A 57,671-nucleotide genomic window follows, 5' to 3' on the forward strand; every position below is an offset into this window, starting at 1 on the left:
GCGCGCTGGGCCAACGAAAAAGCCGGCGCGTTGCGCCGGCTGTGCCGCCCGCTCCGCGGGCGCAGGCGTGGCAAGCCACGCCATGTCAGTTTCCGCTTCGCTCCAACTGACATGCAATAGGCCCGCGTTGCGGTCCTGTTCCGGCGGCAAGCCGCCGGTCGAGCCGCTTCGCGCCTCGACACAGGTCCGCTTCGCTCCCCTGCTGAAAGGCTCGCTAACGCGAGCCTAGCTGGCTGCAAAGGTGAGGTGTGCGGTGCCTGACTTCCTTTCTTTCCCGGGTACTTGACATATCATCACGAATTCCTGACGGCCCGTAATTTTTGAGGGCCTATTGTCCCATACTGCTGGTGGCGCGATGGGGGTCTTCGGGGTTCATGTGCAGAGGCCGTCATGTATGCGGCACGCTCGGTTGTAGCGTGTGATGGCCTCGCAACTCGCAACTTGAGGCCTTGCATCATAATTTCTCTGTAGAGACTCTACCCTGAGGGCTCACTGCCCCCGTAGATCGAAAGGCGGGATCTCATGCCGAGGAAGCAGCGGCTCCGTCCTCATCAGGTCGAGGCAGTTGACGCGGTGGTCCGCGCGCTCGGGTCTCCGGCGAGCGGAGAGCTCGCAGACACGGCGGTGCGTGCGCAGGTCATTGCACCTCCGGGGGCTGGCAAGAGCCTGATCGCAGTCTATGCGGCGCAGGGGCTGCGTGCCGAACGGGTGTTGGTTCTGGTGCCCACGCTCGACCTGCTGGGTCAGATGGTGGGTGTATGGCGTGCCGGCGGGCGTGGCGGCCGGTTATTCGGGGTGTGCTCTGAGCGCGAGAAGGCCGCTGTGGGGGTGCGGTGCACCACGGATGCGGGTGAGTTGGCGGGGTGGCTCGCGGGTGAGGGCCGGGTGACGGTGTTCGCCACGTATGCGGCGGCGGGCCTGGGTGTGCTGGAGCGTGCACATGCGGCCGGTGCCGGGCGTTGGGATCTGATGGTGGTGGATGAGGCGCACCGGACGGCGGGGGGGTTGGGGAAGCCGTGGGCGGTGGTGCATGACGATCGGCGGCTGCCGGCGGTGCGGCGGTTGTACATGACGGCGACTCCGCGGTTGTGGGAGTTGCCCGGGCTGGAGGGGGCAACCGGTGGGGCGGGGCAGCTGGTGGCGTCGATGGACGATGAGGAGATCTTCGGGCCGGTGGTGTACCGGTTGACGATGTCGGAGGCGATCGAGCGGGGGTTGATCGCGCAGTACCAGGTGGTCTGCGTGGATATTGCTGATCCGCAGCTGTCGGCGGTGCGGTTGGTGGGCGCGGAGGCGTTCACGGATGAGGTGCGGGGGGTGCGGTTGGCGGCCTTGCAGACGGCGGTTTTGAAGACTGCTGCGGAGCACCGGCTGCGGCGGGTGCTGACGTTTCATCACCGTACGAATGAGGCGGAGGCTTTCGCCGGCGGGCTGGGGCGGGTGGCCGCGGCGTTGTGGGAGGCCGATGCGGGATCGTTCGCGGAGCCGGATGCGGTGTGGGCCGACTGGCTGTGCGGGGAGCATCGGGCGGTACACCGGCGGCAGGTGCTGGAGACCTTTTCCGCGGGGCTGGTCGAGGATGCCGTGATGGAGCTGTGCGTGCTGTCGTCGGCGCGTGTGCTCGGCGAGGGGGTCGATACCGCGGCGTGTGATGCGGTGGTGTTCGTGGATGCGCGGGGCTCGACGCCCGATGTGGTGCAGGCGGTGGGCCGGGCGCTGCGGATGCAGCCCGGAGAGGGCAAGGTGGCCTCGCTGGTGGTGCCGGTGTTCCTGGAGCTGGGTGAGGAACCGGACGAGATGCTGGCCTCGCGGTCGTATACGCATCTGGTGAAGGTGCTGACCGCGCTGCGTGCGCATGATGCCGAGGCCGTCGAGCAACTCGCCGTCTCCCAATCTCCCAGCCGGCAGGCTGCCGCGGGCGGGACGGCAGGTGGGGTGGTCAGTGGGGCGGCGCAGGGACTGCTGCGGTTCTCCACGGCCCGGGATCCGGTGCAGTTGGCGGCGTTCATCAGGGCGCGTGTGCTGCGGCCCGAGGGCGAGTACTGGCGGCGGGGGCTGCAGGCCGCGATGGCTTACGCTGCCGATCACGGGCACCTGCGGGTCCCCTACGGGTCTACCGCTCCCGATGGTTTCGCGCTGGGGGTGTGGATCGCCAAGCAGCGCGTCGCCTACCGCCAGGGAACCCTGGCCGAAGAGCGGGTGAAGGAGCTGGATGCGGCCGGGATGGTGTGGTCCCATCTCGAGGTGGCCTTCTCCGAGGGCCTAGCCGCGGCACGCGGCTGGGCAGGGGAACACGGGCACCTCCTCGCCCCCACCGAGGCAACCTGGCAGGGCTACCCCGTGGGGATCTGGCTGCGAGACCAGCGTGCCGCCGCGCGACGAGAACGAGCGGCACAGAACGGGCCTGACGGGGGTCGGGCATCGGGGAAGGCCGACAGCGCGCGGCGGTGGGGGGAACTGGAGAAGATCGACCCTGCCTGGTGCCCCGCCTGGGACATCGCCTGGCAGCGGTGCTTCCACCTTGCCCGCACCCACGTCAACGGCGGTGGAGAACTGCCCGCTGGGCCCGGGGAGCTCGTCGTCCAGGGCGAGGACCTCGGGCGGTGGGCCGGCACCCAGCGCACAGTTGCCGTATGGGACGGCTTGCTGCCAGCGCAGCAGTGGCTGCTCACGCAGGTGCTGCACCTGACGCCGGACGACGATCAGCCTCAGCCAGGCCCTGCCCCGAGCAAGACGCGGGCGCAGATGTGGGCTGCCAACCTCGCCGCCGCCCGCCAGTACCACCAGCGGGAAGGACATCTGAACGTCCCTCGCCAGCACGTGGAAACCGTGGACGGCGACGACCGTGCGCTGGGCGTGTTCATCGCTAACTGCCGGGCCCGCAAGCAACGCCTGGCCTCTGAGCGAGTACGGGAGCTCAGTGCCGTCGGGATGAAGTGGGGGTGAGGGACCGGCGCATGGCGTGCTGGTGACTTGCCTGACAGAATTCCCGCCGCGCGGTTGCAGGAACAGCTTGCCTCCCTCTGGGGCAGCATCCCGTTGCGTTGACCCGGCGCCCGCAAGCGTCTCTCCCTGCGGTCTGGGCCGCTTCAGTACAAGCCCAGCCCGCCTCCGCCTCCACCACCCCCGTCAGAGGCCGCCGACGACGCCCGCCGCTGGGACTCCAAGTACGGCGGCGGGAACTGGAGGGCCAGCTCCGTCACCAGCTGCCTGGAGAAAGAGGCAGCCCCGCTGCTTCAGGACTCCTCCACTGACCAGGTCGGACGCAAGCTGTTCTTCATCACCGTTGAACTGTCCAGCGTGGGCTGGACAGCCTTCGACGTCGGCGAACACGACGTCGCCCAGCGCCACTTCACCCAGGCCCTGCGCATCGCCCGCGTCGGCGGCCGTGCAGCTTCCCGCCGGGGCTTGGTCGCTCGTGTCGCTGTGTCTCGTCGTCCTGCTTGACCCGGGCCATCCGTAAGTCGTAACTTACGTAAGTGGTGACTTACGAGGATGCCTTGTCCGCGCTGGCCGACCCGACCCGGCGGGCCATCTTCGAGCGTCTCGTCGACGGTCCCAAGGCAGTGGGGCAGCTGGCTGAGGGCCTGCCCGTGAGCCGTCCCGCGGTCTCCCAGCACTTGAAGGTGCTCAGGGAGGCCGGGCTGGTCGTGGACCAAGCGGTCGGTACGCGACGCGTGTACCAGCTCAACCCGGCCGGGCTGGGTGCTCTGCGCGCCTGGCTCGACCTGTTCTGGGATCAGGCACTGGCCGCTTTCACCGCGGCCGCCGAGAGCGAAGGACAGCACGAATATGACTGATGGCCCCGTCCGCAAGAGCGTGACCGTCCAGGCACCGATCGAGAAGGCATTCACCGTCTTCACGCAGGGCATGGACAACTGGTGGCCCCGCAGCCACAAGACCGGTGAGGGGGAGCTGAAGCAGGCGGTCCTCGAAGGCAGGGAAGGCGGCCGCTGGTACGAGATCGACACCGACGGCAGCGAGTGCGAGTGGGGCCGGGTGCTGACGTGGAAGCCGCCCACCCTCCTGGTGCTGGCCTGGCAGATCGACGCCACCTGGCGCTTCGACCCGCAGCTGAGCACCGAGGTGGAGATCCGCTTCTTCTCCGAAGGGCCGGATCGCACCCGCGTGGAGCTCGAACACCGTGACCTGGACCGCTTCGGCGAAGCCCAGGACCAGGCCCGTGCCGCGTTCGAATCGCCGGGCGGCTGGCCGCGTCTCCTCGACGCGTTCGCCCAGGAAGCAGCCGCATAGCCGCCAAGGCGGCATGCCCCCGCGGTGCGGTGCCGGACAAGGGCGTGGAATCTGTGGTGCACAGGCCCTCCCGTCTCGATTGACAGCGAGGTCGGGAGGGCCGCTCTGGTGCGCTCGGAGGCGCTCTTGGCCACCGTGAAGGCGGACACCGCGGCTGTCGAACGGCGCCTTGCAGCAGGCGAGTCGACCTGCCCGAAGTGCAGCGCAGTCCTGCGCGAGTGGTGCTGGGGGCGGTGCCGCCGGCTGCGGGCCGGCCGGGTCGGCGGGGTACCAACCATCCGTGGGCGGGGCGTCGTAGAACTTCCAGGACCCGCTGCATCTTGGCCAGGTAGTCCGGGCTCGGTGGAGCCTTCCACGTCGTGGCCATCTGACAGGGCACTTTTGAGCTCGAGAAGGATGCGGCGCAGAGTCTCCCGGCTGATGTGCCGCGACTGCCCTCCGGGCGACAAGGTGCGGCGAGCTTGGCCGGGCTCCGGGTCGGGAACGCGGCGATGCCGCCAGCCGGCGGAGGACGTCCGGTAACCCCGGGTTGCGCTGCGTGATCATCCGCGGATCAGACGAGGCGGTCGTACTCGGGCCGGAGGAGGGCGGCGGGGGTGTTCAACGCCTCACCCTCTGCCCTGCTTCGGTTCGTTCGCGCCCTGAGCCGGTCAACTGGATTGCTTGCCCACTGGTTCGTCTCCCTCCGGCGCCATGGCGCGCAGCCAGGCGCCGGAGATCTCCTCGATCACCTCTTCCGGCGGCATGCTGAAGCCAGCCTGCATGGCCAGCGGCCGTGTCAGGAGATGAACGAGGACGGGCCCGGCCAGAAGCTGGAAGGCCAGGATCGGCTCAATCCGTCGCAGCCGTCCGGCCTGCATTTGGCTGTTCAGGTACCGGGCGAGGTCGGGAAAGCCCCGAGCCATCCCGTGCCTCACGCCCTCACCGACATCCGGGCCTTGCTTGACCAACTCGAACACGATGTGCAGCAGCAGGCCGCCACGTCCTTCCATGGCGTGTGCCATGGCGTGGACCACTGCGGGGATCACATCGCCGGGGTCCGCCTCGGGCATCGCGTCGATGACGTCCGACACGACCGCCCACGGCGAGTAAGCCTTGATCAACTCGTCGAACAGTGCCGCCTTCCCCGGGAACAACCGGTAAACCGTGGCCCGGGAGACCCCGGCGGCGGTGGCCAGATCGTCCATCGACAGCTCTGCCAGTCCGTGCCGGCCCACCTGCTCCAGTGCCGCATCCAGGATCAGCTGCCGTGGCGCAGGTGCCGCTGCGCAGCCGGCCTCGCGCAGCAGCGCCTGGCGGCTGCCGAACAGGCGGTAGAGGGTCCAGAGCCTCGTCCCGCCCCATCTGCTTACTCACCCCGCAGGCTACCGGCGCCGCTCACCCCGCGTCCGGCAAGCCGGGAACGCGATGGGTGTGCAGTCCGGGGCCTGAGGTGCTTGAGGGTGAACTCACGCCGGGCGTAGGGGCTGGCCTGGGGTGTGGCCCGGTCCGCCAGGGAGTCCGCTCCGGGGATGTCTCCGGCGCGGAGTTACGCATCGTCGACGGGGGTGTAGGCCAGTTGACCACCTGCTGACCTAGCGAGGACGTCGATGGCCTCCTCGAAGTACCGTAGGCGGTAGTGGTGCCGATGCCGAAGCCTGCGGCGAGTTGGACGTAAGTACGGCCGGAGCGCAGGTGTACCAGAACGAGAGGGCCTGGCGGCCCGCGCTCCCACGGCGCCATCATGTTCCGCCTTCCTGGCCGCGGGCCCGTAGGCGGGCGGACAGGTAGCGCAGAGTCGAGGCGGACACATCGAGGCCTGACGGGTAGACAAGCACGCGGAAGCTCCTGATGGGCACGTGATCTCGGTCGTGAACCCGTCTATCAGCGGCTTCTTCACGTCCACACACCACCCCTCCAGCCCAACTGACGGCCTCTCCGGTGACATTGGAGAAGGATCACTGTCCACGCCACCCAATCAGTGTTTGTGAAGCGTCAGTAGGATCACGTCATGCCCTCCCCGACAGCCCGCCGCCACCTGCTGTCTACCCTGCTGGTCGTAGCACTGGCCGCATTCGGCTACTACGCCCTGCAGCCCGTCCGAGAAGCTTGTGCGCTCAACTCCGGCCCCTATGGCTCCACCTTCACCCCAAACAACGCCCACGCATCCGGCGATGGTCCTTGCGGTGAAGAGCGCACGAGGTTCCTGACCTGGCTCGGGCGATAGGCACCCCCGACCGGTCGAAGCCGCTGACTTCAGGTTTCCGCTGGTCAGGAGCTGACCAGCAACTGGCCCCGCCACCCTCGCGGATGACCGGGCCAGGTAGAAGAAGCTGCTGACAGGCCGCCCTGGGGGTGGAGCGGGCAGCGACACCCCCAGGGTTGGCCATACGCCTTCGTGACGCCACTGTGGCACACGACGGACCTGCGTCACGATCCATACCGCACAACCGAACTCCGTTGGTACGACGCCAAGTCGCCGGTTGATCAGACAAACAGGCAGTTTTCCTCTGCGTTCGTCGTCACCACCAAGGCCACCTCAGCTCGTTCCCTGCACAGTGCTGTGCTGGCAACGCATCGGTCCTCATATCGCCACCCGACCGGAGAGAGCGCTCTCAACGACCTTGCGCATCAATGGGAACCGATCAACCAACGAATGGATCCCCGACCGCTCCTCGCACATCCTTAAGCGGGCCACCGGGGCAATACCCACTAAAAATAGACACTTCTCCAGCGCTCGATACAGACCGCGGAGGAGCTAGAGGCAAGCCCCCCGCAATTTTGCCTTCACGGAATGGTCACAGTGTGAATTTGAGAGCGTTCTCAGCTTCAAGTGTTGACCACTTGTGGGACTCAGGAGGACAGTGTGGCTCGCGGATGCCGCCGAATCCGCTTCCTCACCAACCCCTCTTGTTTGGAGGCCACTTCGGCATGCCCAAGAAACACATCAGGAAGCCCCGCCATCGCTCTGTGGCCGTGATCGGCTCGCTGGCCGGCCTCGCCCTGCTCGGCTTCGGCCTGTACGGACTCGCCGACGCCTCGGTGGCCAAGCCGTCCGGCGGTTGGCACAAGGTATGGAGCGACGACTTTTCCGGCGCAGCCGGCACGCTCCCCTCCAGCAAGAACTGGATCATGGATACCGGCACCAGCTACCCCGGCGGCGCCGCCAACTTTGGTACCGGCGAGGTCCAGACGTACACAAAGGACACCGCCAACCTGCAGCAGGACGGCTCTGGCCACCTGAAGATCACCCCGCTCCGCAACGCCACGGGCAAGTGGACCTCGGCCCGCATCGAGACCAAGCGCAGCAACTTCGAACCACCGGCCCACGGCAATCTGCGCATCCAGGCCCGCATCCAGCTGCCGAACGTCACCGGAGCGGCCGCGGATGGATATTGGCCCGCCTTCTGGACACTGGGCGCCCCTTTCCGGGGCAACTACAAGAACTGGCCGGGCATTGGCGAGTTCGACGTGATGGAGAACGCCGCCGGCCAGAACAAGGTGTCAGGAACACTGCACTGCGGCACCGACCCCGGCGGGCCCTGCAACGAGACGCAGGGCTTGGGTGACAGCCGTGCCTGCCCGACGACCGCCTGCGCCGGCCACTTCCACACCTACACCTTCGAATGGGACCGCAGCAGCAGCCCCCAGCAGCTGCGCTGGTACGTCGACGGCGTGCGATACCACACCGTCTCCTCCGACCAGGTCGACGCGGCCACCTGGGACGCGGCCACCGGCCACGGGCACTTCATCCTGCTCAACGTCGCCATGGGCGGCGCTTTCCCAGACCCGGTCGCCGGACACGCGACACCCAGCTCCACCACCCGCCCCGGCGTCCCCATGAAGGTGGACTACGTCGCCGTCTACAGCTCCCGCGGCTCTGCCTCCAGCGCTCCCAGCCCGGGTAACTCGTAGGCCGAGGCAGGGCACGTAGAAGCCAGGATTCCGTGACGATGAGAATGTCTCGGCCGCCTGACCGTCGGTGCCCGGCGGCAGTGACCCTGCCGCCGACTTCGCGCAGCCGGGCGGCGGTACGAAAGCGTCCTCGGCCCGGACCGCGCAGAACCGATGTCCAGGCGTGCGGGCGCTCTCCGGGGAGGCGAGGAAGGAACGGCCGGCCGGAGGTAACTGTCTGCGCTGTGGTCGCGTCCGTGGCTTTCCCTCGCCGCCCCGGCACCTCACCAGATCAGCGAAAGGAGACGGTGCGCATGCCGCCGCCTGACATGCCATCGGGTGCCCAGGGGCCCGGCTGCGCTCGCCCGAGCATGACCCTGGCCAGCCACCCGGGCGCCCTGTGCGAGATCCCCGCTCGAGTCCCAGGTGCTGCTCTTCGATTGGTACGGCACCCTCGCGGGCAGCACCGGGTGAACTTCGGAGCACTCAGACGCGCGTTGCGCGCACATGGCAGCAATCTGTCGCGGGAGTGGTTTCTGGCGCGGACCGGGATGTCGGCAGTGGAGATGGTGGCGCACGTGGCTGAGGAGACCCGTTGGCCCATCGATGTGATGGCCGTGGTCAGCGAACGGGATGCGTACTACCTGACGCATGTCGCCCGGGTCCGCCCGGTGCCCGACGTTCTCGCTCTGGCGAGGGCCCAGCAGGGGGTCAGGCGCCTGGCCCTGGTCACCGGAGGAGGGCGGGCCACTGTGCTGCCCACCATCGGACACCTCGGCATGCAAGAGCTCTTCACCACCCTGGTCACCCGCGAGGACGCCCCCGGGGCAAGCCCTTCCCCGATCTCTACGGCGTCGCGCTCCAGCGCCTGGGCGTTCCGGCAAGGACCCTATCCAGATGGGATGTTCGTCCTGCCGTACCAAGGAATACTGACCGGCGCCCGGTATACATCCGGGCCGCCTTCCGACATCCCGGTCGGCATCCGATGAGACGCATGCCCCGCCGGGGCGATCGTGCGAGGCTGGCAGATCGACCCGTTCGAGGCAGCCGCCCACCTGCTCACCCTGGCGGGAACCTGCGGGCCGTTGAGCCTTGCACCGGTTGCCACAGTCTCCACCCAGTGAACGTCCGCTGGTCACGGCAGGCGCTGACCGAGCCCGCCTTCACCCGGCGCTACTGAACTGACGCATCGACGATCAGCGCAGCGCCCGCACGACACAGGCGCCCGGTACTACCTCGACGCGCGTGCCGGCACCGTGGTGCTGATCAACACTGCATCTGCACCGCACCCACCCGTGACCCATCACCGGTGCCTCCGTGCCGCCGTTCGGCATGCATGCAATCAGAAGCGGGCGTCAAGACGCCGGAGTCCCACCACCAGCGCACACAGGAGGCGCCAATGAGCTCACGGAGAGCGATCACCCCGTCCGAACCCACTGTTCCATCTGCGCGCTCCCGCCCTGCGGGACCACGGACAGTGCGGGCTTCCCCGTCCCAGGCGGCCGATGCGCAACCGCAGGACGGCGCGGTGGTGGACAGTCCACCGTCCCCGGCCGGGTCTTCGGGCGCACGGCGCAGTCGACGCCGGTGGCAGGAGGTGCTGGTGCTGTGCGGCATGGTGTTGATCCTTGCGCTGGGGATCAAGACCTTCTTCGTGCAGGCGTTCTCCATCCCCTCGTCCTCGATGCAGAACACTCTGCAGCCGGGCGACCGGGTCCTGGTGGACAAGCTCACCCCCTGGTTCGGAGCCACCCCGAAACGCGGTGAGGTCGTCGTCTTCCGAGACCCCGGGGGCTGGTTGACCGAGCCGACACACCAGACGCGCAACCCTGCCCTGCGCTTCCTGAACAGCACGCTCAGCTTCGTTGGCCTGATGCCTTCTGCGAATGAAAAAGACCTCATCAAGCGGGTGATCGCGGTCGGCGGGGACACCGTGGAGTGCCGTCGCGGAAGCCCAGTGAAGGTGAACGGCATCCCGCTGAAGGAGCCATACATCTTCCGGGGCGCGACCCCGTGCGACGACCTTCCGGCAGGCACCGTCAAGGTGCCCCCGGACCACCTGTGGGTCATGGGCGACCACCGCAACGACTCCTGGGACTCCCGCGCCCACGTCCACGAACCCGAGGGCGGCTTCGTCCCCGTGGACCACGTGATCGGCCGCGCCTTCGCGGTGGTCTGGCCAATCCCACGCTGGGCCGCCCTGCCCGCGATCGAAGAACACTGGAAATGAAACCCACAGAGCCAAACTGCGGGGCTTGCCCACTCCCCGCGCTTGCGCCGACTTCTCCAACCGGACGGGCGCCCCACCAGTTTGATGCACGTCACAGCGGAGGCTCTGCGACGCCGGCTCCGCACCTGCGACCTTCCGTCCTGGATGTGTCCCGCTGGAGTGCTGCACACCCGGCATCATCCGCCGGACGGGGAGCGCCCATTTAGGCTGGCCCATGTACGAGACCGCCGAGGCCTGACCAGGTCAAGGCCCGGCGACAGTCGCCGAGTGGTCTCGCAGGCCGGGGCCGTGCCACTGGTGGAGACAGTCTGCACAACCGTCCCCTACTCGGCTCGGGCAACACCTCGGCTCCGTCCCATCTGGGACGGAGCGGCTGCAGACAACCCGCCCCAGCGCTGGGGTGCCGCGGTCCACACGGGATCGCTGGCCTGTTTCCGCTCCCCCCAGCCACCGCTTCAACCAGCACCAGTCTGCGGCCCGCTGACGTGTCAAAGCCCACGGTCGTGCTGGTCCCCCGAAGACAGGCCATGGGCGACACCGCAGGGTCGTCGACGGACCGCCGGAACCGATCACCGAGGCAGTTCATGCTGTTTGCTCGGCGAACGCTTCGGCAAGGAACTGGCTCGCGGTCGCGAACGAGCGGTGGTCGGCGCGTTCGTCGTGGGCCACGCCGGGCGTTGCGCCGGGCTGGGCGTGCCGGTGGGTGAAGCCGTGCAGGGCGCCGCCGTACATGATGAGCTGCCAGTCCGCGTGCGCCTCCTCCATCTCCTGAATGAACGCCGCAACGTCCGCTTGTGGCACGTGGGGATCTGAAGCGCCGTGGCAGGCAAGGATCTTGGCGCGGACGATGTGCGGCTGTGCCGGAGCCGGTGTCGCGAGGCTGCCGTGGATGCTGACGGCGCCTGCGATCTCCTCCCCGGACCGGGCCAGCGTCAAAGCGGCCATTCCTCCGAAGCAGACCGACTGCGGCGAAGCGTCCGTCGGTGTCCGGGCAGTCCCTGAGCGCGTCCAGCCCAGCCCTGGCGCGCCCGGCCAACGTGGCGGGGTTGTCGCGCAGGGCTGTCACACAGTTCATGATCCGCTGGCGGTCACCGGCCACGCCGTCGCCGTACATATCGCAGGCCAGCACAACGTAGCCGAGTGTCGCCCAGCGTTGCGCCTGGTCGCGTGCGTGGTCGTCCAGACCCGCGCCGCCGTGGATGAGCAGGATGCCAGGTCGCGGCTTCTCCCATGCCTCATCGCGGATACAGCACTCCCGTCAGGTAAATCTCTGCGTCCTGGTAGGCCAAGGTGCGGCCGGTCAGCGGCATTGGGCTCTCCTAGAGATCTTTAACGGTGCGGGTTACGGCGGTTGGATGTGCCTGAGCGCCTCGACGGCGCGGGTGAGGCGGTTGGTCTTGGCGTCGAGTGGCGGCTCTGTGCGCTGGTATGTCAGTGGCGCCGGTTATGTTGCTGGGCATGACAAGTTGGATCAACTGCGGCGTCATAGCGTGGCTGGAAGAAGAGTGGTGCGTGGACGACGAAAGTGTCCTGGTCTACTTCAAGGGGACCGGCCTGGCCACCATGGCCGATGGCTTGTCCGCGCACGACCGGCCGCCGTTCGCCTACGGCAACGGCACGGCACCCGGTGACTGGGGCGTGATCGTTCACCACATGTTCAACCCGTCCCGTGGCGACTTCGACGAGATCGACTACCGCGAACTGTGCCCCCAGGGCGCTGAGCTGATGGTGTTCGTTCCCAACCCGTCCATTGCCCAGGCCCACCGGCCCAAGGCGTACCACTACAAGGACGGCCAGATATCGTCCTGCATCGACTACGAAGGCCCCGACTACGTCGGAGACTACTGGCCCAACAAGCTGGCCTCCCTCATCACGGCGGCCGGACTGGACCACGAGAACGAGACCTACGAGGAGCAGCTGACCCAGCTGATCTGTGACCACCTGGGGCTGCCCGCACTGGATCGTGACACCATCACGGTGGACCGCGACCTGGTGGTCTCCTACTTCTAGGAGACCTTTCCGTTACGGAGGTTGGAGGTCGAGCGCGGTTTTGGCGATGAGTCCCTCGATGAGGCGGGGGCGGTACTGCATCCGCTTCAGCCGCGTCTTCACCAACGCGGTGAGCTGGTCGAGGCTGTGTTTGGTGAGGTTGGCCAGCGACCTCTTCAGGTGTGACCACACGCCCTCGACCGGGTTGAGTTCGGGAGGGTACGGGGGCAGCTGGTAAACGGTCAGCCATAATCGAGCGTCGATCAGCTCGTGCATGGCGCGGCTGACGTGCGTGTTCAAGTTATCCCACACCAAGACGATGGGGCCGTCGAGCTGCTGGTGCGCGGCATCCAGCAGGCGGGCGTAGTCGGTCTCGGTGAAGCCCTTGCGGCGGCCCTTGGCGGGACCACGCTCGAAGTGGATGCGGTAGATCAGCCGAGGCCGATGACCGTCTTTGGCGCAGATCAGCGCCGCCATCGAGACGCGTTTGGTGCCTGCGGCGGTGACGTGCACCACCGGGGTGTGGCCCCGTCGGCCCCAGGTGCGGCCCTTGGGCGGCCTCAGGCCCTGGCCGGCTTCGTCCTCGAAGCAGAGCCAGGCGCCCAAGTCCGCCGCAGTTGCCGGTCGGTGTGGGTGCGTCGTGCGGCGGCGATGTTGACGTGCCCGGCCAGTTTGAGGGCGCCTCGGATCAGGTCGCGGAGGCGGCCAGGACAGCGGGGGTGTTGTGGGCCCTGACCTGGGACTTGTCCTCGTTGAAGGTGACATCCCAGGGCCGTTGCAAAGTCTGACGAACTTGAATCCTTGCTGGTCAGGTCAATCCGAGGAGATCGAGTGGACGACGGAAGGGCTCGTAGGACATCTCGCGGATCCCGGCGGCGATGTTGGCGTGGCCTGCCGCTCGCAGGACGTTGATCGCAAAGCTGCGGAGCGTGGCCATGTTCTGCGGCCCGTACCCGGTGCGGATCTTCGAGGCGTCTTCGGCGAAGGTGGTGTCGCGGACGAAGTGGAGCCTGTTCTCGATCACCCACTGGGAACGGGCCAGCTGTCCGAGCCGCTGGGGGGATGCCTGGCGGGCTGTCAGGTCGGTGAGCGCGTAGACGGTCTGCCGGGTGACCTTGCAGGTCCTGATGTCGGTGCGGTGGCGCAGGATTTTCACGGCCTGGACCGCGTGGGGAAAGTCCAGGCCGAGCTCGGTGACCGTCAAGGCCCTGGTCGCCCTCGTCTCCTTGCGGCCGTGCCCCGTCTCGCGGTCGTAGCGCCGGGCGGTGGCATGCTTCCACGGCAGTGCCCTCAACTGCCGCAACAACCCGGGCTGGTTGGCCTTGACCACCAGCAGATAGTGCGCCTGCTTCTCCTCCACCAGGAACCGGGCGTGGGCGCGCTGAGTGTGCAGCGCGTCGGCGGTCACCGTCACGCCCGCCAGGTCGAACGGCTCCAGCAGGGCAGCGGCAGGTGATCTCGTCGGTCTTGTCCGGCACCCGCAGCTGGGCGACTGTCTGCCCGGCGCCGGTCATCGCGGCCAGCAGGTGCGCGGCCGGGCCGGTGACGGTGCGCGAGCCCCGGGCACTCTTGCCGTCCACCGCGAGGGTGCCGGCCCCGGCCGGATCGGTGCCGAGCAGGTCGGCGAGCCCGCCCGGGCAGACCGCATTCAGGACGCGGCGCACGGTCGCTGCGCTCGGCGCTACGCGGACGCTGAACACCGTGGCCACGCGGGCGCCGAGCCGGGCGAGGGCCGCCTGCGGGGCCGACTTGGCCCACTGGCCGATCGACGTGAACGAGCGGGCCCCGGCCAGTACGGCGGAGCAGGCGATCAGCAGCACGCTCACGAACGAGTAACGCCTCCCGCGCCGGTGGCGCGGATCGGCCAGCGTGGCCAGTCGCTGCGGCAGATGCGGGAGCGCGCGGTGCTGACGCGAGGGCGACTTGATCAGGCAGACGCTGGCAGACTGACGGCTGGCTTCCTTGCGGATCTTGAGGCGTAGACACCTTCATGATCGACAAGGGCCGTGTCCGTCTGCGTTCGGGGCGCATCAACACGAGATCATCGCGAACCGGACATCCAGGGGAGAACGCCGGGGCCGTGGCGCAGCCTGTGGCGCCATCGAGCAGTGATTCAGGCGGACTTGACGGCGATCCAGCCGCCGAAGTTCATCCATCTCCAGAAACAATCGATGCGGTGGAACCCCGCCTGTCGCAGGAGCTCGACATTCCATTTGGCGGTCACAGGCACCAAAACGCCTTCAAGGGACAGAGCCTTGCGATCGATATCTTCAGGACTATAACCGTTCTGCATTTTAAGCTGATGGTAGAGCTTGACCATCAGATTGTTCATATCGGAGTCGGAACCCAGCACCTTCTCCACCAGAACAAGGGCCCCACCGGGTGCCGTATGGTCGTAGATCTGCCGCATGATGCGTTGCCTGTGCTCGATAGGGATGAACTGGAGAGTGAGCACAGCCAAGGTCAAGTCGGCCTGCACGTCAGGGTAGAAGTCGCGCATGTCCCGCTGGTGCACCTCGACGGAGCCCTCCACACAGCCGACCGCGAACCGCTGCCGCAGGGCCTTGGCCATCGGCTCTGACGCCTCAAGGCAGACGAACCGCCCATCGCCTTGGAGCGCTGCGACGAAAGGGGCGATCGCTTCTCCTCGGGAAGCTCCGCAGTCGACGATCGTGGATCCCCGTCGGACGAATTCCGAGCCGCAGGCGAAGACAGTGTTCCGCATGACCTCGTACTGCGGGATACTGCGGGCCAGCATGTTGTCAAAAACACGCGTGACCTCCGGGTCGAAGGTCCAGCGGCCCTGTGGGACAACGCGGTCGACCTCGCCGGCCGTGGGCCAGACGTCCTGACGGTGGGGGGCGGGAAACGCCACGGCAGACTCCTTCAATGTGATGAGCGAGATGATCAGCGGATATCTGTTCCCGGCTCACGCAGACGCGCGAATTCGGTGCCGAACTCCGGGAGCGCATACACTGCCGGGCGAGGGCGAACCCAGACGTTGGCGCTGGGGATGTCATAGCCGCCGGCGGCGCCGATGATGACGCGGTCCCCGGGGCGGAGACCAGCAGGGCCGACGATCCGCGCAGCGAAGAGGTCCGACTCGTAGCACATGGCGCCGTAGAGGTCATAGCGGAGGCTGCCTTGATTGCCTGGCTGGAGGAACTCCACCGGGTGGTGCCATCCGTTGATTGAGCGGACCAGGTTCGTGCCTGCGTCCAGCACGACCACATCCCGGCGGTGACGCGGTTTGCGGACGGCGACCGAGGCCACCAGCACCGCGTGGTCCTCGACCAGACTGCGGCCGGGCTCGATCACCAAGTGCAAGGCCTCAAGGGGGAGCCCGAGCGCACGGCACTCGGCGGCAACCTCCTTGGCGTACACCGACCACGGGGGCAGCGGCACTCCGGGGGCACAACTAGCGGCGGGGAACCCACCGCCGATGTCCACGGTCAGTGGTTCGGCGGACTGAGCGAGCAGATCGCTGAGTTGCTCTCGCCAGTGACGGAGAACAGCGCGATAGGGCTCTGCCTCCAGCGGGTGGAGTCCGGTGTTGAAATGGATGCCACGCACAGGAATGTCTGCGGCGGTCAGGATGCGACGCGCCTGTTCGACCTCGCTGGGCAGCAGCCCGAACCGGGACCAGCGCCGTCGTCCCCGGGGCACCGCAAGCCGCAACGACACCCGCGGGCATGCGCCCCCGACCGCCCGGTCGGCGAGCGCCTGCACCTCCGCAATGCTGTCGGCTTGGATGAGGACACCCAAGGCCACAGCCTGGTCAAGCTCGGAGGGGAGCTTCACCGGCCCATCGAAGTACACCTGGGACGGAGCGAAGCCGTCGGCCAGAGCCGCCGCCAACTCGGCTCCCGATACGACTTCGGCTGCGGCACCGCACTCCCTCAAGAGCGTGGTGACGCCGGGCAGAGCGTTTGTCTTGTACGAATACGCCATCGTGAAGCGGGGGAACTCCTGGCGCCAGGCCTTGGCCATCGCGAACGCGGTCTGCTTGATCGCTTCCAGGTCGAACAGGTAAAACGGCGTGGAAAGCTCGACGGCCGCGTGCACGCCGGACCTCAGGCGCTCGGAGATCAACGCTTGGCCCGCCAAACACCGACCATGAGCCCCTGGAAAGAGCGGTGCTCGTCCAGCACTAGCCGAGTCTCCCGCAGGCGGTGGAAGCAGGCGTCGCGCACCGGCCGCGAGACGCCCGCCAGGGCCGGCACCCGACCGTAGACGGACTTCCGGACCGTCCGGGTGACACGACGCGGGCCCAACGACGGGGTGTCGCGCAGCACCTCGTCCACCAGTTCGAACTTCTGGGAGAAAAAGTCAACCCAGAAGCTGCGGTCACGCCCGGCGTCGGTGCGGAACCCGATGGCGTCGGCCACCTGGTCCAGCAGGTGAGCGGGCGGGCGCTTCCGGTAGTAGAAGGCGGAGACGCACAGCAGCCCGCCGGGGCGAAGGACGCGGTGCACCTCGTCGAGGGCCCGCTCGCGCTGTTCTATGAAGCCGAAATTGCAGCCCCCCAGGACGTGTGTGAACGAGTTGTCAGCCAGCGGCAGGTCCGCGGCGTCGGCGACCTGGTACGAGAAGGCAGGGTTGTGGTTGGCGTACCCACGCGCCTGCCTGACGGAGTCTTCGGAAATGTCGATGCCGTGAACGGATGCCCCGGTGAGCCCATGAGTGGTGCGGCCCGACCAGCCTGTTGAACAAGCCAGGTCCAGCAGGTGGGAGTTGCTGTCGATCGATGCCATGGAGACCCACTCGTCGACCGTCCGGAACGCGCCAGGCGGGGTGTTGTGCTGGCCGAGGAAGGCGACGAAGTCGGGGTAACTCTTGTCGAATACGGCACTGACACCGGGCTGGCGGAGGTCCAACCGCCCCGGGGTGCGAACAAACACTCTTGATCTCCTTTGTCGCTGCGGGGTGCCGGGCTCGGGGCCCGGCACCCCGCAGCCAGTGACTAGTTCATCCAGCTGCGCTGGTTGCCCTTGATGCGGATGATCCGGCGGATCTTCAGAACGATGCTCATGGTGGGTGCCACCTCCCTTCCGTGGATTCGTTGGGCCTGGGAACCGATGCCGATCAGAAGTTCGCCCGGGGCGAACTCTGGGCACCGGTGCTCTCGGGGCGAAGAACGAAGGCCAGGAAGTACGGGATTCTGGATGCCTTCGCCCAGATCTCGGGATGCGAAGAAGCGACTTCGTCCTGAGGCTGCGGTTCGTAGAGCTCGGTGATCTGGAAGCCGGCTTGGCGGAATGCGGCGAAGTAGGTCTGGACAGTCCGATGGTGGGTGGTTATGGCGTCCATGACGATGTCGCCTTGCGATCCTTCGCGGTGCTTGGTGACCGGGCCTTCCGTGAAGTAGTGCTCCAGCCGAAGATCCTCGTACTGCCACTGGCCGCGGTCGTTCCTGCGGTTCCAGCTGGCGCCGTCCTTTATCGGGTGGGGCACGGTGACGACGACTGTCCCGTCCTGACGGACGGCGCGGCGCAGGTCGGCCAGTACAGGTGCGAGGTCAGCAACATGGTCGAGGACGTTGTTACACACGACCAGATCGAACTCGGCCTCGTAGGGGGGCAGCCGATCGCCTGCTACGGTGCTCACCCGGCTGACGAGCTCGTCGGGGATGTTCTGCCGCAGCATGTCGAGCATCCGGGTTGACCGGTCGAAGCCCACGACTTGGGCGCCTAGGCTCGCGAGCATCCGTACCTGCTCACCGGTGCCGCATCCATAGTCGAGGGCCTTGGCGCCAGGCTTCACAGCGGTGAGTTGTTCCATCAACGGATCCAGGACCACCGAGTTGAGCGACGCGTCTGCGCGGTCGGACTCGTACAGATCCTCTAGCGCCACGCTCTGGACTGCCGTCGACCAGCGTGGGTCGGGAATGACAGGTCCGCAGGAGGTGCAGTCGGAGCGTCGCGGGAAGTGTTCGCTGTGCAGCCTGTAGGAACGGGAGTCGAGCATGAGCCTGGTTCCGGCGGAACGGCAGTCACCGCCGAGGAGGCAGCGCAGTACCTCGTTGGCTGCCATGGCTGCCACTATGAGGTTGAGCGGGCCGTAGCTGCCTGCCTGCAGCCCTAGGTTGAGGTTGGGACCGGGCTTCTCACCGGGTTCGAGGTACTGCTCGAGTTCGCCGATGTCCCGAAAGCACTCGTAACAGGCCGTGGTTCCGGGGAGCACCAACGGTCCAACAGCGCCGAAGGACTCCAGGTACCCCGCGGCCAGGTAGCCGAAGGAATGCCTGCGCGCGGCGTCATCGATCCACTCATGCAGTTCGTCGGGGCTGTCGGCGGAGAGCACGGCGAGGTCGCATTGCGCCAGGTGCTCGTCGAACAGCTCGGGGCCGGCCGGGGCGCGGACCGTAGTGATCTCGACCGTGGAGTTGAGTCGGTTCAACCGCTCTGCCGCCACCTCGACCTTGGGTCGGCCCACGCTGTTCTCGTCGTAGAGGAACTGGCGGGTCAGGTTGCTCAGTTCAACGTGGTCGCCGTCCGTGAGTATCAGTTGCCCAACCCCGGCGGTGGCAAGCAGGGTGGCCACGTTGCTGCCGATGCCGCCGGTTCCGACCACAGCGACGGTCGCATTCGACAGGACCTGCTGGGCGTCGGCCGGGTCCAGGCCCATCATGTCGAAATACAGCAGGTGACGGGCGTACCGCGTGCTGTCCGGTATCGGGGCACCGATCACACGGGCGTCCGCGAGCTGAGCGAGCATGTCCTCGGCCCCCTCAGGGCTGAACCCTGCGTCAACTAGGTGCGCGACCGCCGCGCCGCGGTCGGTTGGGGCGGAAAGCAGGGCGACCAGATCGGTGAGGAAGTCGGGGGCGTCCAGGATCTCGGTACCGTTGGGTGGCAGGTGGCCGATCCGGAGTGTCGTTCCGAGCTTGCGCACTTCCAGATAGGGCTTGATCTGCAGCGTGTTCATGGCAGGTCCAACTTTCGGGTCTTAGAACGTCAGGAGGCGGGACGGAAGCGCTGTCTCGGTCACCTTGCCGTCGGTGCCGCAGGTGACTCGGTGGAGCGTTGCTCCGGCCTTCCTGGCCACTACCTCGGTGGGGAGGCCATCGGTGAACAGGGCTGCCGCTGCGTCGTCGAGGGCCCATCCCGCCGGGAGTGTGCCGGAGGCGACCGCGTCCAGGTAGGCGGGGAGGCGTTCGGCCTCGCTGTCGTAGTGCGGGCACAGGCTGCCGGGCAGCAGCCCGAGGCCATCCCGCAGGGGGGCCACCGGACCGAAAGAGTCGGTGAGGCAGGCATCCATCCAACAGGCGGCACCGGCGCTGATGCCGCACAGCAGCACCCCTGCCTGGTAGGCCCCGTGAAGGATTTCGTACAGGCCGTGCAGTCGCCACACCGCAAGCAGATTCGCCGTGTTGCCACCGCCCACGTACACCACGTCCTGCCCCAGGAGGCAGCTGCGGAGGTCCAGGTGAGCGCGGCGAAACAGCGTAAGGTGGGTCGGCTCGCAGTCCCGCCGGCCGAAGGCGGCGTGGAATCGGTCGATGTAGCCCGTCGAGTCTCCACTTGCGGTAGGGATGAAGCAGACCTTCGGCCGTTCCTTACTCACGACGTCGAGGACGAAATCGTCGAGCAGGGGGTCGGGGTCGTCGGAGAACCCACCGCCTAGCAGCACAATCCTTCGCGGACGGGACATGGTGCCTACTTCCTCTCCGGGCACAGTGACTCAGCTCCCGGTGGCCGCTGTCTCCAGCGGCTCCGAAGCGTCGACGGTGGATCGGGGCGGCTCCTGAGCCGACGAACCTGCGGCACGAGCAGCACCACAACGGGCACCGACAGGGCGAGCAGCAGGCTCGCGCCGCGCAGGGTCGCATGCTGGCCGGCGGCCGCGGCGGCGCTGCCCGCAATCAGGTAGCCGAAGGGGCGGAGGCACGAGGACCCGATCCGGTCGAACGCCGCCACCCGACCTAGCCGGTCCTGCGGTGTCTCTCGCTGCAACGTTGTCTCCCAGAAGGCGTCGGCAGCCGCGAACCCGGCGCCTGCCAGAGCCGTGGCTGCCATCAGCGCGGGGAGCCAACCGATCCCTGAGAGCGCCGCCATCGCCGGCGTGCAGACGAGCAGAGCCACCTGCATGGCGACGAGCGGTCGAGCCGGTCTGAGCCGTAGGGACAGCATGCTCCCGATCAGCGAACCGGCGCCGAAACCGGTCACGAGGACTCCCCACGCGTCGGCACCCCCCAGCGAGGAGCGAGCGATGACGGGACCCAACGTGAAGAACCCGGCGAAACACGCTTGGAAGAGCAGCCCCTGGGCGATGCCTGCCACCAACCAAGGACGTGAGCTCACCTCGTGCCAGCCTTCGGCGAGTTCCCGTCCGACCCTACGTGGCAGTCCGCCGACCTTGGGCTCGACCTGGCTCCGGTGGCGGAGCGCCAGGAGCAGGGACGCGGACAGCAGAAATGTCGCCGCGTCCGTCAGTAGCGCCCAACCAGGTGCTGCGGCGGCCACGAGAACACCGGAGACCGCGGGGCCCAGCATGCCGGCCGCGTTGCTGACCAGGCCGAGCAGGCCGTTGGCGCGCTGCAGTTCGCTGCCCGGCACGGTCACTGGGGTCAGGCCGGTGGCTGCCGGGGGGAAGAACGCGCTGGCAGCCCCCAGCATGGCCTGCAGCACCACGATGAGCCAGACCGTTGCGTGGCCGCTGAGGACCGCCGTCGCCAGGGTGCCCTGAACGATCGCGCAGACCAGGTCGCTGGAGACCATGACACGCGCTCGGGGCAGACGGTCGGCCCAAACTCCGCCGAACACCAGGAAGACGACATTGGGGAGCGTTCGGGCGGCCAGCACGAGGCCCAACGCACCAGCGGACGGCACGGACTGAAGCACCGCAAAGGCGACTGCTACCAGGGCGAGTTCGGTGCCGAACCGGGAGAGAGCGTGCGCGGCCAGCAGACGGCGGAAGTCCGGGTGGCGCAACGGAGCGAGAGTCGGGGGAAGTCTCACCGGGAACTCCAGCGATCGTCCTGGTCCACGCGGGCTTCCCACCACCGCACGGGAGGCTCGCCGAGACCAAGAGGCTTGACAAATCGGTATGCCTCGAAGGGCGACAGTGTGATCGCCAGGTCGTAGGGGCGGCCGTGCTGGTCGTACAACTCCCGAATCCGTGAGCGCACCGCGGACGAGATGATCCCACCGCTGCCGGGGCTCACCGCCCGGTCGAAGGCATGGTCGGCTTGCAGGAGCAGGAAGGTGTAGGGCTCGCCGAAGCTGTGCCGGGCATGATCCGCCGGATAACAGGGCGCCATCGTCACGAGAAACATCCGCTCGCCGGCGAAAGTGAAGTACCACCCCTGACGCTCGGGGGACCGCAAGCCGCGACGGCCGCGGCCGTCCTCGGCAGCGAGCCCATCCAGCACTTGGCGCGTCGTAGCCGCCAACCGATCCACCGAATCCCCGAAGGAACCTGGCAGGGCCAGGACGAGCCCATCCACCGGATCCCGGCGGGCAGCCTCAGCGAATCCGCGCACCAGGGGCGCCCACGCACGGACAGCGTCGTCGATACAGCGTCCGGTCCACGAGGCCATCCAGATGACGGAGCGCCGGGCAAAGACGCACTGCGTTCGCCCCAGTACGCGGCCAAAGGCTTCAGCTTGTTCGCCAGACACCGGAGACCAGTCGCCGCAGTCCACACCACCGCCTACCTTGAGCGAAACTTCTGCGTGGCCAAGGCCACCCTGCCCGGACGCGCATGCGGCACGCAGGGCTCCGATCCGTGCGGACACTCGCCCCAGCAGCACAGCAAGGGATGCCTTTCTGAGCCTCAACCGCTGCCAGGCCGTCAACCGCACCGCTCCCGAGTAAGCGTCGACGAGTCGCTCGATGGTCGCAGTGTCGGCACGCAAGCCCTCGGCAATGCGGCCTCTCCCCATGGGCAGAGAATATGGAATCGCATGCTTTCCGATCAGTCGTGCCAGCTCAGCGGCTGCCCCTTCAGCGGAATCGAGAAATGCAACTGTCTCGGCGCGACTCCCCAGGAATACCTGAGCTGCCGACTCACTCAGCAGCCGAGCTGTTGAGCGCATTCCTGTTGCGGGGGCAGGATCCCGGAAATCTTGCTCGGTCGCCGCCTGCGAAATTGCAACCTGCGACTGTTTTGGCATCTGTTCACCTCCGGTATGCGCCGCGCTCACTGCATCGCTCCTATTCCACCGTGTGGCGCAAACTCACGCCGCTACCAGGCCGAAAGTTCAAGTGCCACCCCATTACGGCGAACGAGAAGGCGGTGTTGCCGCAGATGGAACCGCTTGCCGAAGTCGGCCGGAATTGGCTCGTACGTCAGCCAGAGGGGCGCGATCAGTTTCGCCATATTGCGTCCATCGGGCCGAGCGCTGCAATTCTTGCAGAAGCTGGCCACGCTTACCTTGTATGCGGGCGCCACGCCCTTGGCGATGCGCGCCATGTGTCGGCCATCGTCACGTGCCCCGTGCCGCCCGTCCCGGTCGCCCCACCAAGCGACTGCCAACTGAATCGGTTCTCCAACCAGCCCGCGATTGCACGCGGCAGCTGCGCCCAACCTGTGGCACGGGCTGGGAGATCGACCTGCATACGAAGATGCTGCGTACTCCTCCCGTCACGTCCGGTGCCGGCGGATTCGGACGGCGAGCGGTCATCTTCAACCCGAAGCACGGCGCTTGACTCCTACTACCGGCCTACGACAACCCCAGGGGCCCGGCGTTCTCCCCTGGATGTCCGGTTCATGGTGATCTTGTGATGCCGTAGAGGGTGAGGACTCGTTGCCGGTCGGTGTGGGTGCGTCGTGCGGCGGCGATGTTGACGTGCCCGGCCAGTTTGAGGGCGCCTCGGATCAGGTCGCGGACGGCGGCCAGGACAGCGGGGGTGTTGTGGGCCCTGACCTGGGACTTGTCCTCGTTGAAGGTGACATCCCGGCACCAGTGGACGGTATTTTCCACGGTCCAGTGCCCGCGAGCCCAGGAAGCGATCTCGGCGGCGGTGGCCTGCTCGGCGGGCAGGTCGGTGATCGCGTAGACGGTCTCGGTGGACCACCGTTTCACTCCGGCCTTGCGGCGCTTGCGCGTGATCCGCAGGACCTGGCGGGCGTGCGGGAACAGCAGGCCGTTGACGGTGACGATCTGGACGTGGCGTTGTTCGTGGCGTCCGTGCGCGTCCTGCGAGTCGTGGTCGTCGCGGTGGATGACCGGGATGTCCTTCCAGGGCAAGCCGGCCAACTGCGCGGCGAGCTTCCGCTGGTTGGCCTTGATCGTGAACAGATAGCGAGCGCCGCGTTGTTCGACCAGGTAGTGGGCGTGGGCGCGTTGTGCGTGCAGGGCGTCCACAGTGATCACGGCCCCGGTCAGGTCGGTGTCGTCGATCTGGTCCAGGAGCGGGGCGAACTCCGGAATTTCGTTGGTCTTCGCGCCGATTTCACGGCTGGCCAGGGTGATGCCGTCGCCGTGACGGACGGCAGACAGGACGAAGACACAGCTGCCGCCGAGCTCGAGCGCCGTCACCGTGCGCGGGCCCGCACGGAGGACTGGATCCGCAGCCGCCCGTGCCACCGGCCTGCGCAACCATCCCCTGCACCCGCACAGAAAAGGTGGGGCTGGAGATCATGCCGATCGCCGATAAGGGCGGCGCCGAGTCGACGGTGTCCGGCCAGGACCCGCGGGATGGCCGAGGGCGAGCGCCATGCCGCAGGCTCGAGGAACTGTAAGGGCCGCTCATGGCAGGGCCCTCACGCGCCCGTCGTCGGGCAGGGCGGGAGTCGAGGTAGGCCCGGGCAGCCCGGCCGAGGACCGCCTCGGCGATCAGTACGCCAACGCGGTCCTCGGAATGGTCGAGTTGCTCGGCCGCGTACCGGCAGTGCAAGCAGCCGGCGATGTGGCGCTGGAGATCGGGCACCAGGTGGGTGCCACCGCGCTGGACGGACACGTCCAGCAGCCGGCTGAAGCGCAGACAGCTCTCGTAGGCGGCGAGGTCGCGGTGCGCGGCAACGCACGCCGCACGGAAGCGCACCCGGGAGGACTCGAGTTGAGCCGCGGCCGTCATCGGGGTGAGACCGAGGAGGGTGGCCGGGACCGCGGGCCCCTCCGCCTCGACCTCGGCGTGCCACAGAAGGCAGCGCGCCGGTTCAGGCAGGCGCTGGAAGGCCTGGTGGACCAGGCGGCGGTTTTCCGGCGTGGACGGGCGGGCCACGGATGGCTCGTCACGACCACGGAGTGCTGGATGCAGTGACGTCTGGCGCCTTGCGTCGTCGGCCCACTCCGCAGCAATGCGGTCGACGGTGACGAGCAGTTCGGGACGCCAGACGGCCATGGGCCCACGCCACCGAAGCGCGCCGACGAAGAGCCGGGTGAACGCAGCCGCCGAGAGGATGCCCGCGGCCTGATCGGACACCGTGCACAACTCGGCGTATTCGACGACTGGTTGCCAGTGACGAGCCAGCAGCTCCTCGAAGGACCAGTGTGCCGGCTGGTTTCCCGAAGGTTTTCTCACCTCCCTCGTCAGCTCCTCGTCCGAAAGGTCGCGCTGATGACCAGCGTGGGAAGACTTCGGATGGGGTGCATCCATACCGAGCGTTTCCTTTCCCCGTTTTGTCACGCGCGGTGTCCACGACGCGGACGTTGCCGTGCGTTCCTGTCGGTGCCGGCTGCTGCACGACCTTCCAGAAAGTGGCCGTTGCGTCCGCGAGGAGCGTGGATGGCTCGTATTCCTGCCATGCTCCGGCCAAGTTCCTGGCGGTTGCAGCCACGCCCAGGAATGGGAGGGTTCACTAAACGGTCAGCCGCAGTGTCGGGCCGGTGGAAACATCGGACCGTGAGGGGCGAACAACGCTGAGGGTTAATCGGGTCGACGATTATCAAGAGGCAATTGCCGCGCTTGGTTGTCGTGCGTGCGCTTCATGCGCAGGAAAATCCCGAGGTGAAACGGCCCCGCGGGCGCGGGGTGATCAGTTCGTCTGGCTGTTACTTGGCGGCGGTGCCGGCGGTGCTGTCCGAGCTGTATACGGCGACGTAGTCCACGAGCATGGACTTGCCGGACTCGGTGGTGGAGGTGGGCGTGGTGGCTGCGGCGGCCGCGTCGGGGAAGGCGCCGCCCATGGCCAGGTTCAGCAGCAGGAAATGCGCATGTCCCGTGGCGGCGTCCCAGGTGTTCGCGTCCACTTGGGAGGAGTTGACGGAGTGGTACTGCACGCCGTCGACGTACCAGCGTAGTTCCTGCGGGGAGGTGCTGCGGTCCCACTCGAGGGCGTAGGTGTGGAAGTTGCCCGCGCAGGCCGTGTCGGGGCAGTCGCGGCTGGCGCCGATGCCGGTGTTCTCGTTGCAGGGGCCGCCGGGGCTGGTGCCGCAGTGGAGGGTGCCGGAGACCTTGTTGGCGCCGTTGGCGTTCTCCATGATGTCGAACTCGCCGATGCCCGGCCAGTTCGTGTAGGTCCCGCGGAAGGGAGCGCCCAGGGTCCAGAAGGCGGGCCAGTAGCCCTGTGCCGCGTCGCCGGTGACGTCGGGGACCTGGATGCGGGCCTCGATGCGGAGTTTGCCGCCGGCCGGCGGTTCGAAGTCGCTCCGCTGGGTCTCGATCCGGGCCGAGGTCCAGTTGCCGGCATCGTCCTTGATCGGGGTGATCTTCAGGTTGCCGTCGCCGTCCTGCTGCAGGTTGGCCGGGTCGGAGGTGTAGGTCTGGGTCTCGCCGGTGCCCCAGTTGGCCGCGCCGCCGGGGTAACTGGTCCCGGTGTCGATGATCCAGTTGTTACTGGAGGGGAGGGTCCCGGCTGCGCCGGAGAAGCCGTCGCTCCAGATGAGGCTCATGCCGCCTGGCGTTGACGGCTCGTCGGCGCTGGCGAGGCCGTACAGACCGCCGCCGAGGAGGGCCAGACCGCTCAGGGCACCCAGCGCCGTCTTGAGCAGTCGATGGGAAGTTCGTGCGTGCTTGCGGTGCATCAGGAGATGACCTCCACAAGAAGGGAACAGGAGGTGGTAGCGGATTCAACAGAAGTCCGTGTCCGTCACTGTGGCCTCTTGTTACGACGACGTCAACACTTATGGATGAGAGCGCTCCCAAAAACACAATGTGTTCAGTTCGTGAAGCTAAGTTGAACAGCTGTCAGGTCCAAGGGCCTTTTCGCAACCGACTCGGCCGGACGATGTGAGTCGCTCCGGGTCTGGCTCCACAGCTCCCGGAGCGGTTCCGATGACGTAGGTGCGTTGCGTATTGCGCCTGGATAACCGTGCTCTCGGGCCAGGCGCCAGAGGATGAGGGTGCCTCTTTGGAAGGCGCTGGATCTCGGCCCAAGTGGCCTGTATATCCGGGAGGTTGACGAATTCGCCAGCCTGCACACCCTTGCGGAGGATGTCGGCCACGGCGGAGAAAACGGCTGCGCTGAAGGCAGTCGGCCGAGTGCCGCGGGGCGGGAGCCGTGCGGCACCGCTTGCGGAGGCTCCCGCCCCGCATCGTCGTGCGCCTGCGGTCCAACCGGGGCACAGTCACTGAGCTGGAGTGCCAAGTATTCGTCCCCCACGGTGGCGAGCCGTACGCACTTGCCCTGGACGGGGAACCCACCCACTTCTCCGGCGGCCACCGCTTCACTTTCACTCCGGATGCCGGCGCGCCGGTGCCGTGCGCCGAACAAGGCGGCGAAGCAGGGCCGAGGCACGCGGACGCGCGGACCCTGCCCGAGATCAACGGAATGCGTCCCCGGCCGTACCTACCTGTCAGCGCCTGCCCGATCGACCATGTGCCAAGGTAGACGCTTCTCATCGCCTGTGCTCCTTCAGCCGTGCGTGCTGGTCGTGAAGGGGCGGCGGACCTTCACCCGGCCGCCAGGGGGTGGCAGTTGGCGCCCCGGGAGGGGCGTAGCCAAAGGTGTCGGCGTGCCATCAGCAGGGACGACGTCGGCCGGGGGGAGGCCCTTGCGGCAGCACCGGAAGACACCTGCCTCCCTCTTCGTATACCTCTGGCCTGCGTTCGGATCCTGGCCGGAGTCAGCTTGAGAGCGTTTTCAAGCACAGGCCTTGACCGTCCGGGTCGGCGAACGCCAGAGTGGCGGGGACGAATTTCCGCCAACCCGTTGGTGGCCGGATCTCGCCGCATTCCCACGTTCCTTCCGCGCGGAGGCCACCCGTCCATGCCCAACAAGCACATCAGGAAGTCTCGTGGCCGATGCGTGGCCGTGATCGGATCTCTGGCCGGTCTGGCCCTGCTCGGCTTCGGACTGTACGGCTCCGCCAACGCCTCCGAGCCGAATCCGCCCAGCGGCTGGCACCGGGTGTGGAGCGACGACTTCTCCGGTCCGGCGGGAGCTCTGCCTTCCAGCAGCGACTGGATCATCGACAGCGGCACCAGCTACCCCGGCGGCCCTGCCAACTGGGGCACCGACGAGGTCGAGACATACACATGGAACACGGGCAACCTCCAGGAGGACGGCCAGGGCAATCTGGTGATCACCCCGATCAAGCTCTGGGACGGCCGGTGGACATCAGCCCGCATAGAGACCCGCCGCAGCGACTTCCAGCCGCCGCTCGGGGGCAAGCTGCGCATCGAGGCCCGCATCCAGCTGCCGAACGTCACGGGCGAGGCCGCCCAGGGCTACTGGCCCGCCTTCTGGGCTCTGGGCGCCTCCGTGCGCGACAACCCCCACAACTGGCCGAGCGGGGGTGAGTTCGACGTGATGGAGAACGTCAACGGCCTGAACAAGGTGTTCGGCACCCTCCACTGCGGCATCGATCCCGGCGGCCCGTGCAACGAGACCAGCGGCCTCGGCGCGGGCCACGCCTGCCCGAACACGGCCTGCGCCGGCAACTTCCACACCTACAGCTTCGAGTGGGACCGCGCCACCAGCCCCCAGCAGCTGCGCTGGTACCTCGACGGCGTGCTCTACCACGTCGTGACCTCCGACCAGATGGATGCCGCCACCTGGAACGCGGCGACCAACCACGGCGACTTCATCCTGCTGAACCTCGCCATGGGCGGCAGCTTCCCCAACCAGCTTTCCGGCGGCGCGGCCACCCCCACCTCCGGCACCGTCTCAGGCACCCCCATGAAGGTGGACTACGTGTCTGTCTCCAGCGCCACCGGCTGACACCGGCTGCGCCACCTCGCAGGCAGCCGCCTGGCCAGGTCCCCCCGGCCCGCAGCCGTTGAGGCCTGTTCCCCTCGAGGGGCATACCTCACCCGTACGAGCGACATCCCCGTAACACCGTGGGGAGATTTCGGAATGAGCACTTTCATGGCCGACCAGTCGTTGCATCCGACGCCGCCGCAGATGTCCGCACCCGAGGCGAAGATTGAAGGAGCACTGCTGGAGGATTACCGGGAAGCGGTCCTCTGCTACGCCCGCCTGTGCACGACCGGTCTCGCGGAGGCCGAGCAACTGGCGGACGAGGCGTTCTCGCTGGCTGCCGAATGGCGGCGCCAGGGCGAGCAACTGCCGTGGCTGCCCCTGCTGCTCATGGCGGTGCTCGAGACGGCGGACGGGTGGCTGACGCAGGGGCGGATCGAGTGGCTCAGCACGGAGCTGAGCGGCTGGCTGTGCGAGCGGTCGGCACAGCAGTCCCGCGCCCCGGAACAGCCGCTGGCGCTGCAGGCGTTGCAGCGGATGGCGCCGGCGGACGCGGAGCTGCTCTGGGTGGCGCTGGTCGAGGGCCTGAATGTCCGCAGTGACGCCAGAGCCGGCACGTGGGCGCCGAACAGGGAGCGGGAGGTCGCCCGGGTCAAAGCCGCATTCCGTCAGCGCTGCCTGTGGGTGCGTGCGGTGGAGGTGGTGGACTCGGACGGCCAGTGCCGTGGCTACGTGGGACTGCTGGAGGCGGTGACGCGGTCGCCGCACGAGCGGTCTCCGGGCGACCTGCAGCAGCATCTGGCAGGTTGCGCGCGGTGCGCCGAGACCGCTGTGTGCCTGCGGGTGTCCGACGACCTGCCCGGCGTGCTGGTCACGGCTGTCCTGGGCTGGGGCGGGGAAGCGTACCTGGACCGACGCAAGATCGCGGCGAGGCGGCAGCGGGGCGGGCGGGCGGCCATGGAGCGGCGGCGCAGGGCAGCGGGGTGGCAGGCCTCCCTGCGGGGACGGCCGGCCTGGGCGGGCGCCGCAGTCCTGCTGGCCGCGATCGGGATGGTCAGCGTCCTCAGCAGCCTGCCGTGGGAATCGACGCCCGGGTCGGACCAGGGGGCGGCAGGGGACCGCGGGGCGGGCCCGGCCACCAGCGCCGTCGCACCACAGGCACCCCCCATCGGACGCCCGACTGCGTCGGCGACACACGCCGGCACTTCCGCGTCGTACACCGCTTCAGCCGCTCCCATGCCCGTCACGAGCGGCGTGTCGCCGTCACTTTCGGCCGGCTCGACGATGGAACCGGACGCCTACTGCACGGCGAGCTACACGTTGGTGAAACAGTGGCCCGGCGGCTTCCAGGCCGAAGTCCGGATCACGCCGCGGGCAACGATGACCGACTGGAGGGTCCAGTGGACGTATGGGGACGGCCAGCGCGTGACGCAGATGTGGAACGGAGAATTCACGCAAAACGGCTATATGGTCCTGATCACCCCCGCCGAGTACGACGGCACCGTCGCGGCCGGCAACACCCTCCCGCTGGGCTACCAAGGCACCTCGAACTCCTACAACTCGGCGCCCGAGTACATCACCGTCGACGGTCACGCCTGTCAGAGCTGAGCGGCGATGACGGTGTGACGGCACCGAGCGCGGCCAACCCGGCCGCCGCCGGGCGGCAGTGCCGGCGCGACCCAGGGAGCCGTCCGGTACTGGCTTCTCGCGCCGCGCAGGGCCCGCGACGGGGGACGGCGCAGCGCGGCGCTCGTGGCGCCTCGGCAACCATCTCCCCATGGCGAGGCGCCCCTTCACGCTGCCGACCGCTCATCGGAGGCAGGGGGCGGCCGTAACCTCGTGCCACCCCTCGTGCTGTGCGATGCGGTGGAAGTCCCGGGTGGGCACGGGCAGATTCGAAAAGGCCGTCGCCTGCATCGGTGAGAGCGCTCTCCTCTTTGCTCGGCCGCTTGAATGGCGTCCCGCCGGATGAGATAAGCGATCACGGAATCGAGCTCGTGCGTCAGGCGGCCGAGCACATGCTGGCAGGAGCTGATCGAGGTGGAGCTCAGCAGCCGGGATCGGGGCTGAGTGGAACGAGCACACCGCCACCCGCACCAGCTACCGCAACGGCCACCGCGACGATGTGGAGCACTTCGACGGGTCCGGCATCCGCGTCAGCTCCTCGCTCCACTGGGTGCACGTCGCCTGCACCACCCACCTGACCTGGTACAAGGCCCACACCCAACGCGGCAAGGCCGGCATGGCGGATGCCGGAGTTACTGCCGCACTTCACCGGCACCACCGTCACCCCGGATCGCGACCTGGATCACCGACTTCTACGACACACGCCGCCTGCACACGATGTGTGGCTTCGAGAGCCCGATCGACTACGAACACGACGCTGGGCCGACCCGGCAAGGGGTTGGCTGCATAGGAAGGTCTCCACGACTCGACGGGATTGACAAGGCACTCCTTGACCGGACCTGCCCAGGACAGCACAATGTGCCCACTCTTGAGAGCGTTCTCAAGTAGGTACGACACGGATCCCGAGGAGTCCCCATGGCTGGTGTGGCACATCAACGCGAGGAGCACGGCATTCCTGCAGAGAGACGAGCCCGGGCCATCACCCGTCGGGCGCTCATCGGTGCCAGCACCGCCGCAGCCGCCCTGACCGTGTTCGGCAGTGGCATGGCTCGCGCCGCAACCGGCCCAACTCCCGCCGCTGAGACGGGAGATGCCCGGATGCGCGGCTACGCCTTCCTCGACGCCGCCATGGACGGCTACCCCGACCACGGCAGCATCCGCCTGGCCCAGAGCTACACCGATCAGGCCGGACTCTTCAGCACCGCGTTCACCTACGACAACGCCCTCACGATCCTGGCCTACCTCGCTTGCCCGGGCGCCGGCGCCCGGGCCAGAGCCGTAGCCCTCGGTGACGCGCTGCTGTACGCACAGGCCCACGACCCGCAGTACGCGGACGGCAGGCTTCGGCAGGCGTACAACGTGGGGCCGTACGTCTTCTACGACGGTTCAGCGCAGCCTGACGGGTTTGTCCGCACGGACGGCACCGTGAACGTCGGCACTCAGTTCGGCTTCACCGGTACGGCTGTTGGTGACATGGCGTGGGCGGGTATCGCGCTGGCCGCGCTGGCCGGCTGTACGAAGGCGGGCCGCTTCCTCGCAGGTGCCGTACGGATCGGCGAATGGGTCGAGGCGCACACCCGCACCGATGAGCCGCTCGGCGGCTACAAGTTCGGGGTCGACGGCGCCGACAAGAAGCTGCCCTTCACCTCCACCGAACACAACATCGACCTGACCTGCCTCTTCGGGCGTCTCGCCCGGCTCACCGGCAACGGCGTCTGGCTGGAGCGACGGGCCCGCGCAGAGGCGTTCCTCGCCAAGATGTGGGACGCGTCCGGCGGGTTCTTCTACACCGGCACCAACGACGGCGTCACCATCAACACCTCCCCGATCCCCGAGGACACCCAGACCTGGAGCTATCTCTCGCTCCACGACCGCCGCCGCGCCAGGTCGGTGGACTGGGCGGCGGGCAATCTCGCGGTGCTGGACACCGTCGACCGGCCCAATAGCACGGTTCCCGCCCGCGAGTCGTACGAAGGCGTCACCTTCAGTTCAGCCTCCCTCGTGGCGAACGAGGACGCACCGATCGCACCGTTCCAGCCCAAACCCGACCGCAGCGGTGTGTGGTTCGAGGGCACCGCCCACCTCGCCCTGGCCCTGCGCGAGCGCGGCGCGGCCGGCGACGAACGGCGCGCCGCTCGCCTCATCGCCTCCATCGAGCGGGCCCAGGACCGGCTCGGCGCGGGTCAGACCGTGGGCAGCAAGGCCCTTCCCGAGCGGTCGGGTGTGGTGTCCGCCAGCAGTCCCCTGGACACAGGTTTCGGCTTCGGCTACTACCCCTACCGGCACACCGGCGCCACGGCCTGGTACCTGCTCGCCGCAGTCCGCGCCAACCCGTTGCGCGGGCACTGAGCGTCCCGAAACCTCGCACGACCCCGGCTGATCGGGCGGTTGACCGCCAGATCAGCCGGATCGGAATGACCACGAGAGCCCTCGCGTCGGCGAACACCCCGTCAGGCAGTCCGCCGTTCAGCCTCCGCGGCAGCCCAGCAAGGAGTCACCGACCACCGCACGCACGCTCTCCCCGGCAAGCTCCAGGCGGTTCAGGTCCCGCACCGCAGAGACGATGTGGGTCGAGTCGGTGCGCTGCCTGCCCTCCGCTGCGACCACAGACACTGCTCCGTCAGCCTCCAGCAGCAGGTCCAGGACCCTCTCCTCCAGGTGGTGCTCAACCACCCGGGTGCGGAACTGGGACAGCACGATGAAGTCGAAGCCGGTGTCGGTCAGCTCCAAACCCGGATGATGCCCCGCCGAGTGGTGTAGCCGCGAGCGCGGCGAAGGTGCAGGTCGCGCGTGCCGCCTCCCGCCCGGCGCCGGCAGCCGCCTGACTCTTCGTCAGCTCGGGCCCTCGGCGGCCCGTGGGGCGACCTCGCTAAGGGCTGTCCTACCTTTCACGCGTGGGTCTGATCCGGTCGTTCGTAGGATCGGAGGGCCCGGCGGGCTCCGGGTACGGCTGTAAAGGCTGAGCCGCTGGATGGCTTACGGGACTTGGCCGCCCGGGGCCCCGCGACGACTCGACCGACAATTGGGAGACGCGACTCGATCGCTGCTGTAGGACAACGTCGGCGAGGTCGTCTGCGGGATCGGTGTACGAAGAGCTGGCGGAGGTGACCGTGGCCGAGATTTGGGCCGGGGTGGACATCGGAATGAGGTTCCCCATGGGCTGAGGAGGCGTGTTGGGCAGCGCGGTGGTGCTGGAGGAGAAGTGGCCGGTCCTTGGCCGGCATGAGCGAGCGGCCGAGTGGCTGCGGGTGTGGACGGATCTGGGAAGGGCCCCGCGGACGATCGACGCCTACGCGCTGGGCCTGGCCGAGTACCTGCTGATCTGCGAGCGGGACGACGTCGACCCGGTGACGGCGGGCAGGCTGCACGTGGCCGCGTTCGTGAAGGACCTGTCCACGCGTCCGAGCCGCCGGGGAGCGAACGTGGTCGTGCTGGACTCTGGGGCTGGTCTGGCGAACGCGACGCTGCAGCAGCGGCTGGTGCCGGTGCGGTTGTTCTACGACTACCTGATCGAGGAGGGGCTACGGGAGTCGAACCCGGTCGGCCGCGGCCGCTACACGCCGGGCCGGAAGTTCGGTAGCCACGAGCGGGGCCTGGTGCCCCACCTGGTGAAGCTGCCGTGGATCCCCAGCGAACAGCAGTGGCTTGATCTGCTGGACGTCGTGCGCGAGGAGCCGGTGCAGAACCGGGTGATGCTCGCCCTGCCTACGACGCCGCTCTGCGCCCGCGAGGAGCTCTGCTCGCTGCGGACCGAGGACGTCGATCCGGCTCATTGGACGCTTCGGATCAGGGCGGAGACGACGAAGACCCGTCGCGAGCGCGTGGTCCCGCCTAAAGTTGGCGCCCAGCCACATCGGCAGTGTCGCCGTCATCATCAAAACGAACGTCGGACACCACTCGGACAGGAAGAGCTGCAGCCGCTGCACTCCCAACATCCCGCGCCGGTCACCGGCTCCGCCCCGGCCAGGCAGGTGATCGTCTCGTTCCGCTCCCGTGGCGCCGGCAGGTCAGATACTCACGTCGCTGTGCCGGGCTGAAGAACAGGTCGTCGAACGGGGCCGCGTACTCCTCCAACGCCCCCAGCGCGGGCGGATACGGACGGCGAGCAGTCATCTACGACCAAGCCAACCTGCCGTCAACCCACACCACTGCCAGATGTAACGAACTACCGGTAAGAAGTGTGGATGGAACAGTAACCGGGGTTGAACAGCACCACGGTGCCGGCCCGGGCATCGAGGTAGTACCAGACGCCGGTGTCGCTGCGGCTGCTGCGCTGGTCGTCGACTCGCCAGCGGTCCAGGCCGGTCTCCCGCAGGCTGCTCTGCGCCGCGGCGTGCACGGAGGCGTAGGACGCGCAGGGGGCATACGGTTTGCGGCGGGACGCCGCGCCTAGGCGGGTGTCGATTCGGTGCTGCAACTGGCTGACCTGGAGGAGGGTTGCCCCCGCGTAGATCGGGCCGTCCGGAGGTCGTACCAGGCCCAGGACCCCGCAGGCCTGTGCGTCGGTCATGTCGGCGGGGCGCGGGTAGACGGTGATCAAGCCGCTGCTGGCCTCTGCGACGCAGGCCACCAGATGCGCAGGGGCGCTCCGGGGCGACATGCCGCCCGTGGACCGTTGCCCGACGGACTTGGGCCATTGGGCACGGCAGGCTTCTTCCGGCGTGGCCGCGTCGCCGAGGTCGGTGACGAACCCGGGTGAATGGAAGAACGAGAAGTCGGTGGCGCACAGGATCGAGGTGACCGGCGCGGGGGGAGCGGGTTTACGGGCGACGACGGCAAGCGCGGCCGTGCCGCCGACGACTGCGAGAGTCGAGGCCAGGATGGCGACCCGCCAGGTCGGCCGCCTGCGTTTGCCCCCCGGCCGGTCGAGCGCGTGCTGGGCACTGTCGAGGATGTGCTCCAGGCCGGTTTGCTTCCTTCCCGCATCGGAAATGACGCTGCGGGCGGGGTCGGCGTCCTGCATCAGGGTCCGCACCTGCTCAGTCATGCGCATCGGGCATCTCCCTTCACTACGGCGTTGGCCAGATCAGACGTGTGTTCCGCGTCCTGCTGAGACAGGGCCTGTTGAAGTCGCCTGCGTGCGCGGTGCAAACGCACCGCGCACGCCGCGGCCGTACAGCCGAGCACCTTCGCGGCGTCGCGCACGGACAGCCCCTCCCATCCGATCAACGCGAGAAGTTCCCGGTCCGCCTCGCTCAGTCCCTGCCAGGCCCGGTGCACCCGGTGACGGGCAGTCACCTGCTCGGCGACATCCCGGGACACAAGAACCGCATCCGCCATTGGGCCGGGCAGCTCCTCGCTCCTGTTCTGCTCGCGCAGATGGTTCGCCACGACCTTCCGGGCCACCCCGTACAGCCACGGAAGCGGCTGCTGCGCAGGCACCTCTCCCATCCGCCGCCAGGCCACCATGAACACCTCGGCTGTGACATCGGCTGCCGCGTCGGCGCCTGTTCGCCGCCAGGCGTAGCGCAGCACTCGGTCATAATGCTCGGCATACATCACCCGGAACTGATCCGGATCCGGTGTAGCCACAAGCTCTCCTTCCCTGGGCCCCCACACCCTCTCTATGTCGGCGAGGGGCGGATCCTTACAGGCGTGAGCGAGTCGATGCGACGGCCGCCACCAGAAATCCCTTCCTCTCGGCGAACGCCAGGAACTCAGCCCTCTGCTGATCGGTGAACGCCTCCTTGGGCAGGATGAGGGCCTGATGTGTGGACAGCTTCAGCAACCACGCGTCGCGATGGTCGACAACACGTTGGACAGCTGCCCACCGCCAGTTGCTGCTCCGGTCGGGAAGTGACAATCGGAGGCTGTCCTCCGTCAGTTCGGCGGTCATGCGGCTTCGCCGGATGTACCGCACTCCCAGCCTTGCTCTCCATTCGAGAACCAGCCCGAGGATCACGGGTGTCGAGATCATCAAGGCGATCGAGAAGACGCCGTGCAGCCCACCCGTCACGGAGACGATGAGCACGTCTCCGACAACCGACACACAGGCGAGTTTCAAGAACAAGGGCCGCACCAGGTAGCGCGAGATCCGCAGCGTACGCCGCGGATCCGGCTCAATGACGAGTGTGATGTCCAAGCGGTCCTCCCGCGGAAGCCCGAGAATGTCCGAAGAGCTGACGAACCGGCCCCAGTGTTCGGCGGCCTCAGTCAGGCCGGGCTCCGTCCGCGTCCGCCTGGAGCAGGGCCCACGGAGCGGCTGCCGGGCTTCCCCTGACGAGGGAGCAATCCGGGCTCGTCCCAGTGGCCGGCTGACTCTTAGGAGATTCGGTTTTCAGCGTGCTCAATCGATCCCCACCAGGGTCGGCAGGGCGGAGGCCGACGAACGGTGCAGCGACTCTCGCTGATACCGCTCCGACTCTGTCACGGCAGGGATCGACTGCCTTTGTCGCTTACTGACAGATGTTTGAACATGCGCGCCTGGCCGTTCAAGAAGCGGTGATCACGCGTGGTCGGCGCACTGGCAGGTGTGGCCGGCAGCCGCCGCTCCCCAGGCCGGGCTGACACCATCGGGCTGGCCAGCGACGTGGTGCAGTGCGCGCCAGGTACCGGGTGTGATGCCGTAAGCCGCCTTGAACGCCCTGGACAGGTGGGCGCCATCGGCGAAGCACCACCGTCGGGCGATCGCGCCGATGGGCTGACCGGCCAGGCTGGGTGTGGTCAGATCGCGGCGGCAGCGCTCCAGGCGGCGTTGCCGGATCCAGCCCGCCACGGTGAGCCCGTGCTGCTCGAACAGCCGGTGCAGGGTCCGGGCACCGATGTGGTGGGCGGCGGCGATCGTGGCCGGGGACAGGTCGGCATCGCCGAGCCGATGGTCGACGAATGCCTGGATCCGGACCATCAGCAGGCGCCGCTCGGCGTCGCGGGTCGGCTCACCCGGAGCGTCCGAGACGTGGGCCACGAGCAGACTGACCAGGTCCGTGAGGACCCCGGACAGTTGTACCGCCTCCGCAGGGGAATAGTGCTCCGTGTCATCGGCCATCCGGGTGACTGTCGCCCTGAGCAGCGAGGGGATGCCGACTTCTCCGGTGATCCGTACCGCGGTCACACGTGCGGCCCTGTCCGGTGGGACGGGAACGAGGCTTCGCGGCAAATCCACCATCAGCAACCGAGCGGGACCGGCCTCGACGCCGCGCCAGCCTCGCAGCGGCCGAGAGGTGTCATACAAGGCCATGTCCCCAGAACCCAGGGTGGCTTCGCGTCCGCCCTGGCGCACTCCGGTGTGTCCGCGCAGGCCGAGGAGCAGGCGATAGCCCTCCGGATCGGACTGCCGAATCAGACGGGGACCTCGTCGCACCTCCATGGAGATCGGGCCCAGAGCGGTGAAATCCGTGACGGCGATGGCGCCGAAGGAGGTCATACGCACTCTCGCGGCGAAGTCGGCGGTGTCGCTGCGCACGTCGATGGGCTCGGGCACGTGACGGGTGGCCTCCCGGAAGTAGGCGAAACGTTCCTCGGGCGGAAGATGCTCGGTGGTCAGCAACACGTGCAGTACTCCTGGAGAGACAACGCCGGGCGAGCACCGTGGCCTTCGCCGCACCGTTGACAGCGTCACGGGCTCACGGCACTTCAGGTGGTCGCCTCCACAAGAGGAAACCGGGAGAAGCAGCGGCGATCCACGGACGCCGCCTCAGTCACCCCGATCCCTGCGGTGGAGGCGTCACCTCATTATTGCTGAGAGCGCTCCCAAAGGGACGAACAAGCACAGCGCCAAGACGTTCCGTCGAGCATCGGGCTGGGGCACCGGACGCCCGACCTCCCCGCTGTCGCTTCTTCGCGCTCCGTGCTGCACCCGGTGACCCTCGGCGCGGACCTGCGCGAGCGCGGGATCGGACTGCACGTCATCGAGCAGGGCATCGACACGTCCACCATGGAGGGAACCACGAGCGGTGCGACGTCGGGACGGGTTTGCCGCCCCGGCCAACGGAGCCTCCTGGGCCACGGCAACCGACGGACACGGCTTCGCTTCTGCAGCGGACACGAGACAACAGGGCCCTGTCCTGACCGGACACCGGCAGCAGCTGTGGATCGGGCACGCCCACCGCAACGACCCGCCAGCAGCTCCGCTGCCACTCGAACCCTACGAGGGTGACGGGCAGACCACCGGATCAATCAATCGAACCCCGTTGACGAGTCGAGGCCCACAACGGAATTCGTCAGAGAGGCGGGTAAGTCCAAGGCATCGCCCAGCAGTCGGCTGTGACACCACTCATTCGCCCCAGCAGGCCAGGCAAGCATCTTCAAACACATGGCAGCGAGCGACAAGCCCGGCCGTCCTCCGGGGTGACATGGTTAGGTGCGGCGCCGACGAGAGGCGCTGCGCTGCCGCTCCTCACCGCTGCTGAGCGCCGTGAACTACGGCGTTTCTCGGCGTGCCGCCATTCTGCAGATCAAGGCCAGGTGAGGCCGCGACAGATTCCGACCGCTACGAGCAACGGGGAGACCCACATGCCACTGAGTCAGAGGTTGACCTTGCCCTCGAAACCACCGAGGTCGTTGTCGTAGTACCAGTTGGGGCCCGTGTAGCTGGAAAGCGGCAAGTCGTTCCAAAGGTCGGAGTCGTAGGCCAGGAAGAACTCCACCGATCTGGTGAGGCAGTTGTCGGTGCCGGCGTCGTAAGGCCGCGAGTACGCCGACTTGACCTCATCCTTGGCAGCGGTCACCGAGCTGTGGCCGGTGTTCCTGCAACGGTAGGTGTCGTAATACCCCTTGCCGCCCTGGGCCCTGAAGGTGTCCAGCATGGTCTTCCAGTTGCTCTCCTTCTGCCAGTTGTGGCTGGGGTCCTCGGTCGCGCCATAGATCCAGTCGTCGGCCCCGCCGACCCGGAATGCCCAACCGACGTGACCGGCGATCCAGGCGCCTTCCGTAGCGTTGAACATGCAGACGCGACCGGCGCCCACCGCCGTCGCGGGGTCCGCTGCGGCCAGCGTGACGCCGCCGACCACGACGGCGACTGCTGCAGTCAGCGAAGACAGCCGGCGTATGGTGTTGCGGCCGATGCCGCTCGCCTTCCCACGACGTGCAGTTGCGCGATGCGGTCTCATGGTTTGATCTCCTTGTCATCGAGGTGGCGCTCGCTGGCTCTGTCCGGCGAGGCGCCGCCGCCCTCGCGAGGCCCGGCGCATGTGCCGGGCGCTTGCCGCTTATGCGTGGCGTGGCGTGGAAACGCTAGGCCGAGGGCGACGACCCTGATAGCCGGACAATGGGACTACTCGGCTGTGGTGCAAATACGTGACTCGCTCGGTGCAACCCGAAGATCAGACAGTGCGTTCACCGAGGCACATGGAATCAGTTGTGCCCGTCACCGCTTGCGGAGAAGATGTGGACGCTGATCGAACAATGTCGGAATCAAGCCCCCAGGGCTACGGGCGATGCTGGAGTGACATGATCGATGTGGCGATCATCGATGACCATCCCATTGCCAGATGCGGCGTTGAACACGCTCTCTCCGCCCGGCCCAACGTACGGGTCACCCAGTCGATCGGCTCACCCGATGAGCTGGACACCGGCGCGTCCCCGCCGGACGTACTGCTGCTGGACCTGTACCTGAACGTGGACACGCCCTCGCTGCCCGCGGTGGCGGAACTATCCGCGTGGACCAAGGTTCTGGTGATGTCCGCCTCAGGCCGGCCGCGAGACGTCGTGGGAGCCATCCAGGCCGGTGCCCGGGGGTACCTGACCAAGCACTCCAGCATCGAGATGTTCGCGCAGGCCGTGGAGACCGTCGCAGCCGGCGGATTCGCGATGTCCTCCGAACTCGCCGACGTGATCCACAGCGAGCTCGGCGCCGGCCCGGACGCCCGTTCCCGTCACGGTGCGTCGGACGGCGGTGCCGATGCCCCGCAGCTGTCGGCGCGTGAGGAGGAAGCCCTGGCCTACATCGCCCGGGGCTTCACGCACGCCCAGACCGCCACCCGCATGGGCATCAGCAAGGCGACCGTGGACACCTACGTCGAACGCATCCGCCGTAAGCTGCAGTTGGGCAACAAGGCCGAGCTGACCCGCGCCGCCCTGCAACGCCAGGGCAAGCAGACCGCAGGAACGGAGTGACCCTGACCCGCGTGCGGACCAACCAGTCAGCGCAGTCCGTGAAGGTGCCCGAGGCGACCGCGGCACAGCGCAGCGAGCGCATGCTCACGCTCACTGCCGTACTCTTCCGCGCGACCGGGATCCTCCAGGTCCTGATCACCGTCCTGTCCCACAGCGCCCAGTACGCGCGCCCCGGGTGGGTCCTGACCGTCGCCCTGACCGTCTGCCTGGAAAGCGTGCTGCTGAGCGTCTACTGGCTGCGTCGCCGAAAGATCACGCCGGTCACGATGAGCGCCGACATCGCTCTGTGCGTCGCGGCCCTCGCCGCCAACGCGGCACTCACTGATACGCAGGATGCCCTGACCTGGGCGTACTTCATGTACGGCTTCACCATCCTGACCAGCATCGGAATCGGCGTCGCCTACCTCCGGTACGTTGCCGTCCTCGCCGCGACCACCGCGCTGGCCGCCGGATACGTCCTCTCGTCCTTGTTCTTCGGCTTGGAGCGCCCCTGGAACGCTCTTCCCGACACCATCAGTTACTTCGCCGACACCTCGGTCACCTGGATCGTCGCGCGTGAACTGCGCCGTTCCGCCGGTGAACTGGACACCACGCGTGCCAAAGCCGTCGCCGACGCGGCCGCGTTGGCCACCGAACGCGAGCGCCTCCGGCACGCCAGGGCCCTGCACGACCGGGTGCTGCAGACCATGGAGACACTGGCTCGCGGTCACTGGATCGCCGACGACCGGCTGCGCGCCCAGGTCGCCGGCGAGGCCACATGGCTGCGCGCCCTGGTCCGCGGTGACCCGATCGACCACGAACATGACCTGCTCACCGCTCTACAGGCAGTGGTGTGCCGCAAGACTGAACACGGCCTCGACGTCCAGCTCGTCGACGGCTCCTTGCGGCAGCAGGATGCCGTCCGCGCCGGTCTGGCAGCCGCATCGGTCGCCGCTCTGTCCGGCGCGGTCGAGGAAGCACTGACCAACGTCGCCAAGCACGCCGGCGTCGACAGGGCCGTACTCCACGCAGCCGCCACCCCTACGCAGGTGACCATCAGCATCGTGGACCATGGGCGCGGCTTCGACCCCGCTCACCAACCCGTCGGGTGGGGCCTGCCCCAGTCCATCCGCCGCCGGCTCCTGGAAATCGGCGGCCACGTTCACCTGGAATCCGCCCCAGGCGCGGGAACGAGCGTGGAACTGACCCTGGACATCACGAACCAGGGCAACGACCAGAGCCTGCCGACCAGTTGAGGTTTCCGGGGCCTGTGAAGCCCGGTGCGTCCCAAGCGCACTTCGGCGCCAGATGGCGATGACTCAGCTGCCGCGGCTGTGCTGTGGGTCGTAACACCTACACGCGGGAGTGGCACAAACAGTGGGCATGACCCGTCCCACTGAAGTGCAGCACGCTGTGCCAGCCGGGCATTGGCTCCGGTCTCCCGCCCCTCTCACGTGGCTGGCCACTGGCCGTGCCGCGGGAGGACTTCGCGCTCGGGAAGGGACAGCAATGCCTGTTGTTGCGCATCAGCACACCCGGCGACACGGTGTTCTCGCGTTGGGTACCGCGGTACTCCTCGCCACAGCGGCGGTCATGACGGCTGGCGCTCCCGCCTTGGCGGCCACCGGGTCCTCCGCCACCGCTCACGCCGCGCCCACGTCGACCCTGACAGCCGGTCACCAGTTGACGGCGGGGCAGTCACTCACCGTCGCCTCAGGGGAATACCGCCTGACGATGCAGGGCGACGGGAACCTGGTGGAGTACACCCTCGACAATGTACCGCTCTGGTCCAGCCGCACGGCGGGCAACGCCGGCGCACGCGCCGACATGCAGGGCGACGGGAATCTGGTCGTCTACAGCAGCGCCAACAAAGCCCTGTGGGCGTCGAACACCAACGCTCACGCCGGCGCTTATCTGACCCTTCAGAGTGACGGGAATACCGTCGTCTACAGCAACACCAACAAACCCTTGTGGGCCGCGGGCACCAACATCGTTGTCGGCGGCAGCAACGACTACCCGTACGCCAACAGCAGCATCGATGTCAGCGACGGAGCGGGCTTCCTGACCAGAGAGTGCACTTCGTTCGTCGCCTGGCGGATACGCCACAACCTCAAGATCGCAGACTTCAGCAATGGCTGGCACGGCGGCTGGTTCGGCCACGCCGGAACCTGGGTGGCGAACGCGCGCAACCTCGGCCTGGTCGTCAACAGCACGCCCGCGGTGAACAGCGTCGCCGTCCTGCCGGCGGGAGTCGATGGTGCAGGCTCCATGGGCCATGTTGGCTTCGTGCTGGGCGTGGGCAACGGCACGGTCGACGTGGAGGACTACAACTACGCCGACAGCTACGACGGTTACCGGTACTACTCATACAGCCGGCATACCATCGCCACCGCCGGGCTGTCGTTCATCCACTTCCGCTGATCCGCATGCCTGCGGCGTCCTCTGGGATGCCGCAGGCACCGGCCGCGTTGACCGCAATGTGACACGACGTGCTGCCCGACTAGCGCCTCATGTGGCCGCTTACCCGCCTGGCCGCTCTGTCCGCGATCACGCTGTACCGGTGGTAACGCTGCCTGCGCTTCGCCGCGGGACGTCGCGGGCTCGCCGCCTTGGTCCCTCCTGCACGAAGGAATGTTCTGCCTGTCGGCCCTGCCGTTCGAAGACTCTCGTCGAACTCGATCGGGGGGTGTCAGGCTCTCGCCTTCTGGCGCGTGCACCCACGCTCCCAGCACTTGGCCCATGCACGGCGGTCCCGGGTCATGCAACCTCCCGGAAGCAAACGGAGTATTCCAAAGCGGAGAGGCGCCGCTCCCATCTGCCCGTCTACAGAAGGAGAACTGTGTCCGCGACAAGGATCAAGAAGCTCGCGACCACGGTCGCTGCGGGTGTCGCGGCGGTAGGCATCACTGCTGCCGCTGCGGCCGCCTCCGACGCCTCTCATCGCTCCAGCACCCCCGCTGTCAGCCACCGCGCCGCCTCGGCTGCGCGACAGTCCGTTGGCCACCCCACACCGTCTGGAGCCCCAGCGCCGCGGAGTGTTGTGGTGGGGCGGGGTGTGCTGGGAGGCAAGCCGTGGTCGGTGACGCTGACGTACTACGCCACGTTCCCCAAGGGCTTCACCCCGCCCTCTCCGTCCGGCTTGCTGCACAGCCCGGCACCCAAGGGGCACAGCCTGCTGTGCACGAACGTCGTCATCGACGGCGCGCCGGAGGGACATACAACCGACCCCTGGGCAGGCTGCACCGTGGTCGACGGCACCCGCGACACCGACCACACCACCGGCGCCTCACTGGAGGGCAACACCGACAAGGGCAACACCGGCAGTCGGCTGTTCCTGGTCCATCCCGACGCCGCCGTCGCCCATGCCACGATGACCTTCCGCGACGGCCGGCACGCGACCGCAAAGGTGGCCGCCGTCCCCGGCACCGCCTACCGCGCCTACGCAATCCCCATCGCCTCCGGACAGAGCATCGCCGCGGTGGATGAATACGACGCCCACAACCGCCTCCTGAACCACAACACCCAGTGGCGCTGACCCCGTGTCCGGTCGGGGGCCGGGCCGACCACCGGCCCCCGACCACGGGATGCAGGACATTTCCACGATCTCAGACGGCAGGGACAGGCACTTCGTGTACCTCGGCAGGAACGGCGACGACGACACCGAATTCGTCCAGTTCGCCACCACGCGCTGGTCGCAACTGGTGCGCACCGCCTACATGCTCACCGGCGACTTCCACGAAGCCGAGGACCTTGTGCAGACGACGCTGATCAAGGTGTACACGCAGTGGCGGCGGCTGCGCAGGGACGAGACTGACGCGTACGTGCGACGCGCCCTGATCAACAACAATCGCAGCCGCCATCGCAAGCACCGCGTCGTTCACCTGCTCATGCCCTTCCTCCCGGACGCCACGGAACCCGATGAGGCCGCGGGCAGCGAAAAGCGGGATGTGCTGCTCAAGGCTCTGTCCGAGTTGCCCCCGCGGCAGCGCACCGTCGTCGTGCTGCGCTACTGGGAGGATCTGAGCATCGAAGAAGTCGCTCATGCACTGGGCTGCTCCGAGGGGACAGTCAAGAGCCAGGCCTCGCGTGCACTGGCCAAGCTCAGAACGCACCCGGCACTGGCCATCCAGTCCCTCACCAGCCTCGGAGATGCCCCGTGACCCGGCCGTCCCCCCCAGCAGACAGCGACAGCACCCCCCAGCATGAGCAGGCCCTGCGCCGCGCTCTGGCACGCACGGCCCACCAGCGGCAGCCGTCCGCCGCCCCTGTGCAGCAGATCCTCAAGGCCGGCCGGTCTCGCCGCGCCCACCGCCGCGCCGCCGTGGCGTCCGCAGGCGCAATCCTCGCCGTCTGCCTGACCGTGACTCTTTTCCTACCCGGCACCGAGGCGGAGAACATTCGCCCGCAGCAGCAGACAACCACCGCTTCTTCGCCCCGGCCCTCTCCATCGGCGGTGCCGCGGAGTGTTGTGGTGGGGCGGGGTGTGCTGGGAGGCGAGCCGTGGTCGGTGACGCTGACGTACTACGCCACGTTCCCCAAGGGCTTCACCCCGCCCTCTCCGTCCGGCTTGCTGCACAGCCCGGCACCCAAGGGGCACAGCCTGCTGTGCACGAACGTCGTCATCGACGGCGCGCCGGAGGGACATACAACCGACCCCTGGGCAGGCTGCACCGTGGTCGACGGCACCCGCGACACCGACCACACCACCGGCGCCTCACTGGAGGGCAACACCGACAAGGGCAACACCGGCAGTCGGCTGTTCCTGGTCCATCCCGACGCCGCCGTCGCCCATGCCACGATGACCTTCCGCGACGGCCGGCACGCGACCGCAAAGGTGGCCGCCGTCCCCGGCACCGCCTACCGCGCCTACGCAATCCCCATCGCCTCCGGACAGAGCATCGCCGCGGTGGATGAATACGACGCCCACAACCGCCTCCTGAACCACAACACCCAGTGGGATTGAACTCCTTGTTCCCACTCTCCTCGGAGGCACTTTCAGCCGGCGTGCGGGACGACGGCCGGGGGTCTGCCCGCACGCCCCATATGCCCATACCCGCTACTCCACGCGGCGGGCGTCGACTCCGCTTCCGACAGCGTCACTGTGCGGAATGACGTGACGCGAGGGTGGGGCATCGACGAGCCGAGCCAGCCACGCCGTTTCTTGGTGACTCCTCCCCCAGCTGAAGCCGGGGGCTTCTCGCTATGCCGGGTTGGCGTCGCGACGGACCAGCCCGGCCCGTAGCACGTGGGTGGCTGCCACGGTGTCGGCGTGCGCGTGGTGGCCCCAGGCCACGCAGTGGAATTTTTCCTGTGCGGGTCGGTTCTCCCTGGCGGTGTGCGTCAGGAACCCCGTTACCTTCTAGACCGTCGTCGTCACGGGCACCGACGCGGCCGCGGTGATCGTGCCCAAGCTCGCGAAGAACCTGGCCAGCCTGCTCGACCAGCGCAAGGAACTGGCCTCGGACATCGAGGAGTTGCTCAAGTCGCACCCTCTTTCCGAGCTCCTGACGTCGATGCCGGGGATAGGCGTCAGGACCGGAGCCAGGATCCTCATCGACGTCGGTGACGGCACCGCCTTCCCGACCGCGGGCCACCTCGCCGCCTATGCCGGGCTCGCTCCGGTGACCAGGCGGTCGGGGTCCTCGATCCGCGGCGAGAGCCCGTCCCGCAGAGGCAACAAGCACCTGAAACGGGCCTTCTTCCTCGCCGCGTTCGCCTCGCTGTCCGACCCGGCCTCCCGGGCCTACTACGAGCGGAAGAAGGCCGAGGGCAAGCGGCACAAGCAGGCCCTGATGTGTCTCGCACGCCGCCGCGTCGACGTGCTCTTCGCAATGCTCCGCGACGGCACGTTCTTCGAACCTCAAGCCGTCCCCCAAGCCGCCTGAAACATCACCAATCAACCGACCCGCCCCTTGACGAAAGAGATAGGGCCCCCATCCGGCATCGTTGATCGACTTGTTGAGCCCGGCTTTGGCGGCGGCCCCGTCGTGCAGGAAGCCGCCCGGCTGGTCGGTGCCGGGCTTGGGTTCTGGGGCCTTACTCATGTTGCGGATCTTCCTGCGGCGGCGCACCGCTGAGCATCGTCAAGGGCTACGTCGAGAACCAGAAACGCCCGGCATGACCGTCACCACAGACGCAGCGATCTGCGGCGCTTCGCCCCTCCGGGCCAAGGATCGCGCTCCCGCCCGCTGACGGCCGAGCCTCCCTGCGAAGAACAAGGGATGGCGGCCAGCGCTGCGGACATGGAGCCGCAGCCGGACGAGGCCGGCCTTGAAAACGTGATCGGCACCACGCCGCTGCCGGTCCGGCTGACCATCGAGGGAACGCCATGCGGACTCCCGCCGGGGGCCTGGCCTCCTACCGCATCGTGCAGCTAGGCGATGAATCCCACTCTTTGATCTCCTTGTCTTCGATGCGGAGCCGGACGGCGGTTTCGCCAATGGCGATCACTGCCGAGGAACCGTGCCGAGCAGGGCGAAGATCCGCCAGGCGGAGAGCGTGGCGTACACGTCACAGGCCTGGGAGGAGGCGGAGTCACGGAACAGTGACGGAGTGCCCGGGCAGCCCTGCAGGGAAGTCAGCCGGTCCGCCATCAGGGTGCGTTGGGCCGCGGTCGGGTGCCAGCCCGTGGCGTGCGCGGCGCTGAGGGCCGCCTCGGCCTGGTGCAGGGAGCCGGTCCGCAGCAGCTCCATCCCCTGTCGGGCAAGGGCGTCGGACGAGGGTGTGTTGGGCAACTCCGCGAGTCGGCCGTCCTTTTCGAGCCCGCTGACGGCGAGGTAGGTCGCGTAGCGGTGCTCGGCGGTGTCTGCCGGCCACGGTGTGATGTCCACGCGTGGAACCCGCAGATGGGAGCTGCGCAGGGCGGCGCTCACCTCGGACCACTGCTGGGCGGTCCCGGCGGAGAGTGGTGGCACGTCCTTGACCGCCTGTGCCGTGAGGGTCCGCCGGTCCGGGGTGCCGACGCTTCCCCCCGCCGCCTCCAGCACGGCCAGCCAGACGGCCTGTGCCCCTTGCCCAGAACGCTGCACGGTGCCGCGGTGCGCGCGCAGGGCCGCTGCGAGCTGCGGGTCCTGCGTGGGCAGTCCGGTCAGCGTCCGCAACGCCTCGACCTGGAACGACGCCTCAAGGTCTCCGTCTCGTTGCTGCACGGCCGAGAACAGACCGCTGGGGAGTCGGCGCGTCCACAGATACCGGCGCAGTGCCGCCGAACGGGCCGGCTTCGCGTGCAGCACAGTGAGGGACTCCGTGAGGGCATCGGCGATCTGCGGGTCTCCCACGGGCAGCGGTGAGGGGTCGAGGTTCGCCAGCAACTGGTCGCGCCGCCCGCTCAGCTCGACGTCGGCGATCCGGGCCAACCGGATGTAGGAGCAGGTCTCCAGGAAGGCGTCGCCGGACACAGGGCCGTGCTGGTTCGCGCCGGTGCGGGACCACCAGGTCCGCAGGGTGTTACGCAGTGCGGCGGGGGCCGGCAGTCCCAGGGCGGCGCGGGCCTGGACCAGGTGCAGTCGCTGAGTGAGGCTGGTGGCCGCGGCGCGGGTTCCGTCGGTGTCGAGCCAGCGCCGGGTGGTGGTGGCGGCGTTTCCCGTGAGGGGGGCGCCGAAGGTCTTGAGGGCCCGCAGTGCGGCTGTCGTGGCGGCCAGTTCCGCGCCTCTGTCGGGTACGCGGGTGTGCTGCGCCGCCGGGTCGGCGAAGTCGCCCCGCGGGGTGTGCATCGCCCGCAGCGCGGCAACGTCGGACGTGTCGTGCAGGCGCAGGTGCAGGGTCTGCTCGAGGAGCGCCAGATACAGCCGTCCCCAGAGCTGATCCCCCGTGATCTGGTCGGCGAAGACCTTCCGCGTCACGGGTTCGCTCAGCTGCCCGGGCTCTCCGAGGGCCGACAGCGCGGCCAGTCCGTAGGCGGAGTCGTACAGCCCGGGCCGGTCGGGGACGCTCGCGGAGTAGAGGCCGTCGTCCCCGCGAAGCCGGGCGAGGTCCGCCGCAAGGCGGCTCTGCTGCAAGGTCGTCGCGGGACCGGCCGCACAGCCGCCGAGGGCGCCCAGGAGCACGAGCACGGCGGCGAGCACCGCCACCGCCCCGCGGAGGCGAACCTGCATGATCCTTGGTCTCCTGCTGGTCGAAGGCGTGGCAGGGCCACAGGGCGAGAGGGGGACGAGAGGGGTGCGGAGTCGGCGGACGGATGCCCGCCGCGAGAACGGCGGGCACCGCAGGATGGGTCAGCCGACGCAGGCCTGGCTCTGCCCGTGAATGCCCAGCGAACTGGAACTGGCCGAGGCAATCGAGCAGACCTGCTCCCACGTGGTGTTCCAGGACGGGTACATGTACCCGTTCAGGTCGGCCTCGTAGGTGTTGCCGTTCTCCCAGTACTGGCTGGTGCTGTAGGTGGACACGTTCGGCGTGCCGGTGCAGTTGCCCTCCGGCCCGCCCGTACTCACGCCGACGCTGCAGCTCCACGTGAACGTCCCCACGGAACTGGCCAGGGTCGCCGTGTTACGGATGCGGGTCATACTCTGGAACGCGGCCCCGTGGTACGTCCAGGCGGAGGTCACCCACTTCGTGGGGTGGGCGACGCCGAAGTCCTTGTAGACACGCGCCTCGATCGTGTAGCCGGGCGACATCGCGGCGTCCTTGGTGGCGTTCTCGGCCGTGGCGAGGGGGGCAGTGGCCAGTACGGCACCTGCGACGGTGCAGGCGGCGATGGCGAGCCGGAGAGCAGTGGTCGTGCGCTTCACGATGTGGCTTCCTCTCTGAGATGGTGCCCTACGGTCAGTTCCACGTGTAGCCGATGTACGGACTGTCGATGACGTAGGACTGGTTGCCGCTCGCGATGGTCAGCTCGCTGTAGTACGGCTGGTTGTACTTCTGACCGCTGAAGGTCGGGCCGAGGAAGTGGCCGGTGCCGCAGAACCGCTGCCAGTCGCCGGTGGCAAGCTTGTTGGCGTTCGCGTCGCGGAGGTCGATCTCCAGGTAGAAACACCCGTTGGGCTTGGCGTCGATGTAGGCGTCGGAGTTGAAGTCCACACCAGCGAACCCTGTGTCGCTGGTACAGGCGCTGGCCGTGAAGGGCCCCCTTGTCTCCTTGTTGCAGCCGCCGGGATGCCAGACGATCTTCGGGGCGACCGTGGAAGGCCGGAGCGCGGCCTCGCGGCCAACTGTCGTCGTGAAGCCGGTCCGTGAGGCCGCGTTGGCCACGACCGTACCGGTGTGCGACGGGGCCGCCGACGCGGTGACGCAGGTGGTCGCGCCGGCAGCCAGTACCAAGGCGGCGACGGCGGCAGCATGACTGATTCTGTTCAAGGGTCTCCCCCATGGTTCCGGCCCCTGTCAGGTCAAGGGGCGGTGGTTGCTTTACAGGTGCAGGTCTCGGTTCAGCGGTGACGCGCATGCGGCGGTGCACGGCGTCGTGGAAGAGGGCTCCGTGCCACACCTGGTGGCCGTTTCCCAGAGACCTGCGCCCCGTACACAGCTCTCCCTTCGGCAGGTCGGAATGGGAAGGAGCGGAGCCTGTGCGACTCCGAATACTCCGTTGCCCGTTCCGGGGTTGCATCGCCGCATCGCCTCTGCAGGAAAGATCAGCGGATCGACGAGGGTTGAGGCGAATCCAGACTCGGCGGACTCTGTCCGCCGAGGAGCCGTCACCGTGGCGCAGCGCCTGCCGGACTGCCGGGCGCCTGCCTGTTCGCCGTGGCGTGGAAAGGCTAGGCCGACGACCGGCGATCGCGGCAGCCGGACAATCGCACTACTCGGGTGTGGTGCGAAGACGTGACTCGCTCGGTACAACCCGCGGGTCACACGGGGGAGGTTTTCCGAGGCACATGGAATCGGCTGTGCCCTTCACCGCTTCCCGAGAAGGTGTGGACGCTGATCGTCAGTTGCACACCCCGAAGCAGGGAGGTCGCGAGCTGAGCGCTCATGCGGAGCTCCGTGAGGATGCGCCAGACATCTCACGTCGGAGAGGTCATGCTCGCTGGCGGCTCGTTCGCGGTTGACGAGCCGGTTCACCTGCTTCTGGGTCTGGGGAGGGAGTGCTTACGGGCGGGCGACATCGTGTGTCTCTTCGCCAGCGAGCCGGTGGCATGCCGTAGCGGTTCTTGAACGCGCGGCTGAATGCCGCCTCGGACGTGTAGCCAACGCTCTCCGCAATGAGCGTGAGCGGAAGGGAGGTGTCACGGAGCAGGTCGGTGGCGGCGCCCAGGCGTACGTGCGCGAGATAGGTTGCTGGCGGCTTCCCGACGCGAGCGACGAACCGCGCAGCGAACGCCGACCGTGAAAGGTTGCACGCTCGGGCCAGCTCGTCGACTGTCCAGTCGTGGCCGATGTCTCGGTGGATAGCGCTCAAGGCCAGGCTGATCTGGGGGTCGAACGCACCGGCCAGCCAGTTCGGTTCGGCGTCCGAGCCAGCGGCCCAGGCGCGCAGAATCTGAATGAAGATCAGATCGAGGATGCGGGCGACCATCACCGCCGATCCTTGAGAGGGCGATTGCATCTCGAATACGAGCATCCTGTGTGCGACTTCGAGCCCTTCGAGCGCTGGACCGCGGTCACCGCGCAGTATGATCACGGCAGGCAGGCACCGGAGCAGGTGGCTCGCCTGTGGGGCGCCGATCGTGAATGTGCCGCAGAGCCAGCGCGCCGGCTCGGGTGCGCTGGTACGCACGATCGCTTGCGCGCGCTTGCCTGCGTCGCTGATGTGGTGCGTGTCACCGCGCGGGAGCAGGACGACATCGCCGCGGCTCAAGTGCTGGACGTGCGGGTCTCCGTCGACCCGAAGCACGAGTTCGCCTGCTTCTATGATGTGCAGGCTGCCGATATCGGCGAAGCCGATCGAGAAATTCCGCGGCGGAGCGTACGCAACGATCCGTTCTCCGCTCAGACGGGCGCTCCGGAGAAGCTCCGAGAGCAAGTCGTGCATTTGACCATCTGCGTTGAGGCCGAGTGCGGCGTCCTCAAGCGCTGGCGGATCGGCAAACGCTTGCGGCGATCGGAGTAAACCCTCTGGCATCGCTGGACGATCGGCAAGATTTCCCGGCGGAGCGGTCATGGTCGCTGTCCATTCCTCTGACTAGGTTTAGCAAACAGTGAGTGGGGCCATGACTCTGGGCACTCTGTCATGTGCCAACTTCTTCCATCGGCGAAGCACCTATGCCACTGGAATTGCTGACATCGTCGTCCGAGTCTGGGCCCGCTCGCTTGTATCAACCGAGACCAACAATCAAGAGGCCATCCATGACGGAGCAAGGCAAGCCGACCAAGATCAGCTTTGTCTATTCCAACCCCACCGACCCGGACACCTTCGAGGCGGCTTACCCCGACCAGCTCGCGCTCGCGCGCAAGCTCCCCGGACTGACTCGGCTGCAGACGTCGAAGGTGTGGCCCAAGGAAGACGGCAGCCCGACCCCGGCGTACCGACTGTTGGACCTGTACTTCGCCGACTACGCGGCGGCCAGCGCCGCCGCCGCAGAGGCGGGTCCCCTTGTCGCCGCTACCAAAGCGCACGCCACCGGAGGAGTAGTGATCGCATTCGCGGAAGTCCTCGAGGACGCTTAGTCTAGCGCCAAGATCCATAGAGATCTTGGCGAGGGGTTGTCCGGCTGGAGGCCGGGCAGCCCCCTTTCGCTGGGGTGGCCGGGGCGAGTTGCCAGGTTCCGCCTGTCTGGGTGAGTCCGAGGTTGATCAGGCGGCGGAGGTTGAGGGCGGCTGCCCGGGCGTGGGGCCAGGTGTTGTTGGCGATGGCGCCGCGGTAGCGCAGGCGGCAGTTGCCGTGCTGGACGAGCCAGGCGACCGCACGTTCGACCGGTGCTCTCCAGCGGCGGTGGGCGACCTGTGTCAGCGGCGGCCTGGAGATCGTGGTGCCGACGCATGGCCCGCGATGCCCGCCCCATCGGCGGTCTCACGCCACTATTCCGGAGGGATGAGATATCCCGATGGCGGTGGGCTGACGGCCGAGGAGCGGGATCGTCGTGAGCAAGTCCGGCTTGCGGCGGCTGACTTGATCGAGGCGGGGGCCAGTGACCGGGAGGTGGCCCGGCGGTTCCGGGTGACCCGGATGCCGGCGAACCGCCGGCGCCGGGCCCTGGCCTCGGGCGGCCGCCAGGCGCTGGTCTCCAAGGGCCCCGGTGGCGCCCGCTGCAAGCTCGATACCAGCCAACTACGTGCCCTGGAAGCGGTGTTGGAGGCTGGTCCGGCCGCGTGCGGCTGGAGTGACCAGTGCTGGACCTTGGCCCGCATCGGCGAGGTCGTGCGCCGCCGGTTCGGGGCCGAGTACACCCTGGCCGGGCTGGACCTGCTGCTGCACCGCACCGGCTGGAGCGTGCAGGTGCCGGCCCGGAGGGCCACCGAGCGGGACAGAGGTGTAAGTGCGCCGTACCAGGAGAGCGTGGACGCGCGGTCGGCGGGCCGGTAGGCGGTGATGTACACCTTGCGGTTGGGCCGGGCCGGCCCGTTCACGGTACCCCAACTCATCACGCTGCAGCGCGGGTTGTTGCGCATCACCAGGTCGCCGAACTTCTTCTCGCCTGGCAGGTAGACCGGCACTGAGTCCAGTTGGTGATGTGCGCCTTGGCGTCGCCGCATCGGGTACGGATGGGGTCCATGCCGTCGCCGGGGTGCGCGGTGTCCGGCGACCGGGCAGCGATGCTCTGCCAGGCCGACGGCGTCGCCGAAGCGTCTCCACCGCCCGTTGCCTGGCCGTGGGAAGCCCCGGCAGCAGTATGGCCACCGTTCCCGCCACCCCCAGGGCGACTCCGCACACCAGGGTCGCCGCCAAGCCCCCCAGATGACGTCGGCCGGGGCGCGCGCTGCCGGTGCCGTCGCCGGCCCAACGTCCGGTGGCGGACTCAATGGTGGCGCTGACCGGGGGCTGGTCCCGCTCATCGGTACGTGCCTTGGCCTCGGTCAGTTCCGCCTTGACGGCCTGCCAGTCCCGCTACCACTGCGCGCGATCCCCTCCACAGGCACCGACGTACGCCAGCGTGACATCCAGAGACGGCAGCAGTTGTCCGCCGGCCGCGCGTCGGACAATGCGGTCACCGAGTACCAGGGTGTCCCGGGCGAGCTGCCGATAGGGCCTGCCGACGGGCGCCACCGCACGACATGGGGGGGCGACCCCGCCCCGGCGGCTGCGGCGATCAGGGCCGCGTGCAGAGCAGGCTGCGCCCGGTCGGGGCGGGGACGTGCAGCCGCTCGGTCCGCGACGCCGAAGTGGCCGAGCAAGCAGCGCAAGGCCAGTCCGCCGTGCCGATCGCTGCCGCCGCCAGCGTGGCCTGTGTGCTTCCGCGTGACGGGATGGCCCCCGAGGAGCAGCCGGTCGGGAGGCGGATCCGGGGGGAGATCCGCGCCCGCCCTGTCCCCTGCAGCGCAGATGGTCAACACTTGCACTTGAGAGCGCTCTCATATTTGGGTATTGTCGCCGCTGAAGGAAGGCTGAGGCACTTCGAGGCGTGCACCTCCTGGACGTGGACGCAGTATCTGAGGTCGGAGAGTCGCCACCCCTTCCCCTTCCGGCCCATCGAAGGAGAGCTGTGTCCACAGCTCAGGTCAAAGGACTGGCCATGGTCCACCGCAGAGGCATCGCGATGGTGAGCGTCACCGCTGCCGCTTCAACCGCCGGTTCCGGCGGACAGCAGCACAACGACGCCTCGCCTGCCCGGCAGACCATCGTCGAAGCGGCAGCAGCCGTGGCGTCGCGGTCACCGGTGACGGGCCGGGCCACGCTGGGTGGCAGGCTGCGGTCGGTGGCGCTGGGCTTCTCAGCGTCATCCTGCTCGTCACAGGCGACGCGGAAGTGCCTGCTGGGCGCGCTGATCGTCGCGTCGGCCCCGCAGAGCGCGGAAGCGCCTGCAGGGCCTCCTGCGCAGGCACGGCAGGTCGGATTCAAGGCATTCCCGGACGGTGGCCATCCCGGCAGCAACGCCGCCACTCAGCCTCTCCCGATATCCGGAGTTCCCCATGAGCTACAAGGTCGCCGCGAACCCCGCGGACAGTTCTGACCCTCCAGGACCCGGAGCCGGCATCCCCGGCCCGCCCGTTGGCGTCCCCGCCCCGCGTGACGGACGTTCGCTGGCCCTGTCCCTGGCTCTGCCATGGACATCAACTGCGGCCGGCAAAGCCCGGACCCTGATACGTGTCAGTCTCCTCCACACAGGCGTCCCCGACTTCCTGACCCAAACAGTGGAGTTGCTCGTCACAGAACTGGTAACCAACGCCTTGCGCCACGCCGCCCCTCCCCTGAACCTGAGCGCCATCTACCGGCAGGCCGCAACCCCCGTCCTCAGCTGCGCGGTCAGCGACGGCAGCAGCGAACTGCCGGCGCTCTGCCACCCCTCGATGACCTGCGAAAGCGGACGCGGGCTGGTCCTGGTCGACAGCCTCTCCGACCGATGGGGCAGCCACCGGACCCCGGGCGGGAAGATCGTCTGGTGTGAACTGAACCTCTCGCTGCACCCCCGAGCTTTCATGGTCTGACCTGGTCACAACAGTAAGCTGCCGGATGCCGCGATGGCGGAGGTCGGCAGGAGACCTTGCACTGGCCGGAATGAGTCGAGGAGCCGATGCAGCGACGGCGGGCAGTCTCCCCCGAGAAGCGGTACGCGCAGCTGGTCGCGCAGTTCGCGGAGCTGGACGGGGTAACCATCCCTGGCGACGAGCCGGGACGGGAGGGAAGGTTCGGCGCTGCTGCGCTCAAGGTCGGCGGGAAGATTTTCGCGATGCTCGCGCAGGGCCATCTCGTGGTGAAGCTCCCGCGGGCCCGGGTCGACGAGTTGGTGGATGCCGGTGAGGGCGAGCGCTTCGACCCGGGGCACGGGCGGCTCATGAGCGAGTGGCTCAGCCTGAACCCCGGCTCGGAGCTCAGCTGGGACGGACTGGCCCATGAGGCCCTGGACTTCATCAGCCCTGCCCACTGAGCCGCACAAGGCCGACTTCCCAGCCCCGGGCGAGGCGCACACCGCCGATCCGGCGGCAGCGCAGGGGCGCCCTCGCACGGGCCTGGGGCATCGTGCGAGGCCGGCAACTCGAAGACTGCCTCGGACGACTTGTCAACTCTCTTTTGTCCTCGGCCCTGGGGAGTTGTCCGAGCTACTGAACTGTTGACCGTGCAGACCCGATCCTGGCCATAAGCGCGTCGACAGAGATCTCTCCGTCACGCGCGGCGGCCTCGCAGAAGTCGCTGAAGGCCTGGCCGGCGGAACATCACTACACCGATTGGGACTCCTGTCAGCCGGGCAGCCGGTACTGGCACTTCCAGCTGACCGAGGCCACCTCCCACATCCTCCTGGCGCTGCTCCTGGGAGTTGTCACCACGTGGTGGGTGTCAGACGTCGGGCGGCCTGACCCAGACGCCCTGGCGTGGCTGGTGGTTGCGGTGGCGACGGGTCTTCGACCGGATCGGTCGACGCGGTGGCAACCGGCATGCCGAGGCAGGTAGTCCACCATCCTCCCTGACCAGTGGAACTGCCTGATCAGGCACTCGACGCAACGCCGGCCGCCAAGGGAGGCAGAACCAACCGAGTCGACCAGGCCCTTGCGATCACCTGTGTCAGGGCATCTCCCCCGACCCCAGAGGAGGCGGAGGCTGGCGTCAGGCTCAGGCTGTACCCCGCCGGATCAGCCGGGTCGGGGTGACCACGGAGGACAGCGGACGGCCGCCGCTGCCATCCTGCGTCCGCTGGTCGAGGCTGCGCAGCAGCAAGCGCACCATCAGCCGGCCCATCTCCTCGATCTCCTGACGGACCGTCGTCAGCGGCGGGTCGGTCAGCTCGGCCACCGAGGCCATGTCATCGAAGCCGACGACGGCCACGTCGTCCGGCACCCGCCGCCCGTGCTCTCGCAGCACGCGCAGCGCGCCGGTGGCCATGAGGTCGGAGGCGACGAAGACGGCGTCCAGCTCAGGCGCCCGCTCCAGCAGCTCTGCCATGGCGCGGGCGCCGCCCGCCTCGGTGAAGTCCCCCTCGATCACCAGCCGGGGGTCGGCGTCCATCAGGATGTCGTGGTAGCCGTCGAGCCGGTCCACCGAGGCCGTCTGATCGAGAGGCCCGCTGATCGTCGCGATGTGCCCGCGCCCCAGTGACAGCAGATGGCGGACGGCCTCGCGGGCGCCGCCACGGTTGTCCGAGTCGACGTAGAGGAGGCTGCGGTCTCCCTCCGCGCCCGGCCAGCCGGGACGGCCGCCGAAGACGGTGGGCAGCCCCACCCGGCGGGTGATGGCGGGCAGCGGGTCCTCGGCGTGCAGGGAGAACAGCAGGGCGGCGTCCACGTGGCCGCCGGCGAGGTAGCGGCCGATGCGGTCGTAGTCGGCCGTGCCCTCCACCAGCAGCAGGACGAGCTGGGTGTCGTGGGCGGTCAGCTCCCGGCTGATGCCGAGCAGTTGCTGAGCGAAGAAAGGGTTGGCGAAGACCTTGGTCTCCGGCTCCGCGACGATGACGGCGACCGCGCCGGTGCGGCGGGTGACCAGGGCACGGGCCGCCTGGTTCGGTACGTAGCCCAGCTCCTCCACGGCCCGCCGTACCTTCTCCACCAGAGCCTCGCGCACCCCGCTGCCCCCGTTGACGACACGAGAGGCGGTGGCCCGGGAGACGCCGGCCCGTTCGGCGACGGCTTCCAGGGTGGGCCGGGACGCGGAGATCTGGTCGGACAAGGGAACGCTCCTCTCGGGACGGGAACAGCGTAGCTCCCGGCAGGCGAGTGTGAGCGACCGGGGAGAGCGCTCTCGCCCCTTTCACCCTACAGAAACGGCCCGGTCACATCGGCGCCGCGCGCCTCTGGCCGTAGGCCGTGCGCGCCCTGGACCCACCGCGGGCGGCTCACGGGGATCGGCCACGTCGGTGCTGTGACGGCCCGCTCACCTGAGCGGCAGGCTGCCGTGCGCCACGACGTCCGCGTACCAGCGGGCGCTGTCCTTGAGGGTGCGGCGCTGGGTGGCGAAGTCGACGTGCACCATGCCGAAACGCTTGCTGTAGCCGTAGGCCCATTCGAAGTTGTCCAGCAGGGACCACAGGAAGTAGCCGCGGACGTCCGCGCCGGCCGCCATGGCCCGGTGCACCGCCTCGAGATGCGAGCGCAGGTACGCGATCCGTTCCGGGTCGTGGACCTCGCCCTCCGGGTCGGTGTAGTCGTCGTAGGCGGCGCCGTTCTCCGTGACGATCAGCGGCGTGTCCGGCAGCTCGTCGCGCAGCCGGGTCAGCAGTTCGTACAGGCCGCCGGCGTCCACCGGCCAGTCCATGGCGGTGCGCGGGCCCGGTGCCTGCAGGAAGCGTGCGTGTGCCGGTGCGGCGGGCCAGGGCGAGGGCGCGGGGTGGGAGCCGGCGGCGACCACCGTGGGCGTGTAGTAGTTAATGCCGAGGGCGTCGATGGGCCGGGAGGTGATCTCCAGATCTCCGTCCCGGACGAAGGACCAGTCGGTGAGTAGCCCAGTGTCGGCCCGCAGGTCCCGTGCATAGTGCCCGCGGAACACCGGGTCCAGGAAGATCCGGTTGGCCAGCGCGTCGATCCGGCGGGCCGCGTCCTGGTCGGCGGGGCTGTCGCTGAGCGGGCGCACCGCGGCGAGGTTCAGGGTCAGCGACACCTCGGACGACGGGTGCACCAGGTCGCGCAGTACGCCGACGGCCAGGCCGTGGGCGAGATTCAGGTGGTGCGCGGCCCGCAG

General features: G+C 68.1%; 44 protein-coding genes and 10 pseudogenes (1 of these 54 running past the window's edge). 23 read left to right on the forward strand and 31 right to left on the reverse strand.

The window, feature by feature from the left end:
• Window positions 1–522 precede the first annotated feature (522 nt).
• The 4 genes and pseudogenes from OG870_RS00005 to OG870_RS00020 all read left to right on the forward strand — a co-directional run bounded on the left by OG870_RS00005 (window position 523) and on the right by OG870_RS00020 (window position 4,254).
• Window positions 523–2,946, forward strand: a complete 2,424-nt coding sequence (locus OG870_RS00005; RefSeq protein ID WP_266593405.1) for a DEAD/DEAH box helicase — start codon at window positions 523–525, stop codon at window positions 2,944–2,946.
• Between the two features lie 186 nt (window positions 2,947–3,132).
• Window positions 3,133–3,387, forward strand: a pseudogene (locus tag OG870_RS00010) (sporulation protein); the annotation flags it as partial.
• A 92-nt stretch (window positions 3,388–3,479) separates the two neighbouring features.
• A complete protein-coding gene (locus OG870_RS00015) occupies window positions 3,480–3,800 on the forward strand; it encodes an ArsR/SmtB family transcription factor (RefSeq protein ID WP_266593403.1) in 321 nt (106 codons plus the stop codon).
• Complete coding sequence (locus tag OG870_RS00020) at window positions 3,793–4,254, forward strand: SRPBCC family protein (RefSeq protein ID WP_266593401.1); 462 nt, start codon at window positions 3,793–3,795, stop codon at window positions 4,252–4,254. Before OG870_RS00015 ends, OG870_RS00020 begins: the two co-directional genes overlap by 8 nt.
• 650 nt (window positions 4,255–4,904) lie before the next feature.
• Here the strand turns inward: OG870_RS00020 and OG870_RS00025 are convergent.
• On the reverse strand, window positions 4,905–5,564 hold the full coding sequence (locus tag OG870_RS00025) for a TetR/AcrR family transcriptional regulator (protein WP_327692277.1): 660 nt from the start codon (window positions 5,562–5,564) through the stop codon (window positions 4,905–4,907).
• 257 nt (window positions 5,565–5,821) lie between these two features.
• Window positions 5,822–6,071: pseudogene (locus OG870_RS00030) on the reverse strand (helix-turn-helix domain-containing protein); the annotation flags it as partial.
• 1,093 nt (window positions 6,072–7,164) lie between these two features.
• On the opposite strand from OG870_RS00030, the gene OG870_RS00035 reads away from it, so the two are divergent.
• From OG870_RS00035 to lepB, 3 genes are all read left to right on the forward strand, one after another.
• The gene (locus OG870_RS00035) at window positions 7,165–8,148 is read left to right on the forward strand and encodes a glycoside hydrolase family 16 protein (RefSeq protein ID WP_405622974.1); all 984 of its coding nucleotides are present in this window, start codon (window positions 7,165–7,167) and stop codon (window positions 8,146–8,148) included.
• Window positions 8,149–8,705: 557 nt separating this feature from the next.
• Window positions 8,706–9,116, forward strand: coding sequence for an HAD family hydrolase (locus OG870_RS00040; protein ID WP_266593399.1), 411 nt, complete (start codon window positions 8,706–8,708; stop codon window positions 9,114–9,116).
• Between the two features lie 542 nt (window positions 9,117–9,658).
• On the forward strand, window positions 9,659–10,357 hold the full coding sequence (gene lepB / locus OG870_RS00045) for a signal peptidase I (RefSeq protein ID WP_405626643.1): 699 nt from the start codon (window positions 9,659–9,661) through the stop codon (window positions 10,355–10,357).
• A gap of 582 nt (window positions 10,358–10,939) precedes the next feature.
• Here lepB and OG870_RS00050 read toward each other — a convergent pair.
• Together OG870_RS00050 and OG870_RS47955 are read right to left on the reverse strand one after the other, a co-directional pair.
• Window positions 10,940–11,302: a dienelactone hydrolase family protein gene (locus tag OG870_RS00050; RefSeq protein WP_266593397.1), complete on the reverse strand. Its 363-nt coding sequence runs from the start codon at window positions 11,300–11,302 to the stop codon at window positions 10,940–10,942.
• Between the two features lie 25 nt (window positions 11,303–11,327).
• Window positions 11,328–11,603 (reverse strand): annotated as a pseudogene (locus OG870_RS47955) (dienelactone hydrolase family protein); the annotation flags it as partial.
• A 212-nt stretch (window positions 11,604–11,815) separates the two neighbouring features.
• Between OG870_RS47955 and OG870_RS00055 the strand changes: the two are divergent.
• Window positions 11,816–12,367 carry a hypothetical protein gene (locus OG870_RS00055; protein ID WP_266593395.1) on the forward strand — a complete coding sequence of 184 codons (552 nt, stop codon included), beginning with the start codon at window positions 11,816–11,818 and terminating at the stop codon, window positions 12,365–12,367.
• 12 nt (window positions 12,368–12,379) lie between these two features.
• Here the strand turns inward: OG870_RS00055 and OG870_RS00060 are convergent.
• The 13 genes and pseudogenes from OG870_RS00060 to OG870_RS00120 form a co-directional block, all read right to left on the reverse strand.
• Window positions 12,380–12,964: pseudogene (locus tag OG870_RS00060) on the reverse strand (transposase); the annotation flags it as partial.
• Window positions 12,907–13,112: pseudogene (locus OG870_RS00065) on the reverse strand (hypothetical protein); the annotation flags it as partial. The pseudogenes OG870_RS00060 and OG870_RS00065, both read right to left, overlap by 58 nt.
• 42 nt (window positions 13,113–13,154) lie before the next feature.
• The gene (locus OG870_RS00070) at window positions 13,155–13,787 is read right to left on the reverse strand and encodes an ISAs1 family transposase (RefSeq protein ID WP_443063458.1); all 633 of its coding nucleotides are present in this window, start codon (window positions 13,785–13,787) and stop codon (window positions 13,155–13,157) included.
• A gap of 235 nt (window positions 13,788–14,022) precedes the next feature.
• Window positions 14,023–14,172: pseudogene (locus tag OG870_RS00075) on the reverse strand (hypothetical protein); the annotation flags it as partial.
• 287 nt (window positions 14,173–14,459) lie between these two features.
• On the reverse strand, window positions 14,460–15,221 hold the full coding sequence (locus OG870_RS00080) for a methyltransferase domain-containing protein (RefSeq protein WP_266593391.1): 762 nt from the start codon (window positions 15,219–15,221) through the stop codon (window positions 14,460–14,462).
• Window positions 15,222–15,253: 32 nt separating this feature from the next.
• Entirely contained in the window at window positions 15,254–16,453 is a 1,200-nt protein-coding gene (locus OG870_RS00085; RefSeq protein ID WP_266593389.1) for a hypothetical protein, read from the reverse strand.
• Window positions 16,435–17,247 (reverse strand): class I SAM-dependent methyltransferase, encoded by an 813-nt coding sequence (locus OG870_RS00090; RefSeq protein WP_266593387.1) that lies wholly within the window; start codon window positions 17,245–17,247, stop codon window positions 16,435–16,437. The genes OG870_RS00085 and OG870_RS00090 overlap by 19 nt, the downstream gene beginning before the upstream one ends.
• 184 nt (window positions 17,248–17,431) lie before the next feature.
• Window positions 17,432–19,273, reverse strand: coding sequence for a ThiF family adenylyltransferase (locus OG870_RS00095; RefSeq protein ID WP_266593385.1), 1,842 nt, complete (start codon window positions 19,271–19,273; stop codon window positions 17,432–17,434).
• 21 nt (window positions 19,274–19,294) lie between these two features.
• The gene (locus OG870_RS00100) at window positions 19,295–19,999 is read right to left on the reverse strand and encodes a peptidase E (RefSeq protein ID WP_266593383.1); all 705 of its coding nucleotides are present in this window, start codon (window positions 19,997–19,999) and stop codon (window positions 19,295–19,297) included.
• A gap of 5 nt (window positions 20,000–20,004) precedes the next feature.
• Entirely contained in the window at window positions 20,005–21,306 is a 1,302-nt protein-coding gene (locus OG870_RS00105) for an MFS transporter (protein ID WP_266593381.1), read from the reverse strand.
• A complete protein-coding gene (locus OG870_RS00110) occupies window positions 21,303–22,493 on the reverse strand; it encodes a YqcI/YcgG family protein (protein WP_266593379.1) in 1,191 nt (396 codons plus the stop codon). Before OG870_RS00110 ends, OG870_RS00105 begins: the two co-directional genes overlap by 4 nt.
• A 41-nt stretch (window positions 22,494–22,534) precedes the next feature.
• Window positions 22,535–22,762, reverse strand: a complete 228-nt coding sequence (locus OG870_RS00115; protein ID WP_266593377.1) for a hypothetical protein — start codon at window positions 22,760–22,762, stop codon at window positions 22,535–22,537.
• Between the two features lie 295 nt (window positions 22,763–23,057).
• A pseudogene (locus OG870_RS00120) lies at window positions 23,058–23,876 on the reverse strand (ISAs1 family transposase); the annotation flags it as partial.
• Between the two features lie 133 nt (window positions 23,877–24,009).
• On the opposite strand from OG870_RS00120, the gene OG870_RS00125 reads away from it, so the two are divergent.
• Window positions 24,010–24,555: a hypothetical protein gene (locus OG870_RS00125; protein WP_266593375.1), complete on the forward strand. Its 546-nt coding sequence runs from the start codon at window positions 24,010–24,012 to the stop codon at window positions 24,553–24,555.
• A gap of 731 nt (window positions 24,556–25,286) precedes the next feature.
• Here OG870_RS00125 and OG870_RS00130 read toward each other — a convergent pair.
• Window positions 25,287–26,258, reverse strand: a complete 972-nt coding sequence (locus OG870_RS00130; RefSeq protein WP_323179505.1) for a glycoside hydrolase family 16 protein — start codon at window positions 26,256–26,258, stop codon at window positions 25,287–25,289.
• Between the two features lie 1,229 nt (window positions 26,259–27,487).
• Between OG870_RS00130 and OG870_RS00135 the strand changes: the two genes are divergently transcribed.
• The 3 genes from OG870_RS00135 (at window position 27,488) to OG870_RS00145 (ending at window position 32,350) form a co-directional block, all read left to right on the forward strand.
• Window positions 27,488–28,396 (forward strand): glycoside hydrolase family 16 protein, encoded by a 909-nt coding sequence (locus OG870_RS00135; RefSeq protein ID WP_405622981.1) that lies wholly within the window; start codon window positions 27,488–27,490, stop codon window positions 28,394–28,396.
• Window positions 28,397–28,531: 135 nt separating this feature from the next.
• Window positions 28,532–29,983, forward strand: coding sequence for a cellulose-binding domain-containing protein (locus tag OG870_RS00140; protein ID WP_266593373.1), 1,452 nt, complete (start codon window positions 28,532–28,534; stop codon window positions 29,981–29,983).
• Window positions 29,984–30,916: 933 nt separating this feature from the next.
• On the forward strand, window positions 30,917–32,350 hold the full coding sequence (locus tag OG870_RS00145; protein WP_266593367.1) for a Tat pathway signal sequence domain protein: 1,434 nt from the start codon (window positions 30,917–30,919) through the stop codon (window positions 32,348–32,350).
• A 117-nt stretch (window positions 32,351–32,467) separates the two neighbouring features.
• Here OG870_RS00145 and OG870_RS00150 read toward each other — a convergent pair whose 3' ends face one another.
• From OG870_RS00150 to OG870_RS00180, 7 genes and pseudogenes are all read right to left on the reverse strand, one after another.
• Window positions 32,468–32,731, reverse strand: a complete 264-nt coding sequence (locus tag OG870_RS00150) for a hypothetical protein (protein ID WP_266593359.1) — start codon at window positions 32,729–32,731, stop codon at window positions 32,468–32,470.
• A gap of 1,166 nt (window positions 32,732–33,897) precedes the next feature.
• A pseudogene (locus tag OG870_RS47960) lies at window positions 33,898–34,114 on the reverse strand (IS701 family transposase); the annotation flags it as partial.
• 52 nt (window positions 34,115–34,166) lie between these two features.
• Window positions 34,167–34,994 (reverse strand): hypothetical protein, encoded by an 828-nt coding sequence (locus OG870_RS00160; RefSeq protein ID WP_266593355.1) that lies wholly within the window; start codon window positions 34,992–34,994, stop codon window positions 34,167–34,169.
• Complete coding sequence (locus OG870_RS00165) at window positions 34,985–35,533, reverse strand: RNA polymerase sigma factor (RefSeq protein ID WP_266593353.1); 549 nt, start codon at window positions 35,531–35,533, stop codon at window positions 34,985–34,987. The genes OG870_RS00160 and OG870_RS00165 overlap by 10 nt, the downstream gene beginning before the upstream one ends.
• Window positions 35,534–35,588: 55 nt before the next feature.
• Window positions 35,589–36,083: a YcxB family protein gene (locus OG870_RS00170; protein WP_266593351.1), complete on the reverse strand. Its 495-nt coding sequence runs from the start codon at window positions 36,081–36,083 to the stop codon at window positions 35,589–35,591.
• A gap of 363 nt (window positions 36,084–36,446) precedes the next feature.
• On the reverse strand, window positions 36,447–37,490 hold the full coding sequence (locus OG870_RS00175) for a helix-turn-helix domain-containing protein (protein WP_266593349.1): 1,044 nt from the start codon (window positions 37,488–37,490) through the stop codon (window positions 36,447–36,449).
• A 973-nt stretch (window positions 37,491–38,463) separates the two neighbouring features.
• Window positions 38,464–39,048: a hypothetical protein gene (locus OG870_RS00180; protein ID WP_266593347.1), complete on the reverse strand. Its 585-nt coding sequence runs from the start codon at window positions 39,046–39,048 to the stop codon at window positions 38,464–38,466.
• Between the two features lie 340 nt (window positions 39,049–39,388).
• Here OG870_RS00180 and OG870_RS00185 point away from each other — a divergent pair, with 340 nt between their 5' ends.
• From OG870_RS00185 to OG870_RS00215, 7 genes and pseudogenes are all read left to right on the forward strand, one after another.
• Entirely contained in the window at window positions 39,389–40,054 is a 666-nt protein-coding gene (locus OG870_RS00185; RefSeq protein WP_266593345.1) for a LuxR C-terminal-related transcriptional regulator, read from the forward strand.
• Window positions 40,051–41,289 carry a sensor histidine kinase gene (locus OG870_RS00190; protein WP_266593343.1) on the forward strand — a complete coding sequence of 413 codons (1,239 nt, stop codon included), beginning with the start codon at window positions 40,051–40,053 and terminating at the stop codon, window positions 41,287–41,289. The genes OG870_RS00185 and OG870_RS00190 overlap by 4 nt, the downstream gene beginning before the upstream one ends.
• A 337-nt stretch (window positions 41,290–41,626) precedes the next feature.
• Complete coding sequence (locus OG870_RS00195; RefSeq protein WP_327690529.1) at window positions 41,627–42,454, forward strand: CHAP domain-containing protein; 828 nt, start codon at window positions 41,627–41,629, stop codon at window positions 42,452–42,454.
• 634 nt (window positions 42,455–43,088) lie between these two features.
• Window positions 43,089–43,568 (forward strand): hypothetical protein, encoded by a 480-nt coding sequence (locus OG870_RS00200; RefSeq protein WP_266593339.1) that lies wholly within the window; start codon window positions 43,089–43,091, stop codon window positions 43,566–43,568.
• Window positions 43,569–43,662: 94 nt separating this feature from the next.
• Window positions 43,663–44,193 (forward strand): SigE family RNA polymerase sigma factor, encoded by a 531-nt coding sequence (locus OG870_RS00205; RefSeq protein WP_266593334.1) that lies wholly within the window; start codon window positions 43,663–43,665, stop codon window positions 44,191–44,193.
• Window positions 44,190–44,996 (forward strand): hypothetical protein, encoded by an 807-nt coding sequence (locus OG870_RS00210; protein ID WP_266593332.1) that lies wholly within the window; start codon window positions 44,190–44,192, stop codon window positions 44,994–44,996. Before OG870_RS00205 ends, OG870_RS00210 begins: the two co-directional genes overlap by 4 nt.
• 400 nt (window positions 44,997–45,396) lie before the next feature.
• Window positions 45,397–45,918, forward strand: a pseudogene (locus OG870_RS00215) (IS110 family transposase); the annotation flags it as partial.
• A 561-nt stretch (window positions 45,919–46,479) separates the two neighbouring features.
• Here OG870_RS00215 and OG870_RS00225 read toward each other — a convergent pair.
• The 4 genes from OG870_RS00225 to OG870_RS47965 all read right to left on the reverse strand — a co-directional run bounded on the left by OG870_RS00225 (window position 46,480) and on the right by OG870_RS47965 (window position 51,071).
• Entirely contained in the window at window positions 46,480–48,126 is a 1,647-nt protein-coding gene (locus OG870_RS00225) for a hypothetical protein (RefSeq protein WP_266593330.1), read from the reverse strand.
• Window positions 48,127–48,246: 120 nt separating this feature from the next.
• Complete coding sequence (locus tag OG870_RS00230) at window positions 48,247–48,762, reverse strand: hypothetical protein (RefSeq protein WP_266593328.1); 516 nt, start codon at window positions 48,760–48,762, stop codon at window positions 48,247–48,249.
• Between the two features lie 34 nt (window positions 48,763–48,796).
• The gene (locus tag OG870_RS00235; protein WP_266593326.1) at window positions 48,797–49,327 is read right to left on the reverse strand and encodes a hypothetical protein; all 531 of its coding nucleotides are present in this window, start codon (window positions 49,325–49,327) and stop codon (window positions 48,797–48,799) included.
• Window positions 49,328–49,988: 661 nt separating this feature from the next.
• The gene (locus OG870_RS47965) at window positions 49,989–51,071 is read right to left on the reverse strand and encodes an AraC family transcriptional regulator (protein WP_405622988.1); all 1,083 of its coding nucleotides are present in this window, start codon (window positions 51,069–51,071) and stop codon (window positions 49,989–49,991) included.
• A gap of 185 nt (window positions 51,072–51,256) precedes the next feature.
• Here OG870_RS47965 and OG870_RS00245 point away from each other — a divergent pair, with 185 nt between their 5' ends.
• From OG870_RS00245 to OG870_RS00265, 4 genes and pseudogenes are all read left to right on the forward strand, one after another.
• Complete coding sequence (locus OG870_RS00245; RefSeq protein ID WP_266593322.1) at window positions 51,257–51,577, forward strand: EthD family reductase; 321 nt, start codon at window positions 51,257–51,259, stop codon at window positions 51,575–51,577.
• A 364-nt stretch (window positions 51,578–51,941) separates the two neighbouring features.
• A pseudogene (locus tag OG870_RS00255) lies at window positions 51,942–52,403 on the forward strand (winged helix-turn-helix domain-containing protein); the annotation flags it as partial.
• Between the two features lie 1,574 nt (window positions 52,404–53,977).
• Window positions 53,978–54,493, forward strand: a complete 516-nt coding sequence (locus OG870_RS00260; RefSeq protein ID WP_266593318.1) for an ATP-binding protein — start codon at window positions 53,978–53,980, stop codon at window positions 54,491–54,493.
• Window positions 54,494–54,579: 86 nt separating this feature from the next.
• On the forward strand, window positions 54,580–54,933 hold the full coding sequence (locus OG870_RS00265) for a hypothetical protein (protein WP_266593316.1): 354 nt from the start codon (window positions 54,580–54,582) through the stop codon (window positions 54,931–54,933).
• Between the two features lie 680 nt (window positions 54,934–55,613).
• On the opposite strand, the gene OG870_RS00270 is transcribed toward OG870_RS00265, so the two are convergent.
• Window positions 55,614–56,663 (reverse strand): LacI family DNA-binding transcriptional regulator, encoded by a 1,050-nt coding sequence (locus OG870_RS00270; protein ID WP_266593314.1) that lies wholly within the window; start codon window positions 56,661–56,663, stop codon window positions 55,614–55,616.
• A gap of 204 nt (window positions 56,664–56,867) precedes the next feature.
• Window positions 56,868–57,671, reverse strand: the 3' portion of a protein-coding gene (locus tag OG870_RS00275) for a GH1 family beta-glucosidase (RefSeq protein WP_266593312.1). 600 nt of this gene lie beyond the right edge of the window; 804 of the gene's 1,404 nt are visible here — the last part of the coding sequence; its start codon lies beyond the right edge, outside the window; it ends in the stop codon at window positions 56,868–56,870.

Source organism: Streptomyces sp. NBC_00461 (assembly GCF_036013935.1).
GTDB lineage: Bacteria > Actinomycetota > Actinomycetes > Streptomycetales > Streptomycetaceae > Streptomyces.

Coding starts and splice junctions, on each gene's coding strand:
- OG870_RS00245 (WP_266593322.1), top strand. CDS start 51,257: ATGACGGAGCAAGGCAAGCCGACCAAGATCAGCTTTGTCTATTCCAAC.
- OG870_RS00260 (WP_266593318.1), top strand. CDS start 53,978: ATGAGCTACAAGGTCGCCGCGAACCCCGCGGACAGTTCTGACCCTCCA.
- OG870_RS00005 (WP_266593405.1), top strand. CDS start 523: ATGCCGAGGAAGCAGCGGCTCCGTCCTCATCAGGTCGAGGCAGTTGAC.
- OG870_RS00140 (WP_266593373.1), top strand. CDS start 28,532: ATGAGCACTTTCATGGCCGACCAGTCGTTGCATCCGACGCCGCCGCAG.
- OG870_RS00020 (WP_266593401.1), top strand. CDS start 3,793: ATGACTGATGGCCCCGTCCGCAAGAGCGTGACCGTCCAGGCACCGATC.
- OG870_RS00185 (WP_266593345.1), top strand. CDS start 39,389: ATGATCGATGTGGCGATCATCGATGACCATCCCATTGCCAGATGCGGC.
- OG870_RS00265 (WP_266593316.1), top strand. CDS start 54,580: ATGCAGCGACGGCGGGCAGTCTCCCCCGAGAAGCGGTACGCGCAGCTG.
- OG870_RS00180 (WP_266593347.1), bottom strand. CDS start 39,048: ATGAGACCGCATCGCGCAACTGCACGTCGTGGGAAGGCGAGCGGCATC.
- OG870_RS00055 (WP_266593395.1), top strand. CDS start 11,816: ATGACAAGTTGGATCAACTGCGGCGTCATAGCGTGGCTGGAAGAAGAG.
- OG870_RS00145 (WP_266593367.1), top strand. CDS start 30,917: ATGGCTGGTGTGGCACATCAACGCGAGGAGCACGGCATTCCTGCAGAG.
- OG870_RS00225 (WP_266593330.1), bottom strand. CDS start 48,126: ATGCAGGTTCGCCTCCGCGGGGCGGTGGCGGTGCTCGCCGCCGTGCTC.
- OG870_RS00125 (WP_266593375.1), top strand. CDS start 24,010: ATGCCGCAGGCTCGAGGAACTGTAAGGGCCGCTCATGGCAGGGCCCTC.
- OG870_RS00035 (WP_405622974.1), top strand. CDS start 7,165: ATGCCCAAGAAACACATCAGGAAGCCCCGCCATCGCTCTGTGGCCGTG.
- OG870_RS00100 (WP_266593383.1), bottom strand. CDS start 19,999: ATGTCCCGTCCGCGAAGGATTGTGCTGCTAGGCGGTGGGTTCTCCGAC.
- OG870_RS00050 (WP_266593397.1), bottom strand. CDS start 11,302: ATGGCCGCTTTGACGCTGGCCCGGTCCGGGGAGGAGATCGCAGGCGCC.
- OG870_RS00130 (WP_323179505.1), bottom strand. CDS start 26,258: ATGCACCGCAAGCACGCACGAACTTCCCATCGACTGCTCAAGACGGCG.
- OG870_RS00095 (WP_266593385.1), bottom strand. CDS start 19,273: ATGAACACGCTGCAGATCAAGCCCTATCTGGAAGTGCGCAAGCTCGGA.
- OG870_RS00160 (WP_266593355.1), bottom strand. CDS start 34,994: ATGCGCATGACTGAGCAGGTGCGGACCCTGATGCAGGACGCCGACCCC.
- OG870_RS47965 (WP_405622988.1), bottom strand. CDS start 51,071: ATGACCGCTCCGCCGGGAAATCTTGCCGATCGTCCAGCGATGCCAGAG.
- OG870_RS00115 (WP_266593377.1), bottom strand. CDS start 22,762: ATGGCGCGCATCGCCAAGGGCGTGGCGCCCGCATACAAGGTAAGCGTG.
- OG870_RS00195 (WP_327690529.1), top strand. CDS start 41,627: ATGACGGCTGGCGCTCCCGCCTTGGCGGCCACCGGGTCCTCCGCCACC.